The organism is Protofrankia sp. CiT1, from assembly GCF_917627335.1.
GTDB lineage: Bacteria > Actinomycetota > Actinomycetes > Frankiales > Frankiaceae > Protofrankia.
The window spans coordinates 38231-93212 of the sequence record NZ_CAKJTP010000002.1 but is presented as its reverse complement, the minus strand read 5'-3'; the positions used below and the strand labels follow the sequence as shown (position 1 = coordinate 93212).

Below are 54982 nucleotides of genomic sequence, written 5' to 3'. Positions count from 1 at the left end.
AAGGGGACTTGATAATCGGGAAGGGAAACAAGTCCCAGATCGCGACGCTGGTAGATCGTAGCGCGCGGTTCGTCATGCTGGTGCGGATTCCCTACGACCGTAACGCCGAACGCGTCGTCTACCTGCTCGCGAAGAAGATGGAAACCCTGCCTGAGTTCTTCCGGAACAGCGTGACCTGGGACCAGGGCAAGGAGATGGCCCGGCACGCCGATTTTACCGTGAGAACCGGCATGCCAGTCTATTTTTGCGATCCGCATTCGCCGTGGCAGCGGGGTTCGAACGAGAACACCAACGGCCTTCTTCGGCAGTATTTCCCGAAGGGCACGGATCTGTCCTTGCATTCCCAGGAGGATCTCGATAGAGTGGCCGCAGAGTTGAATGGCAGGCCTCGTGAGACGTTGGGCTGGCGCAAGCCGGTAGAGGTGTTCAACGATCTGCTGGAAAGGCATGTGTCGCCTTGACCGCTTGATTCCGCCCCGCCTACCGCCCGATGATGACAGCCAAGCCGATGAACGAGCACGGATGCTGGCGGACGACCACGGATGAAGTGCACGGGCCAGCGCTCTGTGCGCCGTCCACTGCCTTGTCGTTGATGACGATGCGGGGCTGGCTTGGTGAGACGGTGGCCACGTTGAGGTTGACATCGGGGCGACGAACGCCGACCAGAGCACCGCGCCGCATCCCGGTGGTGACCGCCAGGAGGTACATGGCATAGAGCCGGTCGTCTTGGAGGTGCCTGACGAAGGCGCGCAACTGGTCAGAGACGCGCAACTGGTCAGGGGTCCATACCGTGGGCGAACACCGGTCGATCTTCAGTCGGTCGGCTAGGAACGTCAGGCCGGCCACGATCCCACGATGTCTGCTACAACCGGCAGTGGATCCATTCCACGATCAGCCGCCGCACGCCTGAAGAGCCCGGACTCGAATGTGACGGAAGGACAAGATCCGCGGCATGGTAAGAAGTGTCCACGAAAGTGGGAACGTTCCAATTGACAAGGTTGCTGCCTGACAGGGCTGACCATCGGCCCGTCGAGAACCCGAGGCTTCTCTTCCCGGATATGAAAGCCGATATCCGTCTGGCGCTGGGCCCCAGCGGATCCTGTCCGCAGCGTAATTTTTGCCACGTAGTTCTGGCGGCGTGGGATCCGAGGGCTCTCGGTGGGATTCCGCTCTCGCGGATGGTTGAAGCGTTTATCTCGGCGACCACTTAGAGCGACCGGCAATAGGGGACGCGGCGTCGCGGGGCTGGGGCACGCACCTCGCCGCGTTGTCGTCGGTCGTCACCCAGCACCAGGGGGACTTCCTTCTCTGCCTTGCGCCGCACGCACCCCAGCCCCGCTCCTTCGCCCCGGAGCAGCGCCGAGCATTCGGTCAGTGCCAGGAACGAGTTTTCATGATCTGTTGGACGTGCCGGTGTGGAGCGCCCACGTCGGCGAGCGCTCCACACCGAGGGGCTCAGACAGGGCGGACGTGCTCCGCCTGCGGGCCCTTCTGACCTTGCGTAACCTCGAACTCGACGCGCTGGTTCTCTTCCAGGCTGCGGTAGCCGGCACTGTCGATCGCCGAGTAGTGGACGAACACGTCGGGACCGCCGCCGTCCTGGGCGATGAACCCGAAACCCTTCTCGCCGTTGAACCACTTCACGGTGCCCTGAGCCATGTGTCGTCTCCTTCGTGGGGCTGGACCAAGCCCGCCCGCTGCGAATACTAGGTTGCCGCGGTGGGATCGTCCCACTGCCGGAAAAGACCGGAGAAACGAAAAACGCCCGCTGTCAGACTCTGGGGCGTTTGAACGTTCGAGGAAGCTCCAACTGCAACACCGTCAACCTACCAGGCTTGGCGGGGATGCGCCGAGCGAGGGGCACATCCAGCGGATACCGCGATAGGTGGCGGGGGCCGTGGGCTTGGCCGGTACGCCGGGGGTCAGGATGCTCGAGGCGGGAGCAGCTTGGCTGATTGGCTCGCTACTGCTAGCAGTTGTCCATTTTTGTCGAATATTCTGGCGGTGATCTGGGCCACACCGCGGATCACGGCTTCGACCCGGGCATCGACCAGCACCCAGTCCGTCTGGGCTATGCGTCCGACCCGCAGGCTGTTGTCCAGGCTGAGTGTGTAGAAAGGCCTGCCCACCGCGTCGATGACAGCGGTTGGCGCCAGATCGGCGAGGATTGCGATCGAGGCTGGCGAGGTCAGCATGGGTTGAGGTAGCCGTGCCCACAGAGCGCAGTGACCTGAACCCGGATTGCCGTCAAGCGTTGACCGTGGGGGACGGGCCCAACGCTGTTCAATCTGAGCGAGCATGCCTCCCGCCTCCTGAATGTCACCGCCGCTGCTGGTGTGGATCCGCGGCGGGCAGTCGAGTGGCTCTGAGGAGATGCCCTCGGGCGGGCCACCGAACTGCAGGCTGTCGCCGGTCGTGCCTCCGAAGGTGCCCGTGGCCAGCATGGCGAGCCGGCCGTTGATCGTGCCGCGGACAGCTGCTTGGGACAGGCTCCGCCCGTGTTGGCCCACCTCCAGGTGAAGACTGAGACACGCGTTGGTCTCAATGGGGGAGATGTACTGAACGGTCGCCCACAGGCAGCCTCGATCGAGGATGCTCTCGCTGACCGCGATCGCCGCAGCCAGCCCACAACCGCCCCACAACGTGCCGCCGGAGTTAAGCAGAGGTGGGCCGATCATGAGGCTGCCGCTGTTGGCTGTGACATCGACAGTCAGCCCGAGCAGCTCATGCGTGTTCCCTCCGGTGGTCCGGTCGGCACCTTCTACATCGATTCCGATGCTCATGTCCTCATGCTCGCAGGTCGCCGTGCTTGCTTCATTGAGCCGTGGAGGGCTGGCCACGGTGGGCGTTTTCGAGGCGTTCCCAGGGAGTGCGAGACTTCCAGTTTATGGTGCAAAAACCCCGGACCGCTGTGGCCCGGCTCATCGCGATCGGAGCCGGACTGTTTCTTCTCGGCGCCGCGGCTGGCGCATGCAGTTCCGGCGGTGCCACGCCAGCGTCCGTCGCTACCCCGACGAAGATCCAGGCGCCGCTCGGTGCCGAAGCGGGCATCAGGGCGCAGACTGGCAGCGACCAGGGTTCCTCCCCGCGGCCGTCGCCCATAGCCGGTGGCCAGCTGACTCCTGCGCCTGGATCACCGCCGGTGTGCGGTGAGTCCGAGTTACGGCTTGACGCCGGGCCGATGACAACTGCCGCGTCCGCCGAACGTCAGGGATTCGTCGTCATCCTCACCGATATCTCCGACCGGCCATGTTCGCTGATCGGCTATCCAGCCGTGGTCGCGTTGAACAGCGAAGGCCGCCAGGAACGGCCCGCCGCTCGCTCCGAGGGCGGCAGCCTGTTCCGGGTGAGCCCACCCGGAACGGTTGTCCTCCAGCCACAGCACAGCGCGTCCTTCGGGGTTGAGTGGACGGCAGTCCGCGCCGCGGACAAATCAGGTGAAAAGGACGCATGCCTGCCGTACGCAAGTTTCGTGATCACACCACCGAATCAGGGGGGCGGTCAGCACATCGATCGACAGACGACTATCTGTGACGCATTCCAGGTGCATCCCGTGGTCACCGGAACCACTGGGGCACGGGCACACTGACCGCCAGCCCAGAAAACGGCACCCGGCCATGCCGGGCTGGCATGTCGCCCAACTGCGACTGGGATGGCCGATGGGACCGTCGTCCTATGACGACGCCCGGAAGCCCGCGATGCCGCGCAGCCGCGGGGCAGCACCCACCCGGGGATTCCAGCCCAGTTCTGAATACATGTCATTGTCCTGCCAGCGGGCCAGCGCCTCCCGGTCCAGGGCGGTAAGCGACTCCGGCAGAGCGTCTAGATGATGCCATTGAAGCTGGTTTGTTCGCGGGTCCTGGCCGGGCGAGGGCATCCCGCGCCAGTGTGTCAGCCGGAAGAACAGCTCCACCCGTTCACCGGTATCGGCATAATAATGATGTGCCACATGCGCGAGCCACACATGCGCTGCCATGGCCATTACCGATACCGTGTCGTCGGCGATCCGGAGCACAGCCTCTATTGCTGGCTCACCGCCGTGTAACTCGCCCCACGGTAGCCGCCAGGGTGAATCCGGCTCACCGGAACGCCCCAGCAGAACCGACCCGTCCGCGCGCCACATCAGCACATGGATGTTGATCGGTAGCTGGACTCCACAGTCGGTGTCCGTGCGGTTGGCATCATTGCCTGTCACCACAGCCCCTCCGGGGGTCTTGCCAGCAGCGGCGCGCATGTGCGGAAATCCTGCACCGTACTCCAAGGGGATCGCTATGCGATCCCCTTGGCCCCCCGCGCTCGGCCGGTTGCACCGTTGACGCAGTCAAACACCGGCTCGATATCCGAGCTGGCAGGCGTCCAGCGGTCAGCCGCGTTCCAGCTGATGGTGGGATGTTCCGTGGTGCCGACGATTGCTGACCACGGCTGCCCGACCATCATGTTTGCCAATCGGTCCCTACTGTGCATTCCCGCAGTCATTCTGCTGGAATTCCGGCGGTGGGCAGCCGCTAGCCCACCACCCGCCGTTCGTCGGAAGCTCTGCCCCGCTGACGGCCCTCCCCCGCGAGCCGTCAGCGCCGCGAGACAGGGCAAGCATGCGCCGTGAGTTGTCATCACGGCCTCCCAGATCCTCACTTTCGCGGCATGAGTGAGGGTGCCTGCACATCATGGCGTTTATAGCATGCAGATGCAAGGCTCGGGTGCACGTGCAGAGGTCTGGAAGCGCAGATGCGGCGCCGGAAGATCGGATAACGTACTCTTGCGTCGACTGATGCCGAGGGGGCCGACCGTGGCGACCGTTGACGCTGGAGGCGGTCCGACCGTGTGTCGGATCATCCTGGGTTCTCAGCTCCGTCGGCTTCGTGAGGACAACGGCATCAGTCGTGAGGATGCGGCTTACAGCATCCGGGCATCCGAATCAAAGATCAGTCGCCTGGAGCTGGGGCGGGTCGGCTTCAAAGAGCGCGACGTTGCTGATCTACTCACGCTCTACGGGATCCTGGACGAAGCCGAGCGGACGCCGTTGTTGTCGTTGGCTCGCGAAGCCAACCGGCCTGGGTGGTGGCACAGCCACAGCGACGTCCTGCCGGGCTGGTTCCCGTTCTACATCGGGCTGGAGGAGGCCGCGGTACTGATCCGAACCTACGAGATCCAGTTCATTCCGGGCCTGCTCCAGACCGAAGACTACGCTCGTGCCATCATAACTCAGGGTTACAAGGGGATTCCGGCTGAAACCATCGAGCGTCGGATCAGTGTGCGGATGAACCGGCAGAAGCTGCTGATGAAGCCAGATCGTCCTAGGTTATGGGTAGTTGTGGATGAGGCTGCCTTGCGGCGTCCGATAGGTGGGCCCGAGGTGATGCGCGCTCAGCTTGAGCACCTGATGGCGCTCACGGAACGACCGAATCTTACTTTCCAGATCATGCCGTTCCATTTCGGTGGTCACGCCGCTGAGGGCGGTGCATTCAGCATCCTGCGTTTCCCTGGAAAAAATCTACCGGACGTTGTTTACCTGGAACAGCTCGGCGGTGCCGTCTACCTGGACAGGCGAGAAGAGGTTGACCGCTACCTGAACGTCATGAACCGCCTCTGTCTCGACAGCCTGCTTCCGGCTGACAGCACCGATGCTCTCAGCCGGATCCTCAGCGACACCTGACACGAGCTGGACCGCACCCGGACCATGATGTTCTTCGCGCCAGTAGAGGGCGCGAAGCGTCCTAGTGGTCTCGGGCTCATATGAGGTCTCTACTGGATCAGGTTGTCAAAGTCGCCGTCCTTGGCACCGAGGATGAGCGCTTCGATTTCGGCGCGGGTGTAGATCAGTGCGGGACCTTCGGGGTGCCTGGAGTTGCGGACCGCGATGGAGTCCGCTGAGAGGCGGGCCAGCTCCACGCAGTTTCCCTGTGAGTTGCTCCGCTGGCTCTTCTGCCACGTGACCTGCGGCAGCGCGGTCGCGGATATTCCGTTGTAGATCTCCTGCATGGTGGTCTCCCTCGATTTCGGTTGGCCGCCAGCGACGCGAAAAGATCATAGTTGTGCACCGGTGGCGGGGTGGTGCGCATGTCGGAACTCGCTTCGCGGTCTTGCACGCATTACTGGGCGTGGCTCGCACGGACGCGGTCACGCTCGTCTGGACAGGCACATGAACATGAGCAGCCCGCCGGCGGAACTCACCTCCTCCCGCTTGGCGGGAGCCTCGGTGTGCGTGCAGATGCACGTACTTCCTGCGCAGGATATAGCACGGTCGTTCGCACGTGCATTAGGGAAACAAAAATTACTTTAAGTGTCAAAAATATGGCGGATCGTATGCAAAAATTATCAACCGCCCATGGTCTGTTACGATGAGATGTATATTGATTATTTATAGTTACTTTTGGTGCTGCGTATCCACCTCGATGAGTGGACCGATCCGCCGATCACTGCTCTGCGCTCGATGTCCCGGGTCATGAGCTGCTATGGCCGACCAGCCTGGCGAGGCCGGCCGTGGTGAACGCACGCCCGGCCGGGGAGACGCTCTCGGCACGGTTCAGCCGCCGGTCCAGGTTGATCGCGGCATTGATCATTGCGAGATGGGTGAACGCCTGTGGGAAGTTGCCCAGCTGCTCGCCGGTGAGCCCGATCTCCTCGGAGTACAGCCCCAGATGGTTGGCGTAGGTCTGCATCTTCTCGAAGATGAACTGTGCCTCGGTGAGCCGGCCTGAGCGAGCAAGCGCGTCGACATACCAGAACGTGCACAGCGAGAACGTCCCCTCCGAGCCGCGCAGCCCGTCCGGCGAGGCCTCCGTGTTGTAGCGGTAGACGAGGCTGTCGGAGACGAGTTCGGAGTTCATCGCGTCGAGCGTGGACAGCCACATCGGGTCGTCCGGCGTGACGAAGCCGACCTGCACCATGCGCAGGAGAGAGGCGTCCAGCACCTCGGTGCCGTAGTGCTGGATGAAGGCCCCACGCTTTTCGTTCCAGCCACGATCCATGACCTGCTGGTAGATCCGCTCGCGCTCCCGTGCCCACCGCTCCTGGTCGCCGGGCCGGCCGTGCTCGGCGGCGAGCCGGATGGCCCGATCGAAGGCTGTCCAGGAGTTGATCCGGCCGTAGGTGAAGTCGGCCCGTCCGCCGCGGGTTTCCCAGATGCCCTCCTCCGGGGAGTCCCAGTGGCTGCACAGCCAGTCGAGAATCCGGAGCAACCGCATCCATCCTGAATGACTGAGATTGACACCCTTGTGATCGGCGAAATAGATGGAGTCCAGCGCTTCGCCATAGATGTCGAGCTGGAGCTGGTCGGCAGCGCCGTTGCCGATACGCACCGGTCGGGAGCCGCGATACCCCTCAAGGTGCTCGAGAAGCTCTTCGTCCAGATCGGATGACCCGTCCACGCGGTACATCAACCTTAGCGGTCCGGATCCGTCGCCCGCTTGTTCCTCCACCCGGTCGGACAGCCAGCCGACGAACATCCGGGCTTCTTCCACATACCCGAGCCCGAGCAGCGCGTACACCGAGAACGAGGCGTCGCGGATCCAGGTGAAGCGGTAGTCCCAGTTACGTTCGCCGCCCACCTGCTCGGGTAGCCCCGCGGTGGGCGCCGCCACCAGCGCGCCGGTGGGTGCGTAGGTCATCAGCTTCAGCGTCATGGCCGAGCGGTACACCTGTTCCCGCCAGCGGCCATGATAGGTCGACCGGCCCAGCCAACCACGCCAGAATGCGACGGTCTCGTCAAACATCGAGATAATTTCATCTCTGGCCAGTTGGCGCGGTGGCCCGGCCGCACCGGTTTCCAGCATCACCGCGCCGATCTCGCCCGCATGCAGGTTCGCCGATCCTTGAATACCGTCACCCCGCGGATTCCGGATGCGGTCGGCCGAGGCCCAGCCGATCGTTCGGGCCGGATGCATCGTGAGCTGTATACCGTTCGCCCGGAAGACCGCTCCCGCACCAGTCACATCCAGGGTATGGGTGGCGCGGCCGTAGTCGAACCGCGGCATACAGTCGAACGTGAAGCGCATCTCACCGCGTACGACCCGGACCAGCCGGACCAGCCGATGGTTGTCGGTGGCGCGCTTCGTGTCCACAACCGGCATGAAGTCAACCACTTCACCCACACCCGCATCGGTCATGAAACGGGTGATGAGTATCGCGCTGTCGGGAAAGTAGAGCTGTTTGGATACGTATCCTGGTTCGGCTGGAGCAATGCGGAAATGTCCCCCTTTCGCACGGTCGAGCAGCGCCGCGAAAACGCTCGGTGAATCGAACCGTGGCGCGCAGAACCAGTCGATCTCGCCATCTTTCGTAACCAGTGCGGCTGTGTGCAGGTCGCCGATCAAGCCGTGATCGGCAATCAGCGGATAGTCCATTTTTCTCCCTGTGCTCCCGCGGGTGCCGGACCCACCGGTTTCCGGCGGATGCAGCGGTATCCCCAGTGGTGTACCCAGGTTGCCGGTCCGTTCACGAAGCGTATGAGCGACTTACCCGTCCGTGCTGCTCACCCAGTTCGGGTGGAGCGGGGCGAGGTGCGGGAGCATATTGTGGCGGCAGCGGGAACGAAGAAGGTGACCATGGGACGGCTGGGGGATCACGCGGCGTCGGTGACTCTGGTGGGGGCAGGTCCGTGAAGGGGCGGCGCGGTGACTAGCGCGTTGCCCCTTGCGCTTGCCGCCGGCATTTATCCGCTGGGCCTGGCCATTGTATTGCGTTACCTTGGAGAGCCCGCCTCGATGCGGCATGCGTACGCCTATCTGGCGGGCACCGCGACAGTCACTTTCGTCGCGGGGATAGCAATTTTGTTGGCCTTGCGCGGCTCGGGCCTGACCGAACGGCAGCATCCCGCGCCGGGCGGTGGAATCCAGGTTTTCCTCGGGGTTGCGCTGCTGTTCGTAGCGGTTCGCCTCACCCGGCGGCGAAAGCGTGCCGACAGGGATGCCAGCAGGGATAGCGACAGGCTGGATAGACAGAACGAACCGAGTGAACCCGGCAAGGACACGGGAGCGAACGGCGCGCCTGGACGGCACCCTGGACTTGGTCGCGTTTACCTGCTGGGGGTGGTCACGTATCTGCCGTCGTTGCTCTACATCAGTGCGATAAAGGATCTTGCTGATTCCCACAGCAGCAACACTGAAACCGCACTGCTGCTGTTGCTGTGTGCTGTTTTCGTCCTCCAGATGGTGGAGCTTCCGATCATTTTGCGAATCGTCGCTCCGGCGCGGACGGGCGCGATCCTCGCCGCTTACAACGGATGGATGCACCGGCACGGACAGGATCTTCTCATCCTGCTCGCCGCCGCTGGCGGTGGCTACGTTCTCATAAGCGGCATCATGACCCTCCTGGACTGACCGATCAACGGTCGGTGCCCGGATAGCGCCCGGATAGCGTCGCACCCGCACCCGCACCCGCAGCAGAAAAGGCCGATCGCTCGCGTGATTCTATTCCCGGGTCAGCCGTTGCAGGTCACCAGCGGCAGGTCCACGGCCCGACTGGCGGCGAGGCGCAGGAGCTTGGGCAGCAGAGCGGCGAGGACGGCGGCGTCCTCGCCGGCTTCGTGCGCCCGTCGTTGGGGTATTCCCCAGTGTGCCGCGAGGGTCGCCAGCTTCAGATTGGGCAGTTGGAGGTCGAGTTGGCGTGCGAGGGCCCGCGTACACAGCCGTCGATCGACGGGAAGCCGTAGGTCGGCCCGGCCAGCCTCGGCCGCGATCATTTGCCAGTCGAACACCGCGTTGTGGGCGACGAACACCCGGCCGGCAAGCAGGGACGTCAGTGAATCGACGATCTGGCCGAACGTCGGGCTGCCCGCGAGTCGTTCACGGGTGAGGCCGTGAATGTGGACCGGCCCAGGGTCACAGCCCGGATCGAGCAAGGTCGACCAGCTGTGCTCGACCGTGCCGTCCGCGGCAACATGGACGACGGCGACCGACAGGACGCGGTCCACCCGGGGTGACAGACCCGAGGTCTCGACGTCCACGACGGCGTACCGGTGCGGGAACAAGGCGGCGAACTCACGGTTCGGGACCACGGTGGTTGTCACAGAACGGATCTTGCCGGACCAGTCTGCCGGGACCGCATCCATATGCACATGAGAGAGACAATTCTTGCGTTGGCGTGTTGATGAGGACCTTGCCTGTCAGCTGGCCAGTTGGGATCGCCGTGGTTGCTCGCGGGCGTGCTGATCTGGTTACAAAATGTTTTGATCATGATGCGAACAGGGATACCCGTGATCAAAATGTCTCGTCTCGCCTCGCCGCCACCGCCCACATTCAAGCGGTGTGTTTACTGTTACCCTTCGATGTCATTGTTGCTCGCTGGGGACTCGGAGCGGATCTGTGTATATATCTCGCGGTGATCGATCACGGCGGGTGTCGCGCCTTGTGCTGCTTGCCGCCATGTGTGCTCCGCTGCTGGCGGCCTGTGGCGGAAGCGCCGGTTCGGCGAAACCGTCATCTGTTCAGTCGAGTTCACCGGCACGGGATGTCCGGGTGGCTTCCACCTCCGCGGTGTCCCCGCCTCCGGTGGGAGCCCCGCAGCCAGCGCCGTCGAATGTCTACGCGTTTGATGGGATGAACCAGTTCAGCCCGGCCGTCCGTGACGCCAGGCCGCTCGTCTACGTTCCGAACAGCGACAGCAATACCGTTGACGTGGTCGATCCGGCGACGTTCAAGGTGATCGACCACTATGTGACCGGCGCCCGGCCCCAGCACGTCGTCCCGTCGTGGGATCTGTCAACGCTGTACGTCACCAACAACGACGGCAACAGCTTGACCCCGATCGACCCGACCACTGGGAAGATCAAAGGACCGAACATCCGTGTTGACGACCCCTACAACATGTACTTCACCCCGGACGGGAAGTACGCGGTCGTCGTCGCCGAGGCGTTGCAACGACTGGACTTCTACGATCCGCATACCTGGCGGTTGCACACGCAACTCAGGGTCGACTGCCCAGGCGTCGACCATATCGACTTTGCCGCTGACGCTTCGTTTCTTGTTGCCACCTGCGAGTTCTCCGGCAAGCTGGTCAAGGTGGACCTTCGCGCACCGGCTGTTGTCGGGTACCTGACCGTCGGGGGCATGCCACAGGACATTAAGATCGACCCACGTGGCGAGGTGCTCTATGTGGCGGATATGATGGCTAGCGGCCTCTACCTTGTTGACCCGATTCGTTTTACGAAGATCGGGTTTTTGCCGACCGGCGCAGGCGCGCACGGCCTCTATCCGAGTCGCGACGCAACCACGATGTACGTGTCGAACCGTGGTGAGGGCTCTGTCTCCGTCGTTGATTTCGGGACTCGCCAGGTCCGGACCAAGTGGTCGATCCCCGGTGGGGGCAGCCCGGATATGGGCGGGGTGTCAGCCGATGGGTCGGTCCTGTGGCTGACGGGCCGTTACAACAGCGAGGTCTACGCGATCTCGACAAAGGACGGCAGCCTGCTCGCGCGCATCAAAGTCGGCCCGGGTCCGCACGGCGCCTGCGTATGGCCCCAGCCTGGCCGTTACTCTCTCGGTCATACCGGCATCCTCCGCTGACCGGTCCGGCCGCTTGCTCCAGATCGACGAGTAGGGCCATGGTCGGCTGGCCGCAAGGTTATCGGCTGGACACAAGGGCGTTGTGGCCAGAAGCGCCGGCGGATGGAGGCGGTCAGCGCGATGCGGGCTGGCATCCTAGTGGTCGCCGCCCCCGGAAGGAATGATCATGACTGGCGGGAAAACTGTGGAGTGACCGGCATTTCCGCTCGTCGCGGTCCCGCACCGCGACCATTCAGCGGGGACTCCTGATATTTTCCTCGCCTGAAGGTGCGAGAGGCATGCGTGCGGCCGGGGTATCCGGGTTATCTTTTATGTGTCCATATTGGCCATCCGGCCCGGTGCCTCGTCGGCTTCCGGCAGCGCGGAGGGAGCTGTAGTCGCGCTGTTTTCGGCTGGCCAGACCCCTGACCCGGCCCGGAGCGATGAAAATGCGTACGTACTGTCGTCATGAGTTTGTTCGATGACCCGTCCCACGGACTGGGATGTCCTCGATCTGGATGGCGATCCCACGCCGGGAGATCCGTTCTCGCTGCGGGAACTGGCGCGGAGGTTCCGGGAATTCGCCGCTGACGTGGAACATGCCAACGGGCAGCTGGCGGCGGTAGCAGCCAATTATGTCGCGATATCGTGGCAGGGGCGGTCGGGTGCGGCATTCCGCGACGAGTCGGACGAGCTCCCAGGGCAGTTACGGAAGCTCGCGAATTCCTATCGGATGGCCGGGGACGCGCTGGGTGCCTACACGCCGGACCTGGACGCCGCGCAGGCCCGGGCCGACAGCGCGCTTGCCCGAGGCCGAGACGCCCGCGCCCGCCGGGATCGTGCCCAGGCTCTGGTCGGCCCGGCGCGAATCGCCCTCATCACCGCTGAGGCGGCCCTTTCGGAGTTGATCCCGGCGTCTCGTCACCCGGTCGAGGTTCCCCCGCCCGATCCGGCTCGGGTGGCGCAGGCGATTCGTGACCACGACGTCGTGCGGGCCAACCTGGAGCGGGCGAGAAGCACCGTCGATGCGGCTCAGGAGGATCTGGATGCGGCTCGTCGGCTCGCTCTTACCGCCAGCCAGATGCGGGCGGAGGCGGCGGCAATCTGCGTGCGCTCGATCCGGAGCGCGTCTCGAGCAGGCCTGAAAAACAAGGCCTGGCGCCCCTGGGGAGGCCTGCTGGAGCACGCCGGCCGCTTCTGGCACGCTGCCGTCCAGGCCGCGAAAGTCGCTGTAGCCGTCCTGGGCGTCGTGGTACTGGTCGTTGGCGGTCCCGTGGCGTGGGCTGTCTTCGCCGCGGCGCTCGTGGTTCTCGCTGACACCCTCGTCCAATACGCTGGCGGTCGAGCCTCCCTGTGGGATGTGCTGTTTGCCCTGGCCGACTGTGTCCCGGCTCCGGTGGGGCTGGCCGCCACAGCTGGAGCCGCCCGAGCGGTCCGGGCTGCCCGGCGGTCTCTACGTGAAGGCCGGACATTCCTTCCGATCTCGCTGGGCGCGGGGCGCGCGCTCCTGGCCACGATGGCTGAGAGTCTCCGTGATCTTTGTGCTCAAACGGTCATAGTGATCAAAAAGAAGCTGCCTCGTGGCAGCGCGGTCCGTGCCCACGATGAGCTGAGGAGGGTGGTGCTCCGGGCACGGCTGAGGTCTGGGGGAGGTGCCGCTGAGCGTGATGAGTAGCGCGTGGAGACTGGCTACCTGCTGTCCGGAAGGTTCTGGAGTAGCGGCTGGTCGGCTTGTCCGTTGGTCGGCTGTCCGTTGGTCGGCGTTGGACGTCATGAGACGGGCCGAGCGGGTGCCTGGGTATGGTCCTCCGCGCGTTCTCATGTTGATCGTTTTTGCCATGCCGCGTGGCCTGTTACCCAGGACATTGCCTGGTGCGATTATGATAAATTTCGTGCTGTTTGACCAAAACCAGACGGATGTAATGATCGAGGGCGTTCTTGCCAATTATGATTGTGGTTTTTCGCCCACCGTGAGCTTCCTGTGTGTTTCGGAGAATTCCACTTACCAGATTGATGATCACTCTACGGGCCGTCGCTGGGCACTGCGGCTACATCGTCCCGGGTATCTTCACTTTGAAGAGATCAACTCCGAGCTGCTCTGGACGCAGGCGTTACGGCATGATGGTGTGGTGCGCACGCCGTCGGTCGTGCCGACTCGTCGCGGTGATCTGGTTTGCATGATCGAGCCTGATCCGGCCGCTGCGGGTGTCTGTGCGAAACCGCGCTACGCGGTGTTGTTCGACTGGGTGGAAGGATCGTCGCCGAAGCAGTCGGACACCGTGGGCCTCATACGCAGGTTTGCCGAACTCGGTGAGGTCGCGGCACTCCTCCATCAACATGCCCGGGTGTGGCGGCGTCCAAGCGGCTTCACCCGTTTTGAGTGGACATGGCGAACAACGCTGGGGGCGGGCGGCCGGTGGGGTAGCTGGCGTGACGGTATGCGTGCGGCTGTCGGGACCGGGCCGCATGGAACCGAGCCGCATGGAACCGGGCGGCACAGCGTGCCCGATGCTGACCCGGCTTGTGTCGCACTCCTGACCCGGGCCGCTGTCGAGATCCGCCGTCGGATCGACCGGTTCGGCCGCGGTGCCGATCGGTTCGGGCTTGTCCATGCTGACATGAGGCTGGCGAATCTACTGGTCAACGAACGACTGGACGAGCTCACAGTTATCGATTTCGACGACTGCGGGTTCACCTGGTACCTTTATGATCTTGCTGCATCGTTATCGTTTATCGAACACCTGCCAGAGGTTGGTGACCTGGTGGACGCGTGGCTTACCTCCTACCGGCGACACCGGTCGGTGTCGGCTGAGGAGGAGGCGATGATGGCGACCTTCATCCTGCTGCGCCGGCTGCTGCTGCTGGCCTGGCTGGGCTCGCATCCGGAGGCTGAGGCGGTTGACAGCGTGAAGGAGTACGCCGTGGTCTCGTGTGATCTTGCCGATGACTACCTGTGCGGAAAATGTTGATGCGTCACTCGTGGTTGTGATCAGGTGGCTGTGTTCAGACTGAACTCGATCAAGCTCCTTCGGCCCGCCGCCTGATTATTCAGGCCGCGTTGTGACAGAATCGTTTCTCTGTGTAGTATTCGAAAGGTAGTGTCAGCGCGCGTGGACAGCGTCACTCGACAGGCCAAGATGACTTCTCCGCTGGGTCCGTTGCTGCTTGTCGGTGATGGCGTCGCGCTGTGTGCCATCCATATGAACGAGCCGGATGCCGCCGCGCCCTGGCCGGACGGTCTTGAGTCCGATCCAGTTGCGTTCCGTGACGCGATCGAGCAGCTCGAAGCCTACTTCATGGGCGATCGGACCGCCTTCAACGTACCGTTGCGTCCGGCCGGCACACCGTTCCAGCAGGCGGTGTGGGAAGCTGTGGCGGCTATCCCTTATGGCGCAACCCGTAGCTACGCCGAGATTGCCGCGGCTGTCGGCCGGCCGTCGGCCTTCCGCGCGGTCGGGCTCGCCAACAGCCGTAATCCGCTTCCCATCGTCATTCCCTGCCATCGGGTGATCGGTTCCAGCGGAGCGCTGACCGGTTACTCGGGTGGGATCGGCCGCAAGCGGCACCTTCTTGATCTTGAGCGTCGGACTCTTGCTCGTGATGGGCAGCTGAGTCTGGAACGGTTCAAGAGCGCCTGACAATAGGGGTGTAGCTCAAGGAGTGGGGTTGGGGTGCGCTCTGGTGTTGTGCTTCGACCGATGATAATGAGGTGAGGCGCGTGCCCCAGCCCCGCGATGCAGCCTCCCTTGTTGCCGGTCGCCAGGGCGTGTTTCGGAAGTCATCTGTCCGGCTTCCTGATCGAATGACGGCTTCCGAAGCAGGCCGTAAAGCATGATCGATGTGATGTATTTCGTGTTTCGTCGCGTAACGTTTCATTGATTAATCATAATTATTTGTGAAAATGTGATGCGGTCGGTGTCGTTGGCGGTTCCGCGTACGGGCCGGCAGCTATGTGGGTCCGCGGTGGGCTCGTCAGGGTGTCGGGTGGTGGACTCTGGCCGCTGCCTCTGGGCCGTCGGGTCGCGTGGACGCGTCGGCTGCTCGTCCGCTGCGATCCGGACGGTGCTCGCAGGTCTTCTCGCGCTGTTCAGGCGTCTTAGAGCGACCGGCAATAGGGGACGCGGCGTCGCGGGGCCAGGGCACGCACCTCGCCGCATCGCTCCCCGTCCATCGCTGCGCGATGCACGGGTACCCCGGCTCGTCGGTCGCCACCCACCACCTCCGGTGTCTGCCTCCGTCGCCTCGCGATGCACGCACCCCAGCTCCGCTCCTTGATCCACACCCCTATTGCCGGGCGCTCTTATGGGAGTCCCGCTGGCCCTCCACTGGAGGCCCGGGACGGCTGTTCCCGCCAGTTGTCTGCGGCAGTGATTTTTACTTACAACACACGATCAATTACCCAATAGTGACACAACGACATCATGAAGTCATGTTGTCTTCGTGTGTCAACGGCGGTTGAGGGGCGCATGCTCCCCTGTGTCCAGGGGGTACCGTGCTGGGACGCGGTTGGGCGACGTCCTCAGAGAAGCCTCTTACCGTGCCAACGAACACTCCTGGTAAGGAATTCGGTGCCGCCGACAGGTGCCTCGCGGGTCCCGCCGCGTGCATTACCCTGCGGCGCGTGCACCACCACTGCGGAAGGAGGAATGTGGTCGACGACATCCAGCAGGCGTTGCTCACCAACGCTCACGCTGGGACACAGCTGGCGATTCCCGGCGCCCTGGTACTCCTGCCCATATCCGACTCCGGGACGCCAGTGGCGGATCGGACCGCCTGGCAGCGTGCGGTGCTGCGCTCGTGTCTCCCACGTGCCGCAAAGCTCGTCGCGTTGGCTCTTGCCAGCCACGCGGTGGATGTGCCGAGCTGCGAGCTGGCCAATCCGGCGTTGCCCGGACCCGCCGCGGTCTGTTCTCCCGGGCTTGTGACACTGGCCACCGAAACCGGTTACAGCCGCACCCACGTGCAACGCCAGATCCGGCTGTTGCGTAGCCTCGGCTGGCTGATCGGTCTGGTCCGGCCGGCTGTTCGCCGCCCCGCGAGTTTTGCGTTGAGCATGTCCGACGCGGTCCGGGCGACCGCGTCCGCGGAGCCGGCCCCTGCGCTGCGGGCATCCGCCAAGCCAACCGCCAAGCCAACCGCCAAGCCAACCGCCAAGCCAACCGCCAAGCCGGCTACCCTGGTTGGCGGATCGGCATCGCGGACCCCCGCCCCGATAGCTGGCGGCGTATCCACCGGCACTGGGCCGCTGCGGCGGCAGGGCGGCACACAGACTTCCTCGGACAGGCCGAGCGCCGCGGCCCGGCGCCGGGCCCGCGTCACCGGTATGGCTATGGCCAGGGCCTTGACAGTGATCGAAAACCCCTCGGCGGTGGCATCTGGCCTGCTACCGACGCGAGAGCCGGCAGAGTCTCCTGTCACCGCCCCATCCGCTCCGCTCGCGCCGCCGATCACCGCTGTCACGCCCCCTGCCACGCCCCCTGTCACCGGATCCGAGCGGGCGCTGCCGGTGACACCGAAGGATCTTGCTGCCGACGTTGCCAAACAGGTCGTCGCGACTCTGGCCCGTGCGATACGACGCGATCCTGAAACCCTTATCGCAGCCAGTGACCAGCTGGCCCGAATTCTCACTGTTGGTTCGTGGAGTGCGGCGGAACTGGCCATGCATCTGGTGGACACCATCGGACCAAGTCTCGGAGCTGGCCGGGTTGACGATCCTGTAGATCATTTGCTTCGCCGTCTTGATCATTTGCCTGCGTCGTCCTCGGAATGTCTGTGCAGATCATGCCGTTCGTGGGTGGCGGCTCCGGCCGCCACCACACAGCGGGCTCCAGCCCCTGCCGCCACGGGACAGGAGGCTATGGTCGTGCCGGGGCTTGCCGCGATTGAGCAGGCGGCTGCCGCCGGGAGCGCACAGGCTCGTATGCGCCCCGAGCGAGCTAGCGGCGCGGCCTAGCGAGACAGCCAGCCTTAGAGCGACCGGCAATAGGGACGCGCGGCGTCGCGGGGCCAGGCACGCACCTCGCGTCGTTGTCGTCAGCCCAGGTAGGACACCGTTAACCGGGGCCTGGTCCGCCTCGCGACGCATCCACCTGGCATCCGACAGCCCCCGAAGAACTTCCAGCGCCGACCACTGAGCGGTCGCGAGGTTCTCTGTGGGTACGCAGAAAAGCATGGCCCTGCTTGCGGCCGGCGGGTCATGCATGGCGGTGCGGTCTGTTCAGGTGATATCCAGGGGGTCAGCCGCCGGGCACCGGACGGGGCGGTTTGCGGGAGGTGGGAAGGTGGCATGCCGGAGGCGAGGATGACCCAGCGACCCTGGTCGAGTACCTCCGCACGTGACGAGAGTGCGGAGCTGGCCGCCGACGTGATTGTGATCGGCTCTGGCTTCGGCGGAAGCGTTACCGCTCTCCGGCTTGCGGAAAAAGGCTACCGTGTCGTTGTCCTGGAGGCCGGCCGGCGATTCCCCCCGGCTGCCCTCCCTCGAACGAACTGGAGAATTCGTCGTTATTTATGGGCGCCTCGACTTGGTTGCCACGGATTTCAGAAAATTAATATGATCGGCCGTCTCCTCGTTCTTTCCGGGGCGGCTGTCGGTGGTGGTTCGGTTGTTTACGCGAACACGCTCTACCGTCCACTGGACGCTTTCTACGCCAATCGTCAGTGGAGTCATATCACCGATTGGCGACAGGAGCTCGCGCCCTACTACGACCAGGCTGAGCGGATGCTCGGGGTGGTACCCAACCCGACGACCACCCATACTGACGAGGTGTACCGGGCGGTCGCCGAGGAAATGGGTGCCGGCGATACATTCCGTTTGGCCGACGTGGGCGTTTTTTTCGGCCGGGCCGGTAAGAAGGAGCCCGGTGTCGAGGTTGCGGACCCCTATTTCGGAGGTGCCGGGCCGACCCGTACCGGCTGCCGTGAATGCGGTGAATGCATGACCGGTTGCCGTTGGAACGCGAAGAACACCCTCGACTACAACTATCTTTACCTGGCTGAGAAACTGGGCGTCCGGGTTTTCCCCGACACCCAGGCTGAGGCGGTTCGTCCGCTGGCGACCGGAGGTTATGAAGTCAGTACGGTCCGCACCGGTTCCTGGGTCAGCCGGGGACAGCGGAGGTGGCATGCGGACCAGGTCGTATTCGCGGGTGGGGTGCTCGGTACCGTGCGCCTCCTGCTAGCCATGCGGGATACCGGCGTGCTACCGGCGCTGTCGTCCCGGGTCGGCGAGCTGACCCGCACGAATTCGGAATCCATTATCGGCGCCACCAGATTCCGACCGGACAAGCGGCTCGCTCGCGGGGTGGCGATTACGTCATCCTTTTATCCGGCGGCGGACACCCATATCGAACCCGTCCGTTATGGTCGGGGTAGTAACGCCATGGCGCTGTTGGCCACGCTCATGACTGATGGCGATCATCGTTTGCCCCGCTGGCTGGTGTTTGTGGGTGCAGCGCTGCGGCATCCATTGCCGCTGCTGTTCTCACCGCTGCCGTGGCGATGGTCGGAACGCACCATGATTTCGCTGGTCATGCAGTCGCGGGATAATTCGCTCACCCTTGTCCGGCGGCGGGGCCTGTTCGGGCGTTGCAGGCTCACCAGCACGCGGGGCCACGGTCAGCCAAATCCAACCTGGATTCCGGCTGGCAATGACGCGACTCGGCGAATCGCGAAGCATGTCGATGGCTTTCCGGGTGGCACGCTCCCGGAGGTTCTTGATATTCCTATGACAGCGCACATCCTCGGTGGTGCCCCGATCGGGGACTCCCCGGCCAACGGGGTTATCGACCCCTACCACCGGATCTTCGGATATGACGGCCTGCATGTGGTCGACGGTGCGGCGGTCGCGGCCAATCTCGGCGTCAACCCGTCGCTGACGATCACGGCGTTGGCCGAACGAGCGATCTCATTGTGGCCGAACAAGGGTGAGCCGGACCAGCGTCCACCAGCCGGATCACGTTATAAGCGGATTCCACCGGTTCGTCCACTGTATCCGGTTGTGCCTGAACATGCGCCGGCTGCTTACACTGTCGGCCTTTCAAAGGGTCCTGAACGTCGTCGGGATTGATACTGAGCCTGCTGCTGGTGCGGCCGTACGCAGCGTTGGGCCTCCGCTACCGGCCGCCGTGGCCAGGCCGGTGAGCGGGTCTGCTCGGACGCGATCGGAACCGGCCTCGACGGCACGGGAATCGCCTGGTGCAGCGTGGGGCGGCCGGCGTGTCGGCGTCGTGTCGCCCGCATGCCGGCCGCGTGTTGCCCTCATGTCGGCCTCACCGTTCGGACGGAGCCGCCATCGCGCCGTGTTGGCCCGTGCTCCGACGCATACGATCGGCGGAGCATCGAGGACACGGCGGTCGTTGGACCCGCGACGCGATACTCGCCGCTACCGGCGATCAGCCACCACCGACACGACGGAAGAGAAGACTCATGGCTGAGGAGCTGTACGCCACACTGAGGACGACTCAGGGTGACGTTGAGATTCTGCTGTTCGAAAACCAGGCGCCGAAGACGGTCGCGAATTTCGTCGGTCTCGCCACCGGCACGCGGGAGTGGACCGACCCGCGGACGGGCGAGAAGCGAACGACTCCCTTGTACGACGGGACGATTTTTCATCGGGTGATCCCGGATTTCATGATCCAGGGTGGTGACCCGTTGGGCAGCGGCCGTGGCGGCCCGGGTTACAAGTTTGCCGACGAGTTCCACCCGGAGCTGCGCTTCTCCCGGCCGTACCTGCTCGCGATGGCGAACTCGGGTCCGGGCACCAACGGTTCCCAGTTTTTCATCACCGTGGCGGCGACGACCTGGTTGGACCGCAAGCACACGATTTTCGGTGAGGTCACGCGCGGCACCGAGATCGTGGACGCGATCAGCAAAGCGCCGACGGGTGCCCAGGACCGTCCCACCACCGATGTGGTGGTGCAGCAGGTCGTCATCGAACGCCGTACGGTCTAAGGCGGCTCGGGTTTAGGTCGGGGCCGACATGACGAAATCACCTTGGTCAGAGCCGGACGGCGCTGCCGCCGCTTCGGATGGCGGAGCTGTCGGTCCCGGCCAGCCAGCTGGACAACAATCGTCGGGACCCGATGGCTGGCGTCCCGTGGTCGGGCCGCCAGCTCCGCCTGGCGGCTGGACGCCGCCCGCCCAGCCCGCGGGCGGTCCGCCGGGAGGCGGGAGCGGACCCGCGCTCGTCCCGCGCTGCTATCGGCACCCAGACCGCGAAACCTACGTGTCCTGCCAGCGGTGCGACCGCCCGATTTGCCCGGACTGCATGCGTCCCGCAGCCGTCGGGTTCCACTGCCCGGACGAAGCCGGCAGGCAGGACCGCCGTTCCGGTGGCTTCTCCCGGCGGCCGGGCAGCCAGCTCGGTGGGCAGCTGGTGGGACGTCCCGGGCTGGTCACCCAGATGCTCATCGGGATGTGTGTGATCGCGTACATCCTACAGGGGCTGCCGGGACTCGGCGGCGGTACCGACAACGCCTTCACCCGAGACTTCGAGCTCAGCGGTCTGGCAATAGCGATCCACGGTGAATACTACCGGTTGCTGACCGCGGCGTTTCTGCATGCGGGTATCTTGCACATCCTGCTCAATATGTATGCGCTCTACCTGCTCGGATACCAGCTGGAGCAGATTCTCGGCCGGGTGCGCTACCTTGCGCTGTTCGTGGTGTGTGCCGTCGGCGGGAACACGTTCAGTTATTTGGTCAACGGCTGGAGCACCTTCTCGGTCGGCGCATCCACCGCGGTGTTCGGCTTCTTCGCGGCGTACTACGTGATCGCCAGACGGCTGCGGGCGGATACGTCGGCGATCCTCGTTGTCGTTGGCATCAATTTGATCATCAGTTTCACCATCAGCGGGATCGACAAATGGGGTCATATCGGCGGTCTTGTGACTGGTCTGTCTGTCGGCGTGGTGTATGCCTACGTGCCGCCACGCCGGACCTGGTTGCAGGCGGTCGCCGTGGGCGGCATTCTCGCCGCGTTGCTGGCAGCCGCGGTCCTGAGCACGTGATGGCGGTTGGCCGGTGGCGTTGTGCCACCCCGGTCGTGGATGTCAGCCGTGGCGGCGACGGATCTCCTCCACCACCGCGGCGATCCGCTCGGGTGCGGTGCCGAGCTGGCGACGGCTGAGCAGCACGGGGCCATCGATTGTCTCGACGATGAGAACGTGGATGTGCACGCCACGACGGTTGTGTGTCAGGGTGCTGGCCTGTACCCGCAGCACAGCGGCCCAGGGCAGCCGCCGCCGGTGGATCCCATCCACCAGGTCGATGCCGCCGTCGTCCACCCGCAGCGCGGGCCGGGCGACGGCGTCCCGCACAGCGAGCACGAGCAGGCCGGCACCGCTGAGCCCGATCAGGAGACGGCCTGGGTTGTCCAGCGAACTCAACCGGGACGCGAGCGAGCCGGTGGCCGCGATCGCGAGCACGATCATCCCGGCCGCCGCATAGAGGATCACCCGCCGCCACGACGGCGACCAAGCGCGTGCGTCGGCGGCCCTGGCGTCGACTCCGTGGGCACCGAGTTCGTCATCCCGCATGTCACCTAGCACGGTACATCGCGCTCACCGGCCGTCCGTCCGGGCCGGGCGCAGGATCCCGTTCGGCCTGCTCGGCGTGAGCACGGCTCCGTTGCCCGGCGGCCACATAGAGGAGATGATCATCCAGCCGGCGGTCGAGTGGTCGTCATACGTCGCATACTCTTTACGGTTGCCCCGCGGATACCCATCGTGATAATTGAGGGGTGCCCACGCGGGGAGCGGGTTCCCGCCATGGGATATCCACATTGTGGACAACCGTTGGGGACGAATGACAGCCGTGGAACTCCCTGGAAGAACTAACGGTGCGCATTACCTCCACTGCGTTGCCACGCCAAGGCCAATTACGACAAAACCGAACCCAATCAGGATGTTCCAGGCGCCCAGGCTGTCCATTCCCGGGACGCCACCGTTGGAAAAGTAGTAAATCAGCAGCCAGATGATCCCGATCGCAAAGAGTGCTATGATCGTTGCGCCTACCCACGGCGGAGACGGTGGCTTGCGCTTGCGGACCTGGGGGGCCTGGGGTGGCGAGGTAGTCGACTTCTTCTTGCGACGTCGGGAAACGGGCACTTCGGGGCTCCTTGAGGACCGTGACGAGCTTCGTGGGCTGGCCGCCATCCCCCCCGCCGCGGGCATTGGCCGGGGATACCGCGGACCAGCTGTCCCACAGGGTAGACAGGCCCGTCGCCAGGCCTCGCCGAACGTGCCATTCCGAACGTGTCCACCCAGATCCGCCGGGGCTGGCTGCTTGGTTCGGCCCGGTTGGTTGCGGTTGCGGCGCGCGGCCTCCGTAGCTCCCATAGCGAGGAGGGCCCAGGGTCCCGCCCGTGTGGTCGGCGCATTATACCGGCCCGCCGGGGATGTTTCTTGTTCGTTTTCTTGCCAGAATGATGCCCAACCGCAAACTGACGAGTGGCCGGAGAGTACGCGATGATGATTTTTCGTGTACTGGGAGGCCCTGGGGAGCCTAGGAGCGTACCCGCGATGCCAGGTGGATCGACGACCGAGCGGGAGAGTACCGTGACCAAAGCCACTACCTATGCTGACAAGCCGTGGCAATCATCCTACGTCGATGGTGTCCCCAAGGACGTTGAGATCCCTGATATCACGCTGAGCCAGTTGTTCGAGAACATTGTGGCCAGATTTCCGAAAAGTCCAGCGATTTCTTTCTTTGGTACCACGCTGACCTATGGCGCGCTCTCCCAGCAGGTCGGCGCATTTGCCGAGGGTCTTGCGAAGCTGGGCGTCCGGGTTGGCGATCGCGTCGCGTTGGTCCTGCCGAACTGCCCGCAACATGTAATCGCTTTTCAGGCGGTGCTGCGGCTCGGCGCGATTGTGGCCGAGGCGAATCCCCTCTACACCGAGACCGAGCTGACCCATCAGCTCGCCGACTGCGGAGCGGAGTACGTGATCTGTCTCGACCGTACTTACCCGGCGGTGGCGGCGGCTCGCCGATCTGGCCGGACGAAAGTTCGGGAGGTCATTGCCACCTCGATTCCGGATTTTCTGCCCAAAAAGGACCAGCTGTTGCTCCGGCTGCCGATCGCCAAGGCGCGCAGAAAACGCGCCGAAGTTGTGACGGAGCTGCCCGCGGATGCCCGTGCGCACGCCTTCCTCGACGTGCTGAGGACCGGCCGGGCCACGCCGGTGAGCACATCGGTCCAGGCCGCGGCGTCCGATGTCGCCGTCCTGCTGTACACCACTGGAACGACCGGTACGGCCAAAGGCGCGATGCTGACCCATCGTAATCTTGTCGCGAACGGTGAACAGGGCCGGGCGTGGATCGTCGGAGCCCGTCCGGGGCACGAGGTGCTCATTGCGGTGCTGCCGATGTTCCATGCCTACGGGATGACGCTGTGCATGATTCAGGGAATGGTGCTCGGGGCGCATGTCGTGCTGTTGCCAAAGTTTGATGTGACCATGGTATTTGACGCCATTGCCAAACATCGTCCGACGCTTTTCCCGGGGGTCCCACCCATTTATCAGGCGCTGTTGGACAGCCCGCGGGCGAGGAACGCCGACCTCACCTCGCTCCGGGGCTGCCTGTCCGGCGCGATGAAACTTTCCGCCGATCTGCAACAGCGTTGGGAATCGGCGACCGGTATGCCGCTCGTCGAGGGATACGGCATGACCGAGACCGCACCGTTGACCCACGCCTGCCCGTTGGGAGGCGCGACCCGCCCAGGATGGATCGGCCTGCCCGTCCCGTCCACCGAAGCGAAGATTGTTGACAGTGAGGACTGCACCAAGGAGATGCCGGTGGGTGAATCCGGTGAATTGATGGTGCGGGGCCCGCAGGTGTTCGCCGGCTATTGGGAGAACCCGGCGGCCACCAAGGCCACGCTGACCGCGGACGGCTGGATCCTCACCGGTGACATCGCGCGGATGGATTCCGGCGGCTGGTTCGAGATCGTTGATCGGAAAAAGGAGATCATTATTGCGGGTGGCTTCAACATCTACCCGACTGAGATCGAGGAGGTTCTGTTGGGGCTCCCCGAGGTCGCCGAGGTCGCCGTGATCGGTGTCCCGGACGCTTACCGCGGTGAGACGGTCAAGGCCTTCCTGGTGCTGCGGCCTGGCGCCTCCCTGACCGTCGACGAGGTGCGGGCGTATGCGGCTAAGCAGCTGTCTGCGTACAAAGTCCCAAAAATCATCGAATTCCGGACGAAGCCGTTGCCGAAGGTCGGAGTCGGCAAGGTCCTGCGCCGGGCGCTGCGGGATGAGGAAAAAGCCGGGGCTGGGGAGGGGCAGGGCGGATCTGGGCGGGACGCCGCCGAGGGCTGACCGGGCCCTGCCTCCGGCCGGGCGTCCGAGCCGGTTCGTGTCCGTCTGTGCCGGGGCGTGGGCCGTTTCCCGCGTGAGCTCTTTCTGGTGCTGGGCACAACCGGCGGTGTCCCTCTGTGCTTGTAACGGCAGGTCATCGCTCTGGCCAGATGATGTCAGTTCTGCTGAGATCAGGTGAGGTCGGCCGAGCTGACAGCAGGTCGGCCGACGCCGTTGCGTTCCACTGGGGCATCCGGCCGGTGCCAGGCAGAGGAGAGGTCAATGCGGATCCTGGTGATCGACAACTACGACTCATTCGTGTTCAACCTGGTGCAGTACCTGGGGCAACTCGGCGTGGACAGCATCGTTCGCCGTAACGACGAGGTCGACGTTGGCGATCTTGTCGCGTACGGTGTTGCCGGGGTGCTGCTCTCACCCGGGCCGGGCACGCCGGAGGCGGCCGGGGTGAGCGTCCCGATGGTGCGCGCGTGCGCCGTGGCCGCAGTGCCCATGCTTGGGGTGTGCCTTGGCCATCAGGCGCTCGGGGTGGCGTTCGGGGCGACGGTCGGCCGGGCGCCCGAGCTGCTGCATGGAAAGACCTCGGTGGTCCATCACACCAGCGCGGGCGTGCTGGCGGACCTGCCGTCGCCGTTCATCGCCACGCGGTATCACTCGCTCGCGGTGGATGCCGCGACACTGCCGGACGAGATCAAGGTGACTGCGCGCACCGAGAGCGGTGTTGTCATGGCAATGCGCCATCGGTCTCTGCCGCTGGAAGGAGTCCAGTTCCACCCCGAGTCCGTGCTGACGCAGGGCGGTCACCTGCTGCTGGCCCGCTGGCTGTCGGTCTGTGGTGACGACACAGCGCTGTCGGTAGCGCCCCAGCTGTCGGCCGAGGTCGAAACCCTGCGACAGAGCGCCTTTGCCTGACTGAACGTCCGGCCCGGGGCTACTGCTGCGGGAATCCGTTGCCGAATCGTGGCGTGTGTGAGTTCGTTGGGGATGCGCTGGTCGGTGATTGTGATGGCGTCGGGCTCGGGGAGGGCGAGGCCGTCTTGGTCGGCGTCGGGGTGGCCGTCTGGGTTGGGATCGTGGTGTCGGTCTGCTGCGACACATACAGCGTCACGGTCGAGCCGCGGCTGACGGAACTGTTCCTGGACGGTGTCTGGGCGACTACGGTGCCGGTCGGCTGACTGCTCGCGGTGGACTGCTGGCTCACCTTGAAGCCGTACCCCTCCAAGGTGGCCTTTGCCGCGTCGAGAGGCTGGTTCGTCACATCGGGGACGGTGATCTGCTGGCTGACCACGTAGATGGTGACCGTGTCGCCAGAGGCCACCGATGTTCCGACATCCGGGTCGGCGGACTGGACGGTGCCCGGCTTCTGCGTGGTCGCGTCGGTGAACGTGGCGACCTTGGGCGTGAGCCCGGCCGCCTTCAACTGGGTGATCGCATCGTTCTGGGTGAGACCCACCACCGGCGGGACGACAAGCTGTCCGGCTCCGGCCGACACGCTGAGGGTGACCACAGCGGTCTTGGCCGCTTTGGTACCTGATGGCGGGTCAACCGCGGTGACCTGGTCCTTGGGGGCGTCGCTCTGGACGGTGTTCGAGCGGATGTTGGTGAAGCCGGCGTTCTGGAGGTTGTTCGTGGCCACCGTCTTGGACTGTCCGACGATGTTTGCCGGGATACTCGCGGTGTTTGTGCTGCTGCCGGTGGACGAGCCGCCCCCGAGGAACCTGGTCGCCATCAACGTGACGACAACGAACACCACCACGACCGACAGCCCGGCCAGGATGTACTTCCAGGCCGCCGAACGCCGCTCGGGCTCCGGCGGGGTTCCGGCGCCGATCGGGCCGCCGTCGAGCGGACCGGTGCCATCGTCGCCCGTCCGATCGAGGTAATCGGAGCCGGCTCGGTTGTAACCGCTGGTCTGGCCGTAGGGATCACCGTAAGCGTCCCCGTAGTAGGCATCGTGATCACGCGAGATCACCTGCGTCCCCGTTGACGGCCCGGGTGGGTTCAGCCGGGTGGCAAGCTGGTCACCCATGAGCGGTGGCGCGTATATCCGCCGGCCGGTAAGAGCGCGTTCCAGGTCGTCACGCATTTCTCCGGCCGTGCCGTAGCGGCGGTCGGGATCCTTTTCCATCGCCTTGAACACGATCGCGTCGGCTTCGGGCGTGATGTCGCGGTCATGCGTGGACGGTGGCTGCGGATTCTCCCGTACGTGCTGATAGGCGACAGCGACCGGGGAGTCGCCGCGGAACGGCGGAAGCCCGGTCAGTAGTTCGTAGAGCAGCACTCCGGTCGAGTAGACGTCGCTGCGGGCGTCCACCCGCACCCCGCGCGCCTGTTCCGGTGACAGGTACTGGGCGGTGCCGATCACCGCGGCGGTCTGCGTCATGTGCGATGTGGTGGCGGTGGTCGCCCGAGCGATGCCGAAGTCCATCACCTTGACCGAGCCGTCCAGGCAGAGCATCACGTTCGCGGGCTTGATGTCCCGGTGGATGATCCCCATCCGGTGGCTGTAGTCGAGCGCGGCGCACACGTCGGAGGTGATTTCCATGGCCCGGCGCTCGGTGAAGCGGCCTTCGCGCTGGAGCACGTCACGCAGGGTGCGGCCCTCCACGTACTCCATCACGATATACGGGATGGTCATGCCGTTGATCAGATCTTCGCCGGTGTCGTAGACGGACACGATGGCCGGATGGTTGAGCGCCGCGGACGACTGCGCTTCGCGCCGGAACCTGGCCAGGAAGGTCTCATCACGCGCGAGATCAGCGCGCAGCGTCTTGACCGCGACCTCGCGTCCGAGCCGCACATCGCGACCACGGTAAACCTCGGCCATACCACCGTAACCGAGGATCTCACCCAGCTCGTAGCGCTGACCCACCAGGCGAGGTTCGGTCCCGAACACCTCAGTCACGCCTGCCACCCGTACTCGCCCTTCCGTTTTCCGGGCTGATAGCCGCGGACCTGCCGTGAACGCCCAGCGATCGTGGTCGCCGCGGTAATCCGGTCCCCTGTCACCCGGCCGTTCCCGGTCACGTTGTCACCGGTGACGATGCCACCTCCACTCCCCGGCACGTGCACCGCCCAGGTCAGTGGCGGTGCGCTCGTGGATGATCCGCTACTTCCGGCGATCGTCCGGGTGATCAACGCGACGACGGCGACAGTGACGATCAGTAGGATGATCAGGATGGGTAGTGACATTTTTTGTCGCCCCGCAGCCGCGGAGCCGCCCCGGTCACCGCCGGCCCGCCGTCTGGCTGCCCGCCCATCGAACGCCGAGCCGGCGGTGCGGCTCGGCGGCGAGGGCTGCCAGGCATGGATGTCTGGCAGCCGGGCCTCGGGCTGGCTGGTGGCGGAGGAGGCACGGTGGGTCTGGGCATCCCAGAGCGCGGCGGCTGTCCCGCCCGTGGGGCCCACGCCGCTGTCGGGAGCCTGCTGAGATGCCGCGGAGCCCCCCGGCGCGTGACCGGAGCCGTAGGCCGGTGGCTCCTGGCCGTTCGGGAACGCCACATCCCCGCCGGCCCGCGGGTCCCAGCGGGGACGGATCTCCGCGGGGGAGCTGGTGGTCCAGGACGGCTGGCGGGTCCACGACGGTGGCCGCTCCCGGGTGGGCGCCCTTGTCGTGGCGTCCGATCCGCCATGGGCACCGGTCGGGCCCGGGCGCCTGGCGGTGGTGTCCGAGTCCGCCCGGGATATCGGCCCCGGGCCGACGCCTCGGCGGGTCGCGTCGGCGCTCCACAAATTCCGGCGGATGGTGGCGGCGGTGCGTCCGAACGCGCCAGCGGACGCCGGTCTGCGGGCCGGGTCCTTCGCCATCGCGGCCTGAACGAGCCCACGGACCGGTTCGGGTACATCAGGCGGCAGCGGCGGGGGCTCGTCCTGCTGGTGGGCCATCACGACGACGATCGGATTGCGGTCGTCGAAGGGACGTCGGCCCGCGAGGCACTCGTAGGCGACCACGCCCAGGGAGTACACGTCACTCGCCGGTGTCACCGGCCGCCCTGACGCCTGTTCTGGGGAGACGTAGTACGCGGTGCCCATCATGATGCCGGTCGCGGTCAGCGGTGCCGCGTCGACCGCGCGGGCGATCCCGAAGTCGGTGACCTTGATCGCACCGTCGGTACGCAGCAGCAGGTTGCCGGGTTTGACGTCACGGTGGACCACTCCCAGGGCGTGTGCCGCCTGCAGGGCGTCCGCGGCCTGCCCGAGGACATCGAGGGTCTTCTCCGGGGACAGCCGTTTCTCCCGGTGCAGCAGCGCGGACAGCGGTTCGCCCTCGACCAGCTCCATCACCAGGTACGCGGTCGGATGGTCACCTTGGACGATGACCTCGCCGTAGTCGTAGACGGAAGCCACACCCGGGTGCGACACCCGGGCGGCGTGGCGTGCCTCGCCGCGGAAACGGACGAGGAACGACTCGTCGCTGGCGTACTCGGGGCGCAGCAGTTTCACGGCGACGGGACGGCCGAGGGTCTGGTCGAGGCCCCGCCACACCTCACCCATACCGCCGGTGGCGATGCGTCCTTCCAGCAGGTAACGGCCATCGAGGAGGGTGCCCTTCGCCGAGCCGCCGAAGGGGTGCGCGACCGCTGGCGCGGCCGGCGGTGCCGCCACCGACTGGCTGGCCGGGACCGCCGCATCGGGGCGCGGTTCGCCGAAGCCCGGCGGCGTCGGGGCTGTCACCGGCGGATGCCCAATGCGGCTTTCATGACCTGCTGGGCCACGGGAGCGGCCACCGCGCCGCCGGTGCTGAGTTCGCCGCCGCCGTTTTCGACGATCACCGCGATGGCGACGGTCGGGTTGACCGCCGGGGCGAAGCCGATGAACCACGCGTGCGGGGGCTCGTTGTCGCCGTGCTCGGCGGTGCCGGTCTTGCCGGCGACGGCGACTCCGGGGATCTGTGCCTTGGTGCCGGTGCCGCTGGTGACGACGCTTTGCATCATGGTGTTCAGGTTCGCGGCAACCTCCGCGCTGACCGGTCGTTTGTAGACCTCGGGTTCGGTCCGGCTGATCGCTTTCAGGTCAGGGCCAAGCAGCTCGGCCACCAGGTAGGGCCGCATCATGACCCCGTTGTTACCGATCGCCGCGGCCACCTGGGCCATCTGCAGCGGTGTGACCTTGTCGTCGAACTGCCCGATGGCCGACTGCGCGGTCTGCGCACCGTCGAGCGATGCGGTCGGATAGACGCTCGCCACCTGTGCCAGGGGAAAGTCCGGCACGGTCGCATTGAAGCCGAAGGCCTCGGCCTGTGCTCGCAGGGCGTCGTGGCCGAGGTCGATGCCGAGTTTGGCGAACGCGGTGTTGCAGGAGATCGTCAGGGCGTGGATGAGGGTGTCGGTCTGGCCGTCACCGCAGCGTTCGCCAGCGAAGTTCGGCAGTACGGTTTTGCTCTGCGGCAGCTGGAGCTGGTCGGGGGCCGCGATGCGTTCCTCCAGGTGGTGGCCGGCGGCCAGCGCCGCCGCGGCGGCGATCACCTTGAACGTCGAGCCCGGCGGGTAGGTCTCCTGAGTCGCGCGGTTGAGCAGGGGCTTGTCGGGGTCGGTGTTGAGCGCCTGAGCGGCCTTACTGGCCGTCGTCTCATTGTGACTGGCCAGCGGGGTCGGGTCATAGGTCGGGTTCGTCACCATGGCAAGGATTTCGCCGGTCTTCGGGTCGAGCGCCACCACCGCCCCCTTGCGGTTGCCGAGCGCTGTGGTTGCCACCTGCTGGATCTGCGGCACCAACGTGGTAACAATGCTCCCACCCCGCTGTTCGCGGCCGGTGACCAGGTCGGAGACCTTGGAGACGAACAGCCGCTGGTCCTCACCGGACAGGAAGTCGTTCTGGGAGCGTTCCAGGCCCGCGGAGGTGTACAGCCCGTAGTACCCGATGATGTTGGAGTAGAGCGTCGGGGCCGGGTACTGCCGTTGGAACTTGTACTCGTCGTCCACCGGGACCGAGCTCGCGACTGCCTGGCCGCCCGCGACGGCAATGGAACCCCGCTCCCGCTCGAGCCGTTCGGTGATCTGGCGGGCGTTGCCAGGCTTGTGCCGCAGCGTGTCCGCGTTCTTGGCCTGTAGCCAGTTGGCGTTGATCAGCAGTGCGCTGAACAGCAGCAGACACGCGATGGCGACTTTGCGAATGGGTGGGTTCATGTTGTTTTTACCACCTGCGTGGGGCTGTCGGCCACCGCGGTCGGGTCGAACAGCGGCGCGGCTGGCGTGGCCGACGCGGGGCGCCGGTAGGAGTCACTGATCCGCAGCAACAACGCGATGATGGCGGCGTTGGAAACGATCGATGATCCTCCGTAGGAGATGAACGGCAGGGTCAGACCAGTCAGCGGGATAAGCCGCATGACGCCTCCGACCTGCACGAAGACCTGTAGGGCCAATGACGCGGACAGGCCGGTCGCCAGCATCTTGCCGAACGGGTCACGGGCGCCCACGGCGGCTCGCAGGCCACGTGTCACGATCAGCCCGTAGATGACGAGGATCGCCATGATCCCGGCAAGGCCGAGTTCCTCGCCGATGCTCGCGACGATGAAGTCGGTGTTGGCGAAGGGGACCCGCTGAGGGCTGCCCTGCCCGAGCCCGGTGCCGGTGATCCCGCCAGCCGCGAACCCGAACAGGCCTTGTACCAGCTGGAACGATTTGTTGGTGGGGTTGTCCCCGTCGAAGGCGTGCAACCAGCCGTCCACCCGGACCTGGACATGCCCGAACAGCTTGTAGGACAGTACCGCCCCGAGCATGAACAGGGCGAGGCCGATGACGACCCAGGACGCCCGCTCGGTCGCGACATAGAGGATGACGAGGAACATCCCGAAGAACAGCAGGGATGACCCGAGATCCTTCTCGACGACCAAGACGCCAAGGCTCGCCAGCCATGCCACGAGGACCGGTCCGAGATCGCGGGCGCGCGGGAAGTGCATCCCGAGGAAGGACCGGGAGACCACGGAGAGGACGTCGCGTTTGTTCACCAGGTAGCCGGCAAAGAAGATCATCAACATGATCTTCGATATTTCGCTGGGCTGGAAGGTGAACGGGCCGATCCGCAGCCACAGCCGGGCGCCGTTGATGGTCGCGCCGACCAGCGGCATGGCGGGCAGCAGCAGAAAGACCAGCCCGGCGAGGCCGGCGGTGTACGCGTACCGCGACAGCGTCTGGTGGTCCCGGACGATGGCCAGAACGAGGACGAAAACGATGAGGGCGAGCAGCGTCCACACCAGCTGGAGCTGGGCGGTCCCAGGCGGGATGTGTTTACCCGCCCGGACGGCGGCGGCGGCCTTGGCCAGGTCCAATCGATAGATCATGACCAGGCCGAGGCCGTTGAGGGCCGCCACCAATGGCAGCAGGATGGGGTCGGCGGCCGGTGCGAACCGCCGTACCGCGAGATGGGCGAGTCCCCACAGCGCGCTGAAACCGAGGCCATAGGTGAACACCGACAGGGTGAGGCTCCCGTCGATCGCCAGCACCACGGCTGCCAGCGCGGCGGTCGCGAGCAGGCCCGCGAACAGCAACAGCCACAGCTCCCGCCGACGGTACGGTGGCAACTGCGCTCCGACCGGGACCGGGTACCGTGCGAAGGTTCCGGTGAGGTCGACCGCTTTGCCGCGGAGCGGGGGGAGAGCTGTCATCCTGCGGGCGTCATCCTGGTGTGGCGAGCGACGAGGCGCAGCTGGCCAAGGACGTGGTGCCACAGAGCAGTTGGGCTGAAACGCTACCGGAGCCTGTCTGGGGGCTCCCGACGGGCTCCGCCCCCCCGGTGGAGCCCGCACCCGCGGTGGGCGTCGGTGCCGCGCTGGCCGTCACGGCCGGTGCCGTGCTGTTCGGGGCGGGGTCCGCGATGGCCGACATCATCTGCTCCCGGAGGGTCTTGATGAAGTCGCGGGCCTCACCGAGACTGCCCACCTGGTAGCCGCGCTTCACCGTGTCGCGGGCAATCGGCTTGAGCTCGGTCAGCGCTATGGCCGGCTGTGCGGGCTCCTTGAACGTGTGCAGGGAGATCCCGATGAAGTTTCCATCGACACCTTCGAAGATTGCTACCTGCTGGTTGTCCACACCGACGTAGTACTGCCTGTGGATGTAGAACCAGGCACCCAGCGCGGCGGCACCGAGGAGCACGACGGCGCACAGACCAGCGAGCAGCGGCCGAGGGAGGTACCGCCGGGCTGAGACGTCATCGGGCACGTCGTCCGGCTCCGGGTCGCGGCGATGGGTGCCGTGCCGGCCGATCCGGGCTCCCTTGGCGGCCGGTGAGTCCTGGTCGGGGAACTGCGGGTTCGGGCCGGTACGGGCCGCCGCGGCTCCCGGCACGATCCGTTTCTCCGCGGCGGCACCGGCGATCAGCGGGCGGTAGTCGTCCTCGTGACCGTCTTCCACCACGTCGGCGACGACGACCGTGATGTTGTCGGGGCCACCGCCCTTGAGCGCGAGTTCGACCAGCCGGTCGACGACTTCCTGGGGGCTGGTCAGCTGCAGCGCCTCGTGGATGGTCACTTCGGTCACGACCCCGGACAGGCCGTCCGTGCAGAGCAGGTAGCGGTCGTCGATGACCGCGTTCTGGATGAACAGATCCGGATCGACGTCGCGCCCGTCGAGGGCGCGCATGAGTAAGGACCGCTGTGGATGGGTGTCGGCCTGCTCGGCCGTGATCCGTCCCTGGTCGACCAGATCCTGGACCAGCGTGTGGTCATGGGTTACCTGGCTGAGGGCACCATCGCGGAGCAGATAGGCGCGTGAGTCGCCGACATGCAGCACGCCGAGGCTGCTGCCTGACAGCAGCAACGCGGTGACCGTGGTACCCATGCCTTCCAGCGATCCGTCCTCGCTGGACATCGCGCGCAGCGCGGCATTGGCCTGGTCCACCGAGTCCGCCAGCGCATCCAGAATGTCGCTGGCGCTGGCATCCTCATCCAGCCCGGCCAGCTGGGAGATCACGGTAGAGGAGGCCACTTCGCCGGCCGCGTGCCCGCCCATGCCGTCCGCGACGGCTACCAGGCGTGCGCCCGCATAGGCGGAATCCTCGTTGCCTTCTCGGACATGGCCGACGTCCGAGCGAACGGCGTAGTGAAGCCTAAGGCTCACCGGTGGAGCTCCAGGACGGTCTTCCCGATCCTGACCGGCGCGCCGAGAGGTACCGGCATGGGACTGGTCACCTTCGTGCGGTCGAGGTATGTGCCATTGGTTGAGCCCAGATCTTCGACGAACCACTGGCCGTCGTGGGGGACGAGTCTTGCATGTCTCGCGGATGCGAAGTCGTCCTCCAGAACCAGAGTCGAGTCCTGTGCCCGTCCGATGGTGACAGGCATGGGCCCGAGTGGAAGCGTTGTCCCTGCAAGTTGACCCTTCGTAACGACAAGCTTGCTCGGTGCTCGCGAACGTCGGCTGGGAGGCTTGTTCTGCGATGGTGCTGGTGGGGCTTGGCGTGCCGGTGTCGGTGCCGGTGTCGGGCGGGGCGCGCGTGCTGCCGCCTGGAGGTGCTGCTGGTGGCGTTTGGTCGGCCCGAACACGTCCAGCCGGACCGCACGGACGGCAGCCAGGACAAATGCCCACAATAGCGCCAGAAAACTGATTTTAACGACAAGCAGTACCAGGCTGCTCGGTCCGGACCCGTTCACAACGGCCTACCAGCCGCGATCGGGCTCAGGCGGCGCGGCCGGGCCGGCCGGACGCCCACGTTCCGGTGGGTTCCGGCGTGCGTCGGGGTGTGGCTGATCTGGACGGTAGGTCTCCTGCTCATGCATATCGACGCCGTCGTCGGGACCAGCCGGCCGGACGCCGCGCCGAGGGTCGCCGTGACTCGAGGGAAAGCCACGATCATTTGGCGGACGATGATCAACGGGTGCTCCATAGCCAGCCACGGTTGGGCCATACCCGTCCCGCGGCTCCGGAGGCGGACCGGGCATGCGGACGGCACGCTGGTCACGAGGGTCTGCGCCACCGCGGTACTGACCCTCCCTCCCGGCGTAAGGGTCGTTGTAGCGAGGATGATCACCATACGGATCCTCATACGGGGCAGTCTGCCGTCCCCCCGTGGGCTGGCCGGTTTCGGGCCGCCTACCGCCCCGGTAAGCATCCGTCGGTGGTGGGTAGCCGGTTGACTGACCGCCCCGGCGGGGGTCTTCCCGCCTCGGCTCGTCATAGTATGGGCTGCCCCGGTAGGGGTCTTCCCGCCTCGGCTCGTCATGGTATGGGCCCCCACGATAGGGGTCGGCCGGTGGGGGCGGGTATCCACCAGGAGCGCCGCGGTAGGGGTCCGGCGGCCGGCCGCGTGTGTCGGCTGGCGCGGTGGCTGGCGGCATGGTGGCGGCGGGGTATGGGACCGGTGCTCCAGCCGCTCCCGCGGGGCCGGCTGGAGCACGCCGCGCGGCCCGGTTCGCGCCAGCGTCTCGCGGGTCCTCCCGGCGGAAGGCGAGGATCGTCGCGCCCAGCTCGATCTGGTCGCCGTCGACAAGCCGTACCTGGCTGGCGGCTCGGCCATTGACGATGCTGCCGTTGGTGGAGCCGTGGTCGATGTAGACGAACTGGCCATCCTGCATCCGCCTGACCTCGCCGTGCCGGCGAGAAACACCTGTGTCATTGAGACGTATATCACATTCTACGCTGCGACCTATGACCGTGGTCTCGCTGTCCAATGGATATTCGCGCTCGTCTCCACCTGCCCTCCCGGTCGGGCCGGGCTTGACGGAGATCAGCAGGCGTGGTGCTCCCGGGGCGTTCGATCGCGGGCGTGCCGGCCCGCGTCGACCGGTCACGGCGCCGGGGTCGGCCGCCGCGACACTGCTGCGGATGCGGAACACCCCGACATCGAGATCATCGGCCTCGGCAAGGCGCACGCCGACGGGACCGACAAACGTGTAGTGCTGCTCGGCTGCGTGTTCGCGGACCATCTCGGCCAGCTCGTCGCAGAGCGCTTGGGTGTAGGGAGCGAGCCGGGTGAAATCCCCGACGGCGAGCTCGACCGCGAACTCGTTGGGGACGAGTACCCGGTTGGAACTGGCCGCACGCCGGTCGTCGGTCTCCCGGGCCAGCGCGCTGGCGATCTCGACCGGTTCGACGCCGCCCTTGAAGACCTTGGCGAACGCCCCCTCGACGAGGCCGCCCAGGCGGCGCTCGAAGCGTTGTAGCACGCCCATCTCGACCTCCCCTCCTCTAGGCCTTCTCCCAGCCCTGAGATCGTATGCTTCCATCTCCGCCCGGCCCACGGCTCGGGCGGCCTGGAGCGCGTGATAGCGTGATAGTCGCACTCGGGCGAGTGGCGGAATGGCAGACGCGCACGGTTCAGGTCCGTGTGTCCTAACGGACGTGGGGGTTCAACTCCCCCCTCGCCCACGTTCTGGTTCTTGGTGCTTGCCGCTCTTCGAGCGGCTTCACCGGTGGTGTCCTTCCGCTGGCGCTTCCCTGACCTCCTGGTGCCTGGGGCGTCGGTGTTGGGGCGTACCTGATCGATGGTGGTCGATGATCTGGAAGGTCGCCACCCAGCATCAGCGTGCCTCCCTCCGCGGTTTCGCGATCCATCCACCTGGACACCACTCCTTGATCTACGTCTTTCTTGCCGGTCGCTCGCAGCCCCGTCTCAGATGTGCTGGCATGGTGTTGTTTGAGTTTTCCGTCGTCGGTGTATGCCTGTTGGCTGACCCCGAGTATGGGGCTGTGCCTGTGTGCCGCTCGCAGGTACGCTCGTGACCGCTTCTGTCAAATGATCGGTCAATTCCTGCGGTTGCCGCCGAGTACTGGTTGACCTGGGCACTTGGCCAGCGTTTTGGCCATGGCGTCCCGTTCGCTTGGCTCCAGCCAAAGCCCGTAGCGGGCTTTCACGCCGATCTGACGGGCCACATACTGGCACCGGTACGCCTGGTTCGGCGGCAGCCACTGGGCGGCGTCGTCGTCGCTTTTGTCCTGGTTCGTCGGGCCGTCGACCGCGAGCAGGTTCTCCGGATCGTTCGCGAAGGCGACCAGTTTGTCCGATGGCCAGGAGGCGGCCCCGGTACGCCAGGAGTCCGCCAACGCGATGACATGGTCGATCTGGACAGCCGCGGCGTCCCGTGCCCTGTTGAAACGGACGGTCCGGCTGGTATATGGATCTTTTAGTTCGCCGGTCAGGACGATACACGGGTCCCCCTGCCTGACGGTCACCAGCGTCAGGTCCCGGCGCAGGATGTCGTTCCGGGTGTCACAACCATTGCCGTCGACGTCCTGCCAGGGATCACCAAACTTGTCCCGTCGGTACGGCGGCGAGTTCGTCGCGGCGTGGACCGGCATCGACCGTAACGTCGCGAGGGCGCTTCCAGCGGCGGCCTGCCCGCCCTGGCCGGCGCCACCGACCGCTCCGGCGTTTGCGGCTGAGGCGTCGCCGGCCGAGCCGCAGGCGGACGCGACGAAGACGAGTCCGAGGCAGAGCGCGAGCAGCGCCCTCACGCTGCCGGGGGCTCCGCGAGGGCGGGGTTCTCGCGTCCGGCGGAGATCTCGGTTTCGGCCGCTGGACGGCCGCGGGCCGGCAGCCGAAACGGCGGGACCGTCGTGGTTCATGACGCCTATTCTCTCGTCACGCGTGCGCTGATCGCGCGGTATCCACCGCCGCGGGTCCGCGCATCGCGGATACGGCGGACCTGTCCACAGCGAGGACCGCCTCCTTGACGTGGCGACCATCATCGGCGGCCGGCCACACCACCGGTCAGATCACCGCTGGCGGATGCGGTGCGGGTGCGTTGGTCGCCATCGGGCGCCCCGCCGCATTCCAGGCGATCATCCCGCCGTGGAGGTTGCGGGCCCGCCAGCCGCCCCGGTGCAGGTGAGCCGTGACCACGGCCGAGCGTTGCCCCGACCGGCAGACAACCACCACATCCCGTTCACGCGGCACCTCGTCGAGGCGTTTGAGCAGCTCACCCATGGGGATGTGCAGCGCGCCGGAGATATGTCCGGCGTCCCACTCCGCGGTCTCTCGGACGTCCAGGAGCAGGATTTCGGCGGTTGGCGACAGGTTGACCGGAATCTGATCAATAGTGACTGAAGGTACCTCGTCCGCGCCCATCCGCCCATCCTGTCAGCTGTCCCCGTCGTGAGCCGGGGCCTCGGCGTGCCGGGTTCCTCACCGGTGCCCGGTGGTACGGGTGCTCACTGGCGCGACAAAGATCACAGCATGCCTCCCGGGCCCTGCCACTGATTCCGCAGCCGGTTGTTGGCGGCGCACAAGACAGCCAGCCCGGTTGTTTTTTATCGTTGCTTCTTTGCTGGCCAGCTGATTCGGCATTGTTACCGAGGTTTTTCGGCATTGTGCCCATGCGCTCGGGGCCTGCGTCCCGCGAATCGGCGGCTGTGGTCACCGGAAGGCCTTTGGAGCCCTCGACGCTGAGCGCGCGGTGGCACCGTGATGAGCGTGGAATCACTTGATGTCGAGCCGTCGGGATGCGGCGCGGACGGGCCGTGGCTCACCTGCCCGTGGTGCGGGGGGATCGTCCCGTTGGCGCACCTTGTGCCCTCGGACGACGAACCCGATGCCAGAGTGGCTGTATGCGACTCGTGTGGACGCCGGGTCGCGTTCGTCTCACCGGCTGACCCGATGGCTCCCCCCGGATAGCGCGCCAGCTGAGCGTCACCAGCCCGTTGATCTGTTCGGAGAACAGGACGGGAACGACGGGAATATGAGCAGGCTGCCGCCTGCCCCTGCTCCTGACGGCTGGACAGCAACCTAAGCGGTCGCCGCCGGCAGACCCTGGACGAACTTCCGGCGGCGACCACTTAGCGGGATTGCGCAGGCACAGGTTCAACCCGGACGACGTAGTCTTCGATCACGGGGTTGGCCAGTACCGACGAGGCGAGCCGCTCGATCCGGGCGAGGGCATCGGCATCCGCCGCGCCGTCCACCTCCAGTTCGAACCGCTTGCCCTGGCGTACCGAGACGATGCCGGTCACACCCAGCCGCGGCAACGCGGTGAGCACCGCCTGCCCCTGCGGGTCGAGGATCTCCGGCTTCAGCATCACGTCCACTACGACCCTGGCCATGGCGCACGAGCCTATCGTCGCTCGTCAGCCCGGACCACGGAAGCCCGGACCGGGCATGCGTCCGGTGTGGGTGGGTCACTACCCTCGGACCTGTGTCGGCATCCGTAGCAGGGAGATCCGTGTCGTCGGAGGTGTCGACAGCGGACGGCCGTCTCCTGGCCGGCCACCTCGATGACCTGGCCGCGAGGTTCGCTGAGCTCGGCTCCGTACTGGTTGCCTTCTCCGGCGGTGCGGACTCGGCGTTTCTGCTCGCCGCCGCGGTTCGGGCGCTCGGTCCCGACCGCGTGGCAGCCGCCACCGCGGTCTCTGCCTCCCTGCCGCGGGCGGAGCTGCGGGCGGCGGCCGATTTCGCGGCGGATCTCGGGGTCCGCCATCTCACGCCGGCCACCAACGAGATGGGCCGCGACGGTTACCGGGCCAACGGGCCGGACAGGTGTTACTTCTGCAAGGCGGAGCTCACCGAGACGTTGCGCCCACTCGCGGCTTCCCTCGGGCTTGCGCATGTGGTGACCGGCACGAATGCTGACGACGCGGTGGCCGGGTTCCGGCCGGGTATCGGCGCGGCGGCCGCGCGGGGAGCACGCACCCCGTTGTTGGACGTCGGTCTGAGCAAGGCCCAGATCCGTGCGGCATCCCGGTTGTGGGGGCTGCCGACCTGGGACAAACCGGCCGCCGCGTGCCTGGCAAGCCGGATCGCCTACGGCGTCACCGTGTCACCGGGGCGTCTCGCCCGCGTTGAGCTGGCGGAGGCGGCGTTGCGGGCGGCGCTGGACACCGCCGGCTTGGGCGTGCGCAATCTACGGGTTCGTGATCTTGGCGAGGTGGCGATGGTCGAGGTGGACGCCACCCATGTGCGGGCGCTGGCGGCGCGGCCGGAGCTGCTGACGGTAATCGAGGGTTTCGAGCGGGTGGAGATCGATCCCCGCGGTTTCCGGTCCGGCTCGATGAATGAGCTGCTACCCCGCCCTTGACATCAGGAAGTTCCCGCTGGGGCGGGGCCAGCCGCTGTTGTCTCCTCGGGTGGTTCTGTCTCCTCGGGTGGTTCTGTCTCGTCGGGTGGTTCTGTCTCGTCGGCCGGCGCGGGGGAGAGCACAGCGGCCACGATCGCGACGAGCGCGACCCCGAGGCCGATCGTCAATCCGCCCGCCGCCAGCACGTTCAACCAGGTGGGCCGCTCGGTGACACCGAAGAAGAAAGGGATGATGATGATCGCGGTGGCGACGAGGCCGACCGCGAAGAGGCTGGTCCCGATCCGGACGAGCATGTCCACCGTTCGTCCGCGCGTGTTCCCGGGGAGCGTGCGCGATACGGCCACGGATGGTCGTGGCGCCGTCGGCCGATCAGACCGGTGGGGTTGTTGGTAAGCCACACCGGCCAGCCTACGGATCGCCGGGTGATTCCTGCTGCCCACGCCGGCACGAGAAGCCGGTGGCCGGGTCGTCGTTGCCCGCCGGTTGGCCGTGATCGGGTACGAATAGGCGCGGATGACCGCTCACGGCCGTGTCCCCGGATAGCCTTGGAGACCTCGACATCTGACTGAACAGTCTCCCTTCGCCACGCAGAACGAGGTCGCCCGTGCCCACCGGCAGAGTCAAGTGGTTCGACGTCGACAAGGGCTTCGGCTTTCTCAGCCGTGATGACGGCGGTGATGTGTTCGTCCATAAGGGCGCGCTACCGCCAGGGGTGGAGAAGCTCAAGCCCGGCGACAGGGTCGAGTTCGGCGTTGCCGCGGGCCGAAAGGGCGATCAGGCGCTGTCGGTGCGGGTACTCGCGGCTCCGCCGTCGGTGGCGAAAGCCGCGGCACATGCGGCTCGGCGCAGCCCGGACGAGCTTCACAGCATGGTCGAGGATATGATCAAGCTGTTGGACGAGGTGCAGAACTCATTGCGCCGGGGGCGCTATCCGGATCGCCGGACAGCCCAGACAGTGGCCAAGGTCGTCCATGCGGTCGCCGATGAGCTGGAGGCTTGAGCGCTCGTCTCGGCGCTTGAGCCTGTTGCGGATCTTCGGTCCGGCGCTGGTCGAATCGGCCGGCGCCGCGGTCAGCGTGGCAGAGCTGGCATCGGCGGGACGAGCCCGGCGGTGGCCGCTCGTCCCAGCAGCGTCTCGATCGCCGTGTAGCCTTCGTCATCGAGTGACAGGGTGTAATTATTAACATACAGTTCGATATGGGCGTTCACGACCTCGGTGTCCATTTCCTGCGCGTTGTTCAGCACATAGGTCCGCGATGCCCGAGGGTCGGTGAAAGCCGCCGCGACGCTTGCCCGCACCGCGGCTGAGAGCGCGCTGCCGTCCAGCGCACGCCGGCCGAGGACGGCTCCCAGCGGGATGGGCAGGCCGGTTTCGGACTCCCACCAGTCGCCCAGGTCCGCCACAGCGGTGAGCCCGTAGGACGGGTAGGTGAACCGCGATTCGTGAATGACCAGGCCGGCGTCGTACCGCCCGTCGCGCACCGCTGGCATGATTTTTTCGAAGGGCAGGACGTCGATGCCGCCGACGCCGCGTCCCGCTGCCCACAGGCGGAACAACAGATAGGCGGTCGTGCGCATCCCGGGTATCGCGATACGCGCGCCGGACAGGTCGTCCCGGCCGGCGGTGACCACGAGTGGTCCACATCCGCGTCCCAGGGCGCTGCCCGCGGACAGCAGCTGGTAGGAGCCCAGCAGCCAGGGCAGAGCCGCGTAGGAGACCTTCACCAGGTCGTCGAGGCCGGCAACGGCGCGGGAGTTCAGCACGTCGATGTCCGCGAAGGTCACGGTGACCGGCGGTACGCCCGCAACGAGCCCGTGCGCCAGAGCGTGGAAGGCGAACGTGTCGTTTGGGCACGGCGAGATTGCCACGGACAACGGCGATGGCAGTGCTGACCGCGATGTCACCGTGTGCCGGCCCCGGGAGCCGGTTTGGCCGGCCCGGCGCCGCAGGCACTGCCGTCAGCGGCGGGCAGGACGCTGGCAAGCGTGTCGATGCCGGCGGCCAGACTGGCGGCGGCCGCGCTGAGCCCGGCGAGTGCCTCCGGCACGTCCCAATTCGACCGGTCACGATGACCGACCGCGTTGCTGACCGCGCGGACCTCGGCGAAAGGTGTGTCGAACGCCGCCGCGGCGACACCGACCGCGTAGCCTTCCATTGCCTCGGCGGCCGGGCCGAACCGCAGCGCCAGCGCCGCGGCCCGCCGCTCGGTCCCGGTGACCGTGGAGACGCTGAGTACGGGTCCGGTCCTGATTGTCCGTCCGGTGACCGCGAGCAGGGTGACGAGCCGCTCGACGACACTCTCACGGGGAATCAGCCTGGACGGCCCGAGGCCGAGCTGCTCCAGGCTCAGGAACCCGTCGGCTCCGCTGTTCGCGCTGGATGCTGATCCGGCGGGCGGCGGCTGCGATGCGGGTTTGTCCAGCGGGCCGTCGGCGCCCGCCTCGGCACCGAGATCCGCGGCGACCAGCGCGTCCGCGACGACCAGGTCGCCGATATCGGCGCGGCCGGCGAAACCGCCCGCGATACCGAGGGAGATGACCAGGTCGAACGGGTCACCCGAAGCACGGGCGATCGCCAGCGCGGTCGCGGTACCCGCCGCCGCGGCCGGACCGGCCACTCCGGCAGCCAGGACGGTCACCGAACCAGACCGGCGTCCCAGGTAGGGGCCGAGCCGTACCGCGGTCAGGAGCTGGCGGTCCCATGACGGCACCGAGCCGCCGCGGGACGACGCGGCGCCGGCAACCGTGGCCCGCGGCTGCCACATCCCCATCATTCCGGCGCAGACCGCGTCAGCCTCCGGGCTGACCGCGGTGACCAGCAGGATTCGGTTCATACGGACCCCGATGCGGGGACGGGTCCTGAGCGCGTCTCGACCATGAAGTTGTCGATCATGAACCTATGGGTGGATGACAAGACGGAACGGCCAGCTTCCGGACGCTTGGCTGGAGCTACCGCTTGGCGCCTGGAAGATGGTCAGGGAGGCCTCGCCCTGTCCTTCCGGCACGGTCAGGCGGTAGTGCGGATCGGTTATGGTGTTGGAAATCCGGGCGTCGTTGGACGCCAGGAAATATCCATGGCTGGCAACCGACTTCGGAACGTCGATGTTGATCGTCTCCCCGGGAGCGGCGTGCAGCACCGGGAGCTGGTAGCCGGCATCCTTGATCACCCTGCCGTCGCGCTCGTACTGGGCGGCGTGCGCCTGTACGAAGTTTCGACCAGCCTGCATGCTCACCAGCGGCGTTGGCCGGTCGCAGCCAGTGAGCACTCCGACGAGCGCGCCGAGGACAGGCAGCACGATCAGGCGTTGCCATCGGATGCGGGGAAGTAGCCGAGATACGGACACGGTCGGAGGTTATCGTTCAGCACGGGTCGGATGCCGCTCGGATCGCGATCTGGCGAGTGGGTTGTCGGTCTCAGCTGATGGGGCTATTCCATCGGCGGTCCGGGCAGCCTGTCCCGCGGTCGCTCGCGGGTAGGCCGGGCTCGGGCGCATCACCGGGATCCGTTACGGCGTGTTCTGGAAGCCGTCGTTCGATCAGGGGGCCGCCTGGGGCGTGGCGAGCCGGACGGACGGCTTTCCGAAGCACACCCGAAGCACACCCTAGGACCGGACCGCGGTGTCCGGCAGCGTCGCCGCGTCTGGTAGCACCGCGGTGTCCTGGATGATCGCCGGGTGCCCGGCCACGAGGGTTGCGCCCGCGGCTGGCCCGGCCCACCCCGGATTTTCCGAGCGTCCCCGACGGGCGCGGCTCGCGGCCCGTGCCCGGTACAGGGCCCGGGTCTCCACGAACATTGTGAGCAGGACCACCGCGGAGGCTGCCGCGAAGCCGAGCGTCCCCGGCATCTCGATCAGGCCGACCGCGGCGCCGGCGACCCACGCGAGCGCAATCGCGGTTTCCGAGCGGGCGAACGCGGAGTTGCGGGTGTCCTCGGCGATGTCACGTTGGATGATCGCGTCGAGGCCGAGCTTTCCCATTGAACCCGCCATGCTTGCCAGCAAGGCCGCCAGCAGCGAGGTGAGCCTTGTGTAGTTGATCGCGGCGCCGAGACAACCACCTGATGCCATCAGCAGCGACAGCATCAGCAGTGCCTCGGGCCGCCGGCGGCCCAGCCGCCCGCCGATGAACACGCCCAGGCCGCTGCCCACCCCCGCGCAGATCGCCAGCGCACCGAGCCAGAGATTGGTGCCACCGCTCGTCCGCAGCAGAAACGCCAGGTAGAAGGTGAGGAATCCGACCAGGCCGCGCAGCACCAGAGAAGCGCGGAGCGCGACCGGCAGGCCGCCCATGGCGCGCAGCAGGCGGCTGGCCATGTTCCGGTGGCTGACGATTGCTCCCAGCACAAAGGCGCGTTTCTCACCGGCGGCGGAGTCGACGTGTTTGGGCAGATTGAATGCCAGCAGGACGCCGGTCATGTAGACGATCGCACAGACCCGCAGCACCCATGGGTAACCGACATGGGGAATCTTGGCGATGGTGAGGCCAAGCGGCGCTACCGCCGAGCCAGCCGCGATGTTCACCAGGGAGACCCGGGAGTTGATTTTCACGAGGGTCAGCTCCGGGGGCATGACGCGGGGGATCACCGCGCTGCGGGCCACCCCGAACCCACGGGAGAGCATGAGCAGGCCGAGCGCGAGGGGGTAGACGGCCACCCCGTGCTCGAGGGAACCGGCGAGCTGCCAGGCCAGCATGCCGCGGGCCAGGCAGATCGCGGCCAGCGCGGTGCGGCGGCCGTGGGCGAACCGGTCCAGCACTGGGCCGATCACCGGCGCCAGCAGGGTGAACGGCACCATGGTGATCAGTAGGTACATGGCGACCTTCGACCGGGCCTCGCCCGTCGGCACGGCGAAGAAGAGGGAGCCGGCCAGCGCCACCGTCACCAGCGCGTCCCCCGCCGCGTTGACGACGGAAAGCTCGGTGAGGGCCGCGAGCCCCGACTGCTCGGCGCCGCCGCTGCGGCCGGACGCACGCAGCCTTCGAATCCCGCTGGTGACAGCACTGCCCACGTTCACCATCCAGAGTGTCCCCTCTCCCCAGGAGGACCACCGCGACCACGCGGCACACTTCCGGAACCTGTAGGCGACAATACGTACGTGGAGGCTCAGGATGTGCAGCGTGGCTCAGCGATAGCGACACCAACGGTAGCGTCGACATCGTCCGATCCGGGATCGTCCAGCCCGGGAACACCGACCTCGAAGCCATCTGCCGCGGATGGGAGCCGGGCTGATCCCCAGGCATCCGGGTCGCTGCCACGGAAGAGCCGGGGCGTGTCGGCGCCCGCTGAGCCGGAGCCCCCGGAGCTGGCGGGGCGAGTGGCCCGGCCCCCCGCCTCGAAAACCCGAAAACACCGAAAACACCGAAGGCCCCGCGGGCGGCCAAGGGGCCCAAACCGCCCGCGCTGGACGCCGCGTGCGCCACGGCTGTGGAGGAAGCCCGCGCCGCCGCGGTCACCGAGGCTGATGATCCGAGCTGTGTTGGCGAGCACCTCGGCGTCGAGGCGGAGGGCGAGCGTCTCGTCCTGCATCGCTTTGCGTGTACGGCCCGAGCCTATCCCGGTTGGGTGTGGACGGTGGTCGTGAGCCGCGCGTCGCGGATGCGGAAAGTCACTGTGGATGATGTTGTGCTGTTGCCCGGCGACGGCGCCCTGACCGCTCCGCAGTGGGTGCCGTGGTCGCAGCGGCTGCGACCGGGCGATGTCGGGGTCGGGGATCTGCTGCCGACCGCCGTGGACGACCCGCGGCTCACCCTGCGTCTCGGTGATGTTGAGGAGTTCGTCGACACCGACGCCTGGTATGAGATCGGGCTCGGCCGTCCGCGGTTGTTGTCCGTGCTGGGGCGTGACGATGCGCTTGCTCGTTGGTACGCAGGCGAGTCCGGCCCGGAGGCGTCTATCGCGCGGGTCGCTCCCGCGGCCTGTCAGACATGCGGTTTTCACGTTCGTCTGGCCGGTATTCTCGGCCGCGTGTTCGGGGTGTGCGCCAACGAGATGGCCCCGGATGACGGTCGGGTGACCGCCCTTGATCATGGCTGTGGGGCGCACTCGGAGGCGCTGGTCGCTCCCTCGGCGCATCCCGAGGCGGTTGTGTATGACGATGATCCGGGCGACCTGGAATCATCCGACCTGGAACTCATCGGTGTGTCGGCACACTCGCCCGGTTCGGTGCAAGACGATGGCGCTGGTGCGGTAACCGGCGACGGCGCCGGTCCAGAGCCCTACGGCCACTCCTGATGACAGCCTGGGTGTCCGTGTCATTTTTGTCGTTGTTGTCACGGTGGAACCACCGAGGCTGGGTGGCCGAGATCGGGTTGTCGCGGCCGGAACCTCCGGGAGGATGGACGACGTGACCGGCGTACCAACCACGGTATCCACGAGCCAGGCCCTTGGCCTCACCGATGAGGAGTACACCCGGATCGTTTCCGCGCTGGGTCGACCGCCGTCCGATGCCGAGCTTGCCATGTACGCGGTGATGTGGAGCGAGCACTGTTCGTATAAATCGTCCAAAGTGCACCTGCGGCGCTTCCGTGACATACCCGCCGGTGACCGCATGCTCGTCGGTATGGGCGAGAACGCCGGGGTGGTCGCTGTTGGTGAGGGCCTTGCCGTCACCTTCAAGATCGAATCACATAACCATCCGAGCTTCGTGGAGCCGTACCAGGGCGCGGCCACCGGCGTCGGTGGGATCGTCCGCGACATTCTGACGATGGGCGCCCGGCCTGTCGCCGTCCTTGACTCGCTGCGGTTCGGCGACGCGGACGCGCCCGACACAGCGCGGGTGCTGCCCGGGGTGGTCGCGGGTATTGGTGGCTACGGCAACTGCCTGGGCCTGCCGACGATCGGCGGGGAGGTCGTCTTCGATCCGTCCTATCTGGGGAACCCGCTGGTCAACGCCTTGTGCGTGGGGGTGATGCCGGTCGGGCGGATACAGACTTCGGCGGCAGCCGGGGTTGGCAACGCGGTCGTCCTGCTCGGCGCGAAGACCGGCCGGGACGGTATCGGGGGGGTGTCGGTCCTGGCCTCGGCGACCTTTGACGAGGGCGGCGGACCGGCCCGCCGGCCGTCGGTGCAGGTCGGCGACCCGTTCACCGAGAAAATCCTCATTGAGTCCTGTCTGGAGCTGTTCGACCGCGGGCTGGTCGTGGCTATCCAGGATCTCGGCGGCGCGGGGCTGACCTGCGCGCTGACCGAGACAACCGCGGCCGGGCTCGCCGCCGGTGGTCCCGGCGGCATGGCGGTCGATCTCGACCTCGTCCCGTTGCGGGAGGCGTCGATGGCGCCGCACGAGATCCTGGCGAGCGAGTCCCAGGAGCGGATGCTCGCGATCGTCGCTCCGGACTCGCTGGCAGAGGTGCTCACGGTCACCGAACGCTGGGGCGTCCTTGCCACTCGGATCGGAAGTGTTACTGACAGCGGTCGTCTTGTCATCCGGTGGCATGGCGAGGTTGTCGTCGACGTGCCACCCGGTTCGCTTGCCGACGACGGGCCTGTGTACAACCGGCCGATCCGCAGGCCGGCGGATCTGGACGCGCTGCGGGCCGACGATCCGGCGGTGCTGCCGCGTCCGATCAGCGGAGACGACCTGCGCTCAACTCTGTTGGCTATGATTGCTTCACCGAATCTGTGTTCAAAGACCTGGGTGACCGATCAGTACGACCGCTATGTGCAGGCCAATACCGTGCTCGCGCAGCCCGAGGATGCCGGGGTTGTCAGGCTCTCGGAGGAGACCGGTCTTGGTATCGCTCTGGCGACAGATGGTAACGGTCGGTATGCCCGGCTCGACCCGTTCACGGGCGCGCAGCTTGCCCTGGCTGAGGCATGCCGCAACGTGGCCGCCACCGGTGCCGTGCCGATCGCGGTCACGAACTGCCTGAACTTCGGTTCGCCCGAGGACCCGGAGGTCATGTGGCAGTTCGCCGAGGCGACCCGGGGGCTCGCGGAGGCCTGCCGCCACCTTGGCCTGCCGGTGACCGGCGGCAACGTCTCCTTCTACAACCAGACCGGCTCGATGCCCATCAATCCCACTCCGGTGGTCGGCGTCCTCGGCCTTTTTGACGACGTGGCCAGGCGTGTCGCGATCGGTTTCACCGACGAGGGCGACTCACTGCTGCTGCTTGGGGAGACCCATCCAGAGTTCGGCGGGTCCGAGTGGGCGTGGGTGTCGCACCGTCACCTGGGTGGGCAGCCGCCCGCGGTCGATCTCGCCGTGGAGAAGCTGCTGGCTGAGATCCTGGTTGCGGGTTCGCGTGACGGAATGCTGACCGCGGCGCACGACCTGTCCGACGGTGGTCTGGCGTCCGCTCTGGTCGAGTCGTGCCTGCGCGGGGGGCGTGGTGCCCGCATCGTCTTCCCCCGGGCCGCGGACGTGTTCACCGAGCTGTTCAGCGAGTCGGCTGGCCGAGCCGTGGTGGCCGTCCCCCGATCGGAGGAGCTGCGGTTCACCGACATGTGCGCTGCCCGCGGGCTGCCATGCCGGCGCATCGGCGTGGTGGACGGCGACACTCTCGACGTTCAGGACGCCTTCGCTATCAGCCTCGACGACCTCCAGAGGGCCCACTCGGCCACGCTGCCCGCGCTCTTCGGGGCTGCGGTCCCTGACAGCTGTCTGCCGTAACTCGCGCCATCTCGTGAGCGTTCCAGCCGAATGCGTTTCAAACATCGTCGCGGCTGTTGTGAGTATGTCAGAAATGACTTCCGCCGTGGTGCCGCATCAGATATTTCTGTCATAGCGGAGTAGTAGCGCCTGGTGACAGGGCAGCGTGAACCAGGCGTCCAGTCCTCAGGCGCCCGTGGGCGTTCTCAGAGCGTGTGTGAGATCGGGCTTTCGATCAGTGAGCCGCGTCCAGGCGCTCCCTGGCAAGGCGGAAGGCCGAAGCGATACCGGATGAGTTGTATCGGTGTGGCCGACAACGCAGCCAGCGGGCGCCTGGGCGCGGCGAGCCGGAATGACGATCTCACACGCGCTCGCACTGTGCCGGGCTGACAGCGAGGAGCTGACAGCGAGGGGACGATGGCGAGGGGATGATGGCACTTTCCAGAACGGCGGCGGAACTGTATCCGGAAATCGGGCCGGCACCGTTGAACTGCGGAACGTTGCGGAAGCGGCTCCGTATGGCGGACGCGCAGTTCGATGACGCGGTGGCGGAGCTCGTTCTCGCGGGTATGGCGATTGTGGAGGGGCGGCGGATCCGCCGGGCACCGATCGAGCGGACTCAGCCGAACGTTTCCCGTGACGCGCTCGTTGTTTTCGACCAGCTGCCGCCTGACGGCACTCCCGTTGGCGGCCTGCGGTTGCGCAGCGCTGTAAGGATCACGAACGACCGTTATCGACTGGCTCTGGACGAGCTGAAGACCGCCGGTCTCGTCCGGATCGGGCGGGGCCGCGGGGGCACGGTCGCCCGCGCTGACGATGTGTCCCAGCCAGCCGGCGATGAGCTGCTCGAAACGCACATCGACGACGCGGGATCCGCCGCCACCGGCCCCGGCCAGCTGGTACGCCGGGAATCCGAACTGTACCGGCCGTTCGTCGACTGGTACCAGAGCGAGATCGACACAGCGGGACTTACGTTCAGCCACATCCGAGAGACAGCTACCGCGCGTAGGCGGGCGCGGGCCAGCGGCCAGTGGTCCCGGCCGGACGTCGCGGCGGTCGAGGTCTGGAGTTCGTATCTGCTGCCCGACGTTGTCCTCACGATTTCGTCTTTTGAAATCAAGCGGGCGGTCGACGCCAATCGGCTGGAGTCACTCTACGAAGCCGCGGCTCATGGACGCTGGGCGCACTGTCCGAGCCTGGTCGTCGAGACGGCCTCTGAAGAGGATGAGGAAAATCCGCTGCCCGACCACATCCTCGCCGAACTCGACCGGTTGAAACTGGGTCTGTACACGATGTACAACCTCGGCTGTGGATCCTTTCGGGTGAAACAGTACATACCGCCGTCGAGACGTGTGCCCGACCCGGGCTACCTGCACGACCTGCTGGAGTACTTCTTCGCTGATGACAATCGGCAGCGAGAGAGGTACCGGTTGGCGATCCGTCGCTGAGCGCGCATGCGTGGTGAGGGAATCGGGTGGCTGAGCACGATGAGCTGGGGCGCCGGAACGAAGGGAGGACGCCTTCGCCGTATTCCTCGGCGCTGCCGCCCGCCCGCATCGCCGGCTATGGCATCGATCAGTCGGTGAATACGCCGGAAAGCACCGGCCGGAACATTGCCAGACCGTCCGATCCCGGGCCGGTCAGCGGCTCGACGGCATGCTCGGGATGTGGCATCAGCCCGACAACCGTGCCGCCGGCATTGCAGACGCCGGCTATGTCGGCGACCGATCCGTTCGGGTTCCCGCCGAGGTAGCGGGCAACAACCAGGCCGTCATACTCGAGCTGGGCGAGTGTTGCCGGGCGCACGATATAGCGGCCCTCACCGTGTTTTACGGGGATGATCACATCGGCGCCGGGCGTGTATTCCGAGGTCCACGCGGTCGACGTGTTTTCCATCCGCAGCCGCTGGTCCCGGCAGACGAAATGCAGGCCGACGTTGCGGGAGAGCGCCCCGGGCAGCAGCCCGGCCTCACACAGCACCTGAAATCCGTTGCAGATACCGAGGACGGGCAGCCCGTCGCGGGCCGCGTCCACGACCGCACCGACCATGGGGGAAAAACGAGCAATCGCCCCGGCGCGAAGATAGTCGCCATAGGAGAATCCGCCGGGCAGCACCACCGCGTCCACCCCGCTCAGCTCGGTGTCACCATGCCAGAGCGCAACAGCCTCGCCACCGCCGAGCTGGATGGCGTGCGCGGCGTCCCGGTCATCCAGGGAGCCCGGAAAGGTCACCACACCAATTCTTCGCGTCACCGGTGACGCTCCGCCGGCTGTTCCGCGCTGGCCGCTGCTCATGCGGGCAGCTTACGGCGTGTTTCGGAAGTCGTCATTCGATCAGGGAGCGGCGTCCGGGTGGGTGGATCGCGAGGCTGCGGGCGCCGGGTCTCCAGTAGCGACGAGGGGCGGCCGTGCGTTCAGGAGCCGCAGCGGGCGGGGGCGCGTTCCAGCCGGCTGGCGGGCGAACTCTCGTCCCATTGCAGTAGTTTTTCCAGATGCACCCGGATGCCGGGGTGCGGGCCATCCACAATATCGAACTGGACATTGTCCATAAGTGCGTACATGACGTAGATGCCACGGCCGTCTTCGCAGATCGCGTCATTGGCGGACGCCTCAAGAATCATAGTGTCTATCTGGAAGACGTCGAAGCCGCCGCCGTTATCCAGTACTTCGATGGCGGCCACCTGGTTGTCGACGTTGACCGAGACCTCGTACCAATCGAGCCCTTGGGCATGTTTTAGCACGTTGGCGCATGCCTCGGTGAGCGCGAGTTCCACATCGTCCACACACTCCTGGTGCGCGCCGAGAACCTTCAGCGACTGCGTGCACATCCGGCGGACAACAGGAATGGAGATCTCGTCCCGGGGGAGCGACAGCGAAAATCTGATCTCCATGTTCGAACTCCTACCCCGGTGAGTGACGGCTAACCGGCTCTGGTTTCCTGGCGGCCGAAGGGTTTTCGATCATGATTTTCTCGCCTGCTCGCCTGCTTCAGGGGCCGCACGAGATCCTGGACTCGCCGTGACCGAGGAGCCGATGATGCGTGTTCCGGTGATTCCGGCCCGCCCGCCAGACCCGTTGCCGGTGGGCGGGCGATGGTCCGCGTCCCCTCCCGTGCCGCGGCGTGGCAGATCCAGTACGAACTGGACGGTGACATGGACGGGTTGATGGGACGCGCTGGCCGCAGGTATTAGCCTGGCGCTGCCAGCATCTGTGAAGCCGATCCGTCAAGCCGAGGAGCACCCGATCACCCGCAGACAGACCGCCCGCCGTCCCGTGCCGTCTTTCGCCGGATCCGGCTCGTCCGGGCCTGGCGTGTCCAACGAGGCTGACCTGGCCGTACCCGGGACACCGCGGGGCGTTTCCAGGGCCGGTGAGGCAGAATTCCCCGTTGTCGGGCCGCGGTCACCGTGTCCCTGTGGGTCGGGGCGCCGTTACAAAGCATGTCACGGGGTACGGCGGCGGCCCGCGCCCGTCCTGCGGCCTTTTGCCGGCCGGGCTGATGAGCCTGATCTGGTGGCTCTGCGTGAGTTGGTGCCCAGCGCGACCGCTCCACTCAAGCTCTCCGCCGGTTACCTCGCGGACCATCCCGAACACGCCGACCGCTCGATCCTGCTCGGCACGATGCTGCCGCAGGCGGTTCCCGCCATCGTCCGGGAGAACGGCGAGATTCTCCTGGCGATGCAGACGGGCGTGCCCAGCGACGACGCGGGCGCGGACATCGCGCGGGCGCTGCTCGCGGCACTCGCCGCGCAACCCGCGGGTCCGGTCGTCCCACCGCGGGCGCCAGCGGGCGGTGCCCGCGCGGATGACACCCAGCCCGGCCCGGCACTGCTGGACATCCTTGATCCGGCCCCGCTGGACATTACGGTCCACGCCGGGTTCACCTGGTGGATCCCAGCGTCCGAGGACGGCAGCGGCCCTGCTCCGGAAGTTGTTGCCGCACTCGAGCGGGCAAACGCGGCTGTCGTCCCGACCGCCCGCTTGGCCTCGGTTGACGCGGCTTACTGGTGCCGTCCGGGGGAACGGGCACACCTGCGGTGGGTTCAGGCCTATGCGGAGGAGCCCCTGTTGGATGCTCTCGCGCGGCTGGCCACGGCAGGTTGTCTCACGGTTGGTGACGGGTCCCGTTTTGTCGGATCGTTCCGGGCCGACGGTCTGGTCGTGCCGGTATGGGACCTTGCCCCGGGCGCTGATGCGGACAGTTGTGAGGAACCAGCCAGCGAGCTGCGGGTCCGGTTGGAACATGCGGTTGCCGACCGGACCCCGCTGGATCCGTCGCAACGCCGGATGCGCGCCGGCGTCGTGGGCCGGACTCTCACGCTACGTTAATATGCCAGTCGATATTCCTGATCGGTCGGGTACTCCAGGCGAGATGTTCGACGTGATAGTGATCGGTGCCGGTCCGGCGGGAGCCAGCGCCGCCCGTGCGGCGGCCAGGGCCGGCGCCACCGTCTGTCTGCTTGAGCGGGCTGAGCTTCCCCGGTACAAGACCTGTGGCGGCGGTTTGGTCGGCCTGTCGGCCGATCATGCCGGTGTCGATCTGTCGAACCTGGTCCGTGCGAGCATTGACCAGCTCACGGTCACTCTCAACGGCCGGCTGGCACGGACCAGGCGGCGGCCGGGCCGGCCGATGCTGTCCATGGTGATGCGTTCGGAGTTCGACCGGGCGCTGGCGGACTCGGCCTGTGCCGCCGGGGCGAGCCTGCGGACGGGTGTCCACGTCACCGGCCTGCGTGAAGTCACCGGACTGGACGGACCGGACGGAGGACCGGACGGACCGGACGGCGGCGAGGTCCGTGCGGCCGAGGAGTTCCAGCGGCGGCAGGCTGGTTGCGTCGAGGTGTCGGTGCGGGGCGGGCCCGGCCTGCGTGCCCGAGTCGTTGTCGGAGCTGACGGCGCGTCCGGGCGGACCGGTGGTTATGTGGGCGTCCGGTGCGACCAGGTGGACGTGGGGCTGGAGGGTGAGTTCCCGGTGAGCGCCCCGACCGCGCGGCGCTGGGCCGGCCGGGTGCTGCTCGACTGGGGCCCGGTCCCCGGTTCATACGCCTGGCTGTTCCCGAAGGGGGAAGCGCTCACGGTCGGTGTGATCGGTTCGCGGGCACACGGCGGCGCGCTTCGTTCCTACTACACCGATCTGGTGCGCGGTCTCGGTCTGGACGCGGTGACACCGCTGCACGACTCCGGGCATCTGACGCGGGTGCGGGCCGTTGGTTCGCCGTTGCGCCGGGGCAGGGTGCTGGTTGCCGGCGACGCGGCGGGTCTGCTCGACCCGTGGACGCGCGAAGGCATCTCCTTCGCGCTCCGTTCGGGCCGCCTTGCCGGCGAGGCCGCGGCCCGAGCCGCCCTCGGTGACCCCTGCGCGCTCGTGGACTATCCCAGGCGCGTCGAAGCGGTGCTTGGCCCTGAGATGGACGCCGGCCGCGAGGTACAGGCGGTCTACACGCGCCATCCCGGGTTACTGCACGCGTTGCTGACCTGCATGCCGGGTACGTTCGGCCTGTTCGGGCGGATCGTGGACGGCCGCACCACAGTGGCCCGGCAGCTGCGACGCCCCGGTGTCCGTTCAGTGACCGCCGCGATCACCCGCTGACCGGACCGTCGGGACAGGCCGTGAACCTGTCTGCCCAAACCGTTCGGCGACGGCGCCAGCGATTTCGAGGAATGCCTGTCTGGTCGCCTTTCGCATTCCTTCCAGCATGATGCGTCCACCAATTGCCAGATGCGGATCGTAGGGTACCCGGACGACTCGCCGGGTACGGGCGGTGAAATGCTGTTCGAGAGTGCTCAGGTCCACGGATTCCCCGTTTGTCGGGAACGTCGAGATAACCGTTACCGCTGCTCGCACCTGGGCCGCGTACCCGTGCGCGTCCAGCCAGTCCAGCGTGGCGCTGGCGGATGAGCCGCCATCCGCGCTGGAACTGCTGACGATCACCAGCGTGTCGGCGAGCCGGAGGACGGCGGGCATGGCGCTGTGCAGGATCCCGGTGCCACAGTCGGTCAGCAGGATCGAGTAGTGCCGCTGCAGGATGCCGTCGACGGCAAGGTAGTCGGTGTCGGCGAACGCCTGCGAGATCTCGGGCGCGTTCGCGGAGGCGAGCACCTCCAGGCGGCTGTCGGCCTGTGACAGGTATCTGCGGACATCCACATAACGGTCCAGCGAGCCGGCGTTGTCGAGTAGATCACGTACGGTGTTCGTGCATGTCCGTGGTACTTTCGCGCCCAGCGTGCCGCGGTCCGGGTTCGCGTCGATCGCCACCACCCGGTCCCCGCGCAGGCTCGCCAGCGTCGACCCGAGGGCCACGGTTGTCGTGGTCTTGCCGACACCGCCCTTGAGCGACATGACCGCGATCCGGTGGCAGTCATACAGGGGGGTGCGGATGTGCGTGATCAGGCGCCGATGGCGTACCTCGTCGGCGGACGGCCCCGGGTTGATCGTTCCACCGGATGCCTTGAAAACCAGTTTCCGCCAGCCCCGAGATGCGCTGTCTGGCTGAGCCGGCAGTAACGCGCTGGTCATGAGTCTGCCGGGCGCGCCGTTCGGGGACGGCGTCAGAGCGGGCGTATCAGCCGCTGTGTCATGGCCAGCGGGACGGATACCAGGCGCTGGTGCCGGGTACTCGGTGCTGGGCTGGTGGCTGTCCGGATACCTGCCGTC

The 54982-nt window shown here is 66.5% G+C and carries 47 protein-coding genes, 1 tRNA gene and 1 pseudogene; 22 read left to right on the top strand and 27 right to left on the bottom strand.

Annotated features, from left to right (window positions below; all coding sequences use genetic code 11):
* On the top strand, positions 1–461 hold a 461-nt coding region (locus tag MJ785_RS01005; protein ID WP_239379903.1), incomplete at its 5' end, for an IS30 family transposase.
* 19 nt (positions 462–480) lie between these two features.
* Here the strand turns inward: MJ785_RS01005 and MJ785_RS01000 are convergent.
* From MJ785_RS01000 to MJ785_RS00990, 3 genes are all read right to left on the bottom strand, one after another.
* Positions 481–846, bottom strand: a complete 366-nt coding sequence (locus tag MJ785_RS01000) for a hypothetical protein (RefSeq protein WP_239379902.1) — start codon at positions 844–846, stop codon at positions 481–483.
* A gap of 609 nt (positions 847–1455) precedes the next feature.
* Complete coding sequence (locus tag MJ785_RS00995) at positions 1456–1659, bottom strand: cold-shock protein (RefSeq protein ID WP_239310293.1); 204 nt, start codon at positions 1657–1659, stop codon at positions 1456–1458.
* A 263-nt stretch (positions 1660–1922) separates the two neighbouring features.
* Entirely contained in the window at positions 1923–2783 is an 861-nt protein-coding gene (locus MJ785_RS00990) for a thioesterase family protein (protein ID WP_239310292.1), read from the bottom strand.
* Between the two features lie 104 nt (positions 2784–2887).
* On the opposite strand from MJ785_RS00990, the gene MJ785_RS00985 reads away from it, so the two are divergent.
* Complete coding sequence (locus tag MJ785_RS00985) at positions 2888–3589, top strand: DUF4232 domain-containing protein (RefSeq protein ID WP_239310291.1); 702 nt, start codon at positions 2888–2890, stop codon at positions 3587–3589.
* 84 nt (positions 3590–3673) lie between these two features.
* Here MJ785_RS00985 and MJ785_RS00980 read toward each other — a convergent pair whose 3' ends face one another.
* Positions 3674–4195 carry an NUDIX domain-containing protein gene (locus tag MJ785_RS00980; RefSeq protein ID WP_239379901.1) on the bottom strand — a complete coding sequence of 174 codons (522 nt, stop codon included), beginning with the start codon at positions 4193–4195 and terminating at the stop codon, positions 3674–3676.
* A gap of 591 nt (positions 4196–4786) precedes the next feature.
* Between MJ785_RS00980 and MJ785_RS00975 the strand changes: the two genes are divergently transcribed.
* On the top strand, positions 4787–5653 hold the full coding sequence (locus MJ785_RS00975) for a helix-turn-helix transcriptional regulator (RefSeq protein WP_239376894.1): 867 nt from the start codon (positions 4787–4789) through the stop codon (positions 5651–5653).
* Between the two features lie 89 nt (positions 5654–5742).
* On the opposite strand, the gene MJ785_RS00970 is transcribed toward MJ785_RS00975, so the two are convergent.
* Together MJ785_RS00970 and MJ785_RS00965 are read right to left on the bottom strand one after the other, a co-directional pair.
* Complete coding sequence (locus tag MJ785_RS00970) at positions 5743–5979, bottom strand: DUF397 domain-containing protein (protein ID WP_239310288.1); 237 nt, start codon at positions 5977–5979, stop codon at positions 5743–5745.
* A gap of 461 nt (positions 5980–6440) precedes the next feature.
* Positions 6441–8342 carry a glycoside hydrolase family 15 protein gene (locus MJ785_RS00965; protein ID WP_239310287.1) on the bottom strand — a complete coding sequence of 634 codons (1902 nt, stop codon included), beginning with the start codon at positions 8340–8342 and terminating at the stop codon, positions 6441–6443.
* A 270-nt stretch (positions 8343–8612) separates the two neighbouring features.
* Here MJ785_RS00965 and MJ785_RS00960 point away from each other — a divergent pair, with 270 nt between their 5' ends.
* Positions 8613–9317 (top strand): GAP family protein, encoded by a 705-nt coding sequence (locus MJ785_RS00960; RefSeq protein WP_239310286.1) that lies wholly within the window; start codon positions 8613–8615, stop codon positions 9315–9317.
* Positions 9318–9418: 101 nt separating this feature from the next.
* Here the strand turns inward: MJ785_RS00960 and MJ785_RS00955 are convergent, their stop codons facing one another.
* Positions 9419–10006 (bottom strand): exonuclease domain-containing protein, encoded by a 588-nt coding sequence (locus MJ785_RS00955; RefSeq protein ID WP_239310285.1) that lies wholly within the window; start codon positions 10004–10006, stop codon positions 9419–9421.
* A gap of 448 nt (positions 10007–10454) precedes the next feature.
* Between MJ785_RS00955 and MJ785_RS00950 the strand changes: the two genes are divergently transcribed.
* The 8 genes from MJ785_RS00950 to MJ785_RS00915 all read left to right on the top strand — a co-directional run bounded on the left by MJ785_RS00950 (position 10455) and on the right by MJ785_RS00915 (position 21489).
* Complete coding sequence (locus MJ785_RS00950; RefSeq protein ID WP_239310284.1) at positions 10455–11501, top strand: YncE family protein; 1047 nt, start codon at positions 10455–10457, stop codon at positions 11499–11501.
* A gap of 460 nt (positions 11502–11961) precedes the next feature.
* Positions 11962–13155, top strand: a complete 1194-nt coding sequence (locus tag MJ785_RS00945) for a WXG100 family type VII secretion target (RefSeq protein ID WP_239379900.1) — start codon at positions 11962–11964, stop codon at positions 13153–13155.
* Positions 13156–13372: 217 nt separating this feature from the next.
* Positions 13373–14449 carry a phosphotransferase enzyme family protein gene (locus MJ785_RS00940; RefSeq protein WP_239379899.1) on the top strand — a complete coding sequence of 359 codons (1077 nt, stop codon included), beginning with the start codon at positions 13373–13375 and terminating at the stop codon, positions 14447–14449.
* Positions 14450–14617: 168 nt separating this feature from the next.
* Positions 14618–15118 carry a methylated-DNA--[protein]-cysteine S-methyltransferase gene (locus tag MJ785_RS00935; RefSeq protein ID WP_239310299.1) on the top strand — a complete coding sequence of 167 codons (501 nt, stop codon included), beginning with the start codon at positions 14618–14620 and terminating at the stop codon, positions 15116–15118.
* A gap of 1010 nt (positions 15119–16128) precedes the next feature.
* Complete coding sequence (locus tag MJ785_RS00930) at positions 16129–17433, top strand: hypothetical protein (protein ID WP_239379898.1); 1305 nt, start codon at positions 16129–16131, stop codon at positions 17431–17433.
* Between the two features lie 348 nt (positions 17434–17781).
* Positions 17782–19548, top strand: a complete 1767-nt coding sequence (locus MJ785_RS00925) for an FAD-dependent oxidoreductase (RefSeq protein WP_239344790.1) — start codon at positions 17782–17784, stop codon at positions 19546–19548.
* A 359-nt stretch (positions 19549–19907) separates the two neighbouring features.
* Positions 19908–20432: a peptidylprolyl isomerase gene (locus MJ785_RS00920; protein ID WP_239312497.1), complete on the top strand. Its 525-nt coding sequence runs from the start codon at positions 19908–19910 to the stop codon at positions 20430–20432.
* A 316-nt stretch (positions 20433–20748) separates the two neighbouring features.
* Positions 20749–21489, top strand: coding sequence for a rhomboid family intramembrane serine protease (locus tag MJ785_RS00915; RefSeq protein WP_239376227.1), 741 nt, complete (start codon positions 20749–20751; stop codon positions 21487–21489).
* A 42-nt stretch (positions 21490–21531) separates the two neighbouring features.
* On the opposite strand, the gene MJ785_RS00910 is transcribed toward MJ785_RS00915, so the two are convergent.
* Complete coding sequence (locus MJ785_RS00910; protein WP_239379897.1) at positions 21532–22017, bottom strand: PH domain-containing protein; 486 nt, start codon at positions 22015–22017, stop codon at positions 21532–21534.
* Positions 22018–22326: 309 nt separating this feature from the next.
* Positions 22327–22635 carry a cell division protein CrgA gene (locus MJ785_RS00905; protein WP_239312503.1) on the bottom strand — a complete coding sequence of 103 codons (309 nt, stop codon included), beginning with the start codon at positions 22633–22635 and terminating at the stop codon, positions 22327–22329.
* 402 nt (positions 22636–23037) lie between these two features.
* Here MJ785_RS00905 and MJ785_RS00900 point away from each other — a divergent pair, with 402 nt between their 5' ends.
* Both MJ785_RS00900 and MJ785_RS00895 read left to right on the top strand, forming a co-directional pair.
* A complete protein-coding gene (locus MJ785_RS00900) occupies positions 23038–24801 on the top strand; it encodes an AMP-binding protein (protein WP_239312506.1) in 1764 nt (587 codons plus the stop codon).
* Between the two features lie 261 nt (positions 24802–25062).
* Positions 25063–25710 carry an aminodeoxychorismate/anthranilate synthase component II gene (locus MJ785_RS00895; RefSeq protein ID WP_239312509.1) on the top strand — a complete coding sequence of 216 codons (648 nt, stop codon included), beginning with the start codon at positions 25063–25065 and terminating at the stop codon, positions 25708–25710.
* A 19-nt stretch (positions 25711–25729) separates the two neighbouring features.
* Here the strand turns inward: MJ785_RS00895 and pknB are convergent, their stop codons facing one another.
* The 7 genes from pknB to MJ785_RS00860 are packed head-to-tail and all read right to left on the bottom strand — an operon-like array spanning position 25730 to position 35902.
* Positions 25730–27712, bottom strand: coding sequence for a Stk1 family PASTA domain-containing Ser/Thr kinase (gene pknB, locus MJ785_RS00890; protein WP_370652713.1), 1983 nt, complete (start codon positions 27710–27712; stop codon positions 25730–25732).
* Positions 27700–29472, bottom strand: coding sequence for a protein kinase (locus MJ785_RS00885; RefSeq protein WP_370651579.1), 1773 nt, complete (start codon positions 29470–29472; stop codon positions 27700–27702). Before MJ785_RS00885 ends, pknB begins: the two co-directional genes overlap by 13 nt.
* Positions 29469–30923 (bottom strand): penicillin-binding protein 2, encoded by a 1455-nt coding sequence (locus MJ785_RS00880; RefSeq protein WP_239309999.1) that lies wholly within the window; start codon positions 30921–30923, stop codon positions 29469–29471. Before MJ785_RS00880 ends, MJ785_RS00885 begins: the two co-directional genes overlap by 4 nt.
* The gene (locus MJ785_RS00875) at positions 30920–32401 is read right to left on the bottom strand and encodes an FtsW/RodA/SpoVE family cell cycle protein (protein ID WP_239309998.1); all 1482 of its coding nucleotides are present in this window, start codon (positions 32399–32401) and stop codon (positions 30920–30922) included. The genes MJ785_RS00880 and MJ785_RS00875 overlap by 4 nt, the downstream gene beginning before the upstream one ends.
* Before the next feature lie 10 nt (positions 32402–32411).
* Positions 32412–33851, bottom strand: coding sequence for a PP2C family serine/threonine-protein phosphatase (locus tag MJ785_RS00870; RefSeq protein WP_239309997.1), 1440 nt, complete (start codon positions 33849–33851; stop codon positions 32412–32414).
* Positions 33848–34384, bottom strand: coding sequence for an FHA domain-containing protein (locus tag MJ785_RS00865; RefSeq protein ID WP_239309996.1), 537 nt, complete (start codon positions 34382–34384; stop codon positions 33848–33850). Before MJ785_RS00865 ends, MJ785_RS00870 begins: the two co-directional genes overlap by 4 nt.
* A gap of 6 nt (positions 34385–34390) precedes the next feature.
* On the bottom strand, positions 34391–35902 hold the full coding sequence (locus MJ785_RS00860; protein ID WP_239309995.1) for an FhaA domain-containing protein: 1512 nt from the start codon (positions 35900–35902) through the stop codon (positions 34391–34393).
* Between the two features lie 113 nt (positions 35903–36015).
* On the opposite strand from MJ785_RS00860, the gene MJ785_RS00855 reads away from it, so the two are divergent.
* Positions 36016–36098: transfer RNA gene (locus tag MJ785_RS00855), tRNA-Leu, on the top strand.
* Positions 36099–36473: 375 nt separating this feature from the next.
* Here MJ785_RS00855 and MJ785_RS00850 read toward each other — a convergent pair.
* From MJ785_RS00850 to purS, 3 genes are all read right to left on the bottom strand, one after another.
* The gene (locus MJ785_RS00850) at positions 36474–37184 is read right to left on the bottom strand and encodes an HNH endonuclease family protein (protein ID WP_239309994.1); all 711 of its coding nucleotides are present in this window, start codon (positions 37182–37184) and stop codon (positions 36474–36476) included.
* A 256-nt stretch (positions 37185–37440) separates the two neighbouring features.
* Positions 37441–37797, bottom strand: a complete 357-nt coding sequence (locus MJ785_RS00845; protein ID WP_239309993.1) for a rhodanese-like domain-containing protein — start codon at positions 37795–37797, stop codon at positions 37441–37443.
* A gap of 707 nt (positions 37798–38504) precedes the next feature.
* Positions 38505–38768, bottom strand: a complete 264-nt coding sequence (gene purS / locus MJ785_RS00840; RefSeq protein WP_239310003.1) for a phosphoribosylformylglycinamidine synthase subunit PurS — start codon at positions 38766–38768, stop codon at positions 38505–38507.
* Positions 38769–38920: 152 nt separating this feature from the next.
* Between purS and larE the strand changes: the two are divergent.
* Positions 38921–39739, top strand: a pseudogene (larE, locus tag MJ785_RS00835) (ATP-dependent sacrificial sulfur transferase LarE); the annotation flags it as partial.
* Between the two features lie 2 nt (positions 39740–39741).
* On the opposite strand, the gene MJ785_RS00830 reads toward larE, so the two are convergent.
* Positions 39742–40038 carry a hypothetical protein gene (locus tag MJ785_RS00830; protein ID WP_239344731.1) on the bottom strand — a complete coding sequence of 99 codons (297 nt, stop codon included), beginning with the start codon at positions 40036–40038 and terminating at the stop codon, positions 39742–39744.
* A gap of 305 nt (positions 40039–40343) precedes the next feature.
* On the opposite strand from MJ785_RS00830, the gene MJ785_RS00825 reads away from it, so the two are divergent.
* The gene (locus tag MJ785_RS00825; RefSeq protein WP_239309992.1) at positions 40344–40739 is read left to right on the top strand and encodes a cold-shock protein; all 396 of its coding nucleotides are present in this window, start codon (positions 40344–40346) and stop codon (positions 40737–40739) included.
* A gap of 71 nt (positions 40740–40810) precedes the next feature.
* Here the strand turns inward: MJ785_RS00825 and MJ785_RS00820 are convergent, their stop codons facing one another.
* The 4 genes from MJ785_RS00820 to MJ785_RS00805 all read right to left on the bottom strand — a co-directional run bounded on the left by MJ785_RS00820 (position 40811) and on the right by MJ785_RS00805 (position 44754).
* A complete protein-coding gene (locus MJ785_RS00820) occupies positions 40811–41644 on the bottom strand; it encodes a 1,4-dihydroxy-6-naphthoate synthase (protein WP_239309991.1) in 834 nt (277 codons plus the stop codon).
* A complete protein-coding gene (mqnB, locus tag MJ785_RS00815; RefSeq protein WP_239344728.1) occupies positions 41641–42573 on the bottom strand; it encodes a futalosine hydrolase in 933 nt (310 codons plus the stop codon). The genes MJ785_RS00820 and mqnB overlap by 4 nt, the downstream gene beginning before the upstream one ends.
* Before the next feature lie 63 nt (positions 42574–42636).
* Positions 42637–43083 (bottom strand): hypothetical protein, encoded by a 447-nt coding sequence (locus MJ785_RS00810; RefSeq protein WP_239309989.1) that lies wholly within the window; start codon positions 43081–43083, stop codon positions 42637–42639.
* Between the two features lie 258 nt (positions 43084–43341).
* Entirely contained in the window at positions 43342–44754 is a 1413-nt protein-coding gene (locus tag MJ785_RS00805; RefSeq protein ID WP_308194802.1) for an MFS transporter, read from the bottom strand.
* A 407-nt stretch (positions 44755–45161) separates the two neighbouring features.
* Here MJ785_RS00805 and MJ785_RS00800 point away from each other — a divergent pair, with 407 nt between their 5' ends.
* The 3 genes from MJ785_RS00800 to MJ785_RS00790 all read left to right on the top strand — a co-directional run bounded on the left by MJ785_RS00800 (position 45162) and on the right by MJ785_RS00790 (position 49775).
* Positions 45162–45968 (top strand): DUF3027 domain-containing protein, encoded by an 807-nt coding sequence (locus MJ785_RS00800; protein WP_239379896.1) that lies wholly within the window; start codon positions 45162–45164, stop codon positions 45966–45968.
* A 103-nt stretch (positions 45969–46071) separates the two neighbouring features.
* The gene (gene purL / locus MJ785_RS00795) at positions 46072–48348 is read left to right on the top strand and encodes a phosphoribosylformylglycinamidine synthase subunit PurL (protein ID WP_239379895.1); all 2277 of its coding nucleotides are present in this window, start codon (positions 46072–46074) and stop codon (positions 48346–48348) included.
* Between the two features lie 497 nt (positions 48349–48845).
* Complete coding sequence (locus tag MJ785_RS00790) at positions 48846–49775, top strand: hypothetical protein (RefSeq protein WP_239379894.1); 930 nt, start codon at positions 48846–48848, stop codon at positions 49773–49775.
* A 127-nt stretch (positions 49776–49902) separates the two neighbouring features.
* Here MJ785_RS00790 and purQ read toward each other — a convergent pair whose 3' ends face one another.
* Both purQ and MJ785_RS00780 read right to left on the bottom strand, forming a co-directional pair.
* Entirely contained in the window at positions 49903–50622 is a 720-nt protein-coding gene (gene purQ, locus MJ785_RS00785) for a phosphoribosylformylglycinamidine synthase subunit PurQ (protein ID WP_239379893.1), read from the bottom strand.
* Between the two features lie 119 nt (positions 50623–50741).
* Positions 50742–51218 carry an ATP-binding protein gene (locus MJ785_RS00780; protein WP_239309985.1) on the bottom strand — a complete coding sequence of 159 codons (477 nt, stop codon included), beginning with the start codon at positions 51216–51218 and terminating at the stop codon, positions 50742–50744.
* Positions 51219–51657: 439 nt separating this feature from the next.
* Here MJ785_RS00780 and MJ785_RS00775 point away from each other — a divergent pair, with 439 nt between their 5' ends.
* Together MJ785_RS00775 and MJ785_RS00770 are read left to right on the top strand one after the other, a co-directional pair.
* On the top strand, positions 51658–52656 hold the full coding sequence (locus tag MJ785_RS00775; protein ID WP_239310001.1) for a DUF5926 family protein: 999 nt from the start codon (positions 51658–51660) through the stop codon (positions 52654–52656).
* 1 nt (position 52657) lies between these two features.
* Complete coding sequence (locus tag MJ785_RS00770) at positions 52658–53917, top strand: geranylgeranyl reductase family protein (protein WP_239379892.1); 1260 nt, start codon at positions 52658–52660, stop codon at positions 53915–53917.
* On the opposite strand, the gene MJ785_RS00765 is transcribed toward MJ785_RS00770, so the two are convergent.
* Positions 53891–54982, bottom strand: a 1092-nt coding sequence (locus MJ785_RS00765) for a MinD/ParA family protein (protein WP_239379891.1), incomplete at its 5' end; no start/stop codon positions are given. The genes MJ785_RS00770 and MJ785_RS00765 overlap by 27 nt on opposite strands.

Bases quoted from the DNA above. Each gene is read 5' to 3' on its own strand.
- MJ785_RS00995 (WP_239310293.1), bottom strand. From the start codon at position 1,659: ATGGCTCAGGGCACCGTGAAGTGGTTCAACGGCGAGAAGGGTTTCGGG.
- MJ785_RS00990 (WP_239310292.1), bottom strand. From the start codon at position 2,783: ATGAGCATCGGAATCGATGTAGAAGGTGCCGACCGGACCACCGGAGGG.
- MJ785_RS00985 (WP_239310291.1), top strand. From the start codon at position 2,888: ATGGTGCAAAAACCCCGGACCGCTGTGGCCCGGCTCATCGCGATCGGA.
- MJ785_RS00970 (WP_239310288.1), bottom strand. From the start codon at position 5,979: ATGCAGGAGATCTACAACGGAATATCCGCGACCGCGCTGCCGCAGGTC.
- MJ785_RS00965 (WP_239310287.1), bottom strand. From the start codon at position 8,342: ATGGACTATCCGCTGATTGCCGATCACGGCTTGATCGGCGACCTGCAC.
- MJ785_RS00945 (WP_239379900.1), top strand. From the start codon at position 11,962: ATGACCCGTCCCACGGACTGGGATGTCCTCGATCTGGATGGCGATCCC.
- MJ785_RS00935 (WP_239310299.1), top strand. From the start codon at position 14,618: ATGACTTCTCCGCTGGGTCCGTTGCTGCTTGTCGGTGATGGCGTCGCG.
- MJ785_RS00925 (WP_239344790.1), top strand. From the start codon at position 17,782: ATGACCCAGCGACCCTGGTCGAGTACCTCCGCACGTGACGAGAGTGCG.
- MJ785_RS00920 (WP_239312497.1), top strand. From the start codon at position 19,908: ATGGCTGAGGAGCTGTACGCCACACTGAGGACGACTCAGGGTGACGTT.
- MJ785_RS00915 (WP_239376227.1), top strand. From the start codon at position 20,749: ATGCGTCCCGCAGCCGTCGGGTTCCACTGCCCGGACGAAGCCGGCAGG.
- MJ785_RS00910 (WP_239379897.1), bottom strand. From the start codon at position 22,017: ATGCGGGATGACGAACTCGGTGCCCACGGAGTCGACGCCAGGGCCGCC.
- MJ785_RS00905 (WP_239312503.1), bottom strand. From the start codon at position 22,635: ATGGCGGCCAGCCCACGAAGCTCGTCACGGTCCTCAAGGAGCCCCGAA.
- MJ785_RS00895 (WP_239312509.1), top strand. From the start codon at position 25,063: ATGCGGATCCTGGTGATCGACAACTACGACTCATTCGTGTTCAACCTG.
- MJ785_RS00880 (WP_239309999.1), bottom strand. From the start codon at position 30,923: ATGAACCCACCCATTCGCAAAGTCGCCATCGCGTGTCTGCTGCTGTTC.
- MJ785_RS00875 (WP_239309998.1), bottom strand. From the start codon at position 32,401: ATGACAGCTCTCCCCCCGCTCCGCGGCAAAGCGGTCGACCTCACCGGA.
- MJ785_RS00860 (WP_239309995.1), bottom strand. From the start codon at position 35,902: ATGGGCGTGCTACAACGCTTCGAGCGCCGCCTGGGCGGCCTCGTCGAG.
- MJ785_RS00845 (WP_239309993.1), bottom strand. From the start codon at position 37,797: ATGGGCGCGGACGAGGTACCTTCAGTCACTATTGATCAGATTCCGGTC.
- purS (WP_239310003.1), bottom strand. From the start codon at position 38,768: ATGGCCAGGGTCGTAGTGGACGTGATGCTGAAGCCGGAGATCCTCGAC.
- mqnB (WP_239344728.1), bottom strand. From the start codon at position 42,573: ATGAACCGAATCCTGCTGGTCACCGCGGTCAGCCCGGAGGCTGACGCG.
- MJ785_RS00805 (WP_308194802.1), bottom strand. From the start codon at position 44,754: ATGGTGAACGTGGGCAGTGCTGTCACCAGCGGGATTCGAAGGCTGCGT.
- purL (WP_239379895.1), top strand. From the start codon at position 46,072: ATGGACGACGTGACCGGCGTACCAACCACGGTATCCACGAGCCAGGCC.
- MJ785_RS00790 (WP_239379894.1), top strand. From the start codon at position 48,846: ATGGCGGACGCGCAGTTCGATGACGCGGTGGCGGAGCTCGTTCTCGCG.
- purQ (WP_239379893.1), bottom strand. From the start codon at position 50,622: ATGAGCAGCGGCCAGCGCGGAACAGCCGGCGGAGCGTCACCGGTGACG.
- MJ785_RS00780 (WP_239309985.1), bottom strand. From the start codon at position 51,218: ATGGAGATCAGATTTTCGCTGTCGCTCCCCCGGGACGAGATCTCCATT.
- MJ785_RS00770 (WP_239379892.1), top strand. From the start codon at position 52,658: ATGCCAGTCGATATTCCTGATCGGTCGGGTACTCCAGGCGAGATGTTC.